Genomic DNA, 57,671 nt, shown 5'->3' with positions numbered 1-57,671 from the left:
CCGGTCTCCCAGGCCGAGTCCGAGGTCGAGAAGTGCGCGTGGGTCTGCGAGCACTACGCCGAGCACGCCCACGAGTACCTCTCCGAGGAGCACCACCCGAGTCCGCCCGGAACGGAGGTCAAGACCGTCTACGAGCCGCTGGGAGTGGTCCTGGCGGTGATGCCGTGGAACTTCCCGTTCTGGCAGGTGTTCCGCTTCCTCGCGCCGTATCTCACCGCCGGGAACGTCGGCGTGCTGAAACACGCCTCGAACGTCCCCGGATGCGCCGAGGCCATCGAGGAAATCCTGCTGGAAGCCGGCTACCCCGAGGGCGTCTTCCAGTCGCTGCTCGTGTCCTCCGACCGGGTCGAGGACATCGTCGCCGACGACCGCGTCCGAGCGGCGACGCTGACGGGGAGCGGCCCGGCGGGTCGCGCCGTCGCGTCGGCGGCCGGCGACAACCTGAAGAAGACGGTGCTGGAACTCGGCGGGAGCGACCCGTTCGTCGTCCTCGACGACGCGGACCTCGCCGACGCCGCCGAGACCGGCGCGTGGGCCCGCAACCTCAACGGCGGCCAGTCCTGTATCGCCGCCAAGCGCTTCGTCGTTCACACCGCCGTCTACGACGACTTTCTCGACCGGTTCGTCGACGAGGTCGAATCGCTCGCCGTCGGCGATCCGATGGACGAAGACACCGAGGTCGGCCCGCAGGCCCGCCAGGACCTCATGGCGGAACTCCACGAACAGGTCGAGGCCAGCGTCGAGGCGGGCGCCGAAGTCGTCACCGGCGGCGAGCCGCTGGACCGCGAGGGCGCTTACTACCCGCCGACGGCCCTGACGGACGTGCCCGAGGGGTGTCCCGCCGACAGCGAAGAACTGTTCGGCCCGGTCGCGGCCGTCTACGAAGTCGACGACGAGGCGGCAGCGGTCGAGCGGGCCAACGACACCGAGTTCGGGCTGGGCGCGAGCGTCTGGACGGAGGACCGCGAGCGCGGCGAGCGCGTCGCCCGCCGGATCGACGCCGGCTGCACCTACGTCAACCAGCTCACGAAGTCCGACCCCAGGGTTCCCTTCGGCGGCGTCAAACAGTCGGGCTACGGCCGGGAGCTCTCCGAGGCGGGGATGAAAGAGTTCCTCAACCGCAAGACCGTCTGGATCGAGTAGTCGCGGCGGCGCCCCGGACCCGACAGGGGTTTCGGTGCGGTCGCGGCCGGGTCGTCCCGACCGTCCGCGTTCCCGGTTCCTTTTCGGCGTCCCCGGCGTACGGGCGTCCATGACCGACGCGGACCCCACCGCCCGCAACCGCCTCGACGAGGAGGAGAGCCCCTACCTCCGCCAGCACGCCGACAACCCCGTCAACTGGCAGCCCTGGGACGAGGCGGCCCTGGCGGCCGCCGAGGAACAGGACAAACCCATCTTCCTCTCCATCGGCTACGCCGCCTGCCACTGGTGTCACGTCATGGAGGAGGAGAGCTTCGAGGACGAGGCGATCGCCGAGCTGCTCAACGAGCAGTTCGTCCCGATCAAGGTCGACCGCGAGGAGCGGCCGGACATCGACTCCGTGTACATGAGCATCTGCCAGCAGGTCAGCGGTCGCGGCGGCTGGCCGCTCAACGCCTGGCTCACGCCCGACGGCGACCCCTTCTACGTCGGCACCTACTTCCCGCCGGAACCGAAGCGCGGCGCGCCGGGGTTCCGGCAACTGCTCGAAGACATCTCCGAGTCGTGGGCCGACCCCGAACAGCGCGAGGAGATGGAGTCCCGCGCCCGCCAGTGGACCGAGGCCATCGAGGACGACCTGGAGTCGACGCCCGACCAGCCCGGCGAGGCGCCCGACGAGGGCGTGCTCGACACGGTCGCGAGTGCCGCGCTCCGGGGCGCGGACCGCGAGTTCGGCGGCTGGGGAAAGGGGCAGAAGTTCCCCCAGCCCGGCCGCCTGCGCGCGCTGATGCGCGCCCACGCGGCCGACGGCCGGGACGCCTACCGCGAGGTGGTCGAAGAGACGCTCGACGCGATGGCCGACGGCGGGCTCTACGACCACGTCGGCGGCGGCTTCCACCGCTACACCACCGACCGCGAGTGGGTCGTCCCCCACTTCGAGAAGATGCTGTACGACAACGCCGAACTCGCGCGGGTCTTCCTGACCGGCTACCAGTTCACCGGGCGCGAGCGCTACCGCGAGACCGCCCGCGAAACGCTGGAGTTCGTGGAGCGTGAACTCACCCACCCCGACGGCGGCTTCTACAGCACGCTCGACGCCGAGAGCGCGGACGGAAGCGGCGAGCGCGAGGAGGGCGCCTTCTACGTCTGGACGCCCGACGGGATCGACGACGCGATCGCCGAGTACGGCCCCGAACACGGGATCCCCGGCGAGCAGGCCGACCTCGCGGCCGACATCTTCCGCGAGCGCTACGGCGTGACCCCGACCGGGAACTTCGAGAACGGGCAGACCGTCCTCACCCGGAGCGAGTCCGTCGAGTCGCTCGCGGACGACTACGGGCTCTCGACCGACGACGCCGAACAACTGCTCGACGCCGGGAAGGCGGCCGTCTTCGAGGCCCGCGCGGAGCGGCCGCGGCCGCCCCGCGACGAGAAGGTGCTGGCGGGCTGGAACGGGCTGATGATTTCGGCGTTCGCGGAGGCGGCGCTGGTCGACGACGAGGCGTGGGCCGAGACAGCGACCGACGCCCTCGATTTCGCCCGCGAGAACCTGTGGGACGCCGACTCGGGGCGGCTCTCCCGGCGATTCAAGGACGGCGACGTGGCCATCCAGGGATATCTGGAGGACTACGCCTTCCTCGCGCGGGGCGCGTTCGACACCTATCAGGTGACCGGCGAGGTCGACCACCTCGCGTTCGCGCTGGACCTCGCGCGGACCGTCGAGGCGGAGTTCTGGGACGACGAGGCGGAGACGCTGTATTTCACCCCGCAGAGCGGCGAGTCGCTGGTCGCCCGCCCGCAGGAGCTGGCCGACCAGTCGACGCCCTCCAGCGCGGGCGTGGCCGCCGAGTTACTGCTCGCGCTGGACGCGTTCGTCGACCACGACCGCTTCGAGTCGGTCGCCGGCGGCGTGCTCGCAACCCACGGCAACCGCGTGGAGTCGAACCCCCAGCAGCACCCGTCGCTCGCGCTCGCCGCCGACACCTACCGCCGGGGCGCCCACGAGCTCACGCTCGCCGCCGAGTCGATGCCGGTGTCGTGGCGCGAGACGCTGGCCGACACCTACGTCCCGCGGCGGGTGCTCGCGCCGCGACCGGCGACCGACGACGCGCTCGACGGGTGGCTCGACGCGCTCGGCCTCGCGGAGGCACCGCCGGTCTGGGCGAGCCGCGAGGCGCGCGACGGCGAACCGACGGTGTACGCGTGCCGGTCGCGGGCGTGTTCGCCGCCGACGCACGACCTGAATGAGGCGCTGGCGTGGTTCGAGGAGTGACGGGAAAGAGCGAGGACTGACGGGGGAAGGGAGTACAGGCGGAGCGCCGGTGTGACCGTCTCAGACGGTGGTCAGGTGGTCGAGTTCGCGAGCGAGGTAGACGGCGATTGGGACGGGTTCCTCCTCGACGAAGCGGGCGACCTCCTCGCCGTCGCGCTCCACGACGACCGTCGGGATGTACTCGATGTCGTACTCCTCGACCTTCGGGCCCACCTTCGTGCCGTCGTCCTCCTTCTCGACGGCGTACTCCTCGATTCGGTGGTCGGGGACGCCCGCGGCGTCGAGCGCCGCGCCGAAGTCGGGCAACTGCGAGCGGCAGTCGATACACCAGTCGCCGCCCCAGACTTTGTAGGTGAGTTCGTCGCCCAGCGCCGCGAGCACGTCTACCGTCTCGGCGTAGGCCTCCTCGGTCCACACCGGGTTCGGATCCATGGTCTCCAGTGACATACCACTCTCTTGCGCACGGGGCGGCTTAACGACAACGCTCCGTTCACGCGCGCTGCGCTCGTCTCAGCGCCGCCACTCGCCGGTCACTCCGCCGACTCGGTCGCCCGCTCGCGGACCACGTCGTCGAGGATCCGCCGGTGACAGCGCTTGTCGTCGCCCTCGAAACAGACGAGCGCGACCGACTCCCCGTCGGCGACCCGTTCGGCCAGCCCCGTGAGCGCCTCGGCGGCCGCCCCGCTCGCGAGGTGCTCGCGGTACCGCGCCTCGAAGTCGACCTCGCCCCAGGCGGCGTTGTGCGCCTCCTCGTCGCACAGCCCCTGGCGCCGGAAGTCCTCCTGGCGCTCCTTCGCCTCCGAGAGCAACGACTCCGGGGGCCCGAGTTCGGGTCGGTTCTCGTCGACGAGCGCCGAGAACCACCCCGTCGGTCGGCGGACGACGCCGACGAGCGCGGCGTCGTCGGGCAGGTCCGCGATGTCGTGCTGGAGCGCGGCCGCGTAGGTCTCGGTGACGGTCCCGGACACGGGTCTCGCTACGGGCGAACGGGCGGAAAAAGTTGCGTCCGCTGGGTCGATGACGGGGCCGCGGGCGGTCGACCGCAAACGGGCGCGTCGCTTAGCTGTTGTCGCCGGTGAACTGGCCGCTCTCGTCGCGCTCCTGCTCCTGCGCTGAGTGCTTGCCGCCGCGGCGGCGGGCTTCCTGGGTCAGCCCCTGGGTGTTGCCCTGGCCGCCGCTCCGGTCGTCGCTCCCGCTATTCTGCTGGCGCTGGCGGCTCTGTTGCTGCTGGCCCTGCTGTCGGCCCTGCTGCTGCTGGCCCTGGTGATGCTGCCGTCCCTGTTGCTGGCCCTGATGGCCGGTGAACTGGCCTTGCTGGTCACGCTGCTGGGAGTGCGCGGAGTGCTGGCCGCCGATCGAGCGGCCCTGCTGCCCGCCGAATTGCTGACCGCGTTGCTGCTGGCCGCCCTGCTGCTGGTGCTGCTGGCGACTCTGTTGCTGGTGGCCTTGCTGCTGGCCGCCCTGCTGCTGGTGGCCGCCCTGCTGGCGACTCTGTTGGTGGCCGCCCTGCTGGCGACCCTGTTGCTGGCCGCCCTGCTGCTGGTACTGCTGACGGCCCTGTTGCCGGTGGCCGCCCTGCGACGGCGACATGAACTGTCCGGACTGGTCACGGGGCAACTGCTGGGCGATCTGACTGTGTTCCTGCCGGAACTGCTGGGAGTGGCGCTGGTCCTGGGCGCCCTGGTCCGCGCCGCGGCCCTGCTGGCCGGGGAAGCCGGTCTGCTGACCGGCCGGCTGCTGGCTGGCGGGGATCTGACCCTGCTGCTGTCCTCGCTGACCCTGCTGCTGGTGGCTCTGCTGGGGCTGCTGCTGACCGTGCTGACGCTGCTGGGGTTGCTGGTACTGCTGTCCTCGCTGGCCCTGCTGCTGGTGGCTCTGCTGCTGGTGGCCCTGTTGCTGGCCCTGATGGCCGGTGAACTGGCCTTGCTGGTCACGCTGCTGGGAGTGGGCCGAGTGCTGCCCGCCGATCGAGCGGCCCTGCTGCTGGTTGTGCTGGCTCTGCTGTCGTCGGTTGTTAGGGTTGTTGTAAGACATGATAGATCCGGATACCGCGGTGCTGTCACCGTTCGACGGTCGTTCGTCGAACGGCTCACCTGCCCATTGACCCGGCACTCGAATGGCTGTTCGGCCTGCATAGGTAACCCGGAAAATCACACGATTCACCCCGCCAGGGGACCCGATCTGGACCCGTCACCGACGACCGCACTCCCTGCCGCTGTCACGGGCCATTTAAGCGCTCGTGTCGTACTCGGCCCCAGTGAGAGAGAGCATCCTGGACACCATCGGGTCGCCGCTGGTCGCGGTCGACGCCCCCGATGGCGCGACGGTCGCGGCGAAGATCGAATCGTTCAACCCCGGCGGGTCGGCCAAGGACCGGCCCGCGAAGGGGATGGTCGAGACCGCCGAGCGCGAGGGGACGCTCGCGGAGGGCGACGCCATCGTCGAGCCGACGAGCGGCAACACCGGCATCGGGCTGGCCATGGTGGGCGCGGCGAAGGGATACGACGTGACGCTCGTCATGCCCGCCTCGAAGTCCCCCGAGCGCCGGGAGATCATGCGCGCCTACGGCGCCGAGATCGAACTCGTCGACGGCGACATCTCCGACGCCAAAGAGCGCGCCGACGAACTGGAACGCGAGGCGGGCCACGTCCAGCTCCGCCAGTTCGACAACCCCGCCAACCCCGAGGCCCACTACCGGACGACGGGCCCCGAGATCGTCGAACAGCTCGACGGCCGCGAGCCCGACGCGTTCGTCGCCGGCGTCGGTACCGGCGGGACGATCTCCGGGATCGGCCGCCGCCTGCGCGAGGAGTTCCCCGACGTCGAGATCGTCGCCGTCGAACCGGCGAGCAACGCCGTCCTCTCGACCGGCGAGGCCGGCGAGGACGACTTCCAGGGGATGGGACCCGGCTTCGTCAGCGACAACCTCGACCGCGACCTGCTCGACGACGTGGAGACGGTCGAACTGGACGCGGCCGAGGCGGAGTGTCGCCGTCTCGCCCGCGAGGAGGGCATCTTCGTCGGCCAGTCCTCCGGCGGGACGAACCTCGTCGCCAAGCGCGTGGCAGAGCGCCTCCTCGACGAGGGCGTCGCGGACCCCCTCGTGGTCACCGTCTACTGGGACAGCGGCGAGCGGTACATGTCGACCGGGATGTTCGACTGACTCAGTTCTCCTCCGTCTCCTCGGGGTCGGGCCGGGCGTCCTCGAACGCCCGCAGGTCGCCGCTGACCCGTCTGGTCGCCTGCCCGTGCATGAACCGTCCGAGCAGGGCGGCCAGCCCCGCGACGAGCAGGGCGACCGCGGTGACGGTCGGGACCGGGACCGAGAGGTCGCCCGCGGCGAGCCCGTTCCCGCCGAAGCGCAGGCCGACCGGGATCAGCGCGGCCCCGGCGGCGATCAGGTAGCAACTCCGGGCGAACGCCTCGGCCGGGACGCGGGCGCGGGCGAGGTACGCGGCCGGCGCGAGCCAGCACCCGAGGAAGACCAGCGCGACGTTCCAGACCGAGAGCGTGTGGACCGTGTTCGCGAGAAAGAGCCCCAGCGGCGCGAGCGGGAGCGCGACCGCCAGGCCCGCGACGACCATGACCCGCCCCGACGCGCGACGCTCGCCGCCCTCGACGGATAGGAGTTCAGCCGGGTCCCCGTCGAAGCGGTCGTCCAGATCCGAGAGGGCGACCGCCTCGCCGTCCTCGCCGATGGGCGTCGCGCACCGGGGGCAGAAGCGCGCGTCGGCCGGTAGCGGGTCGCCACACTCCGGGCAGGGGAACTCCCCGGCGTCGTCGGCGGGGGGGACATCCTCCGGGTCGTGCCCTGTAGCGGCGTCCTCGACGCCGTCGCCCGCGCCGTCGGAGTCCCCTGAGTCGGTCATGGCGCCGGCTACGCGCTCGGCCGTCAAGAATCCCGTTCACCGTGGGCCGGCCCCGTCGGGGTCGCACTCGCCGGGGAGCGGACGAGAAACGACTTTACCGGCGGGGAGCCACCCACCGGGCATGCGACTGGAGGACTACTGGGGTATCGGGCCGAAGACCCGGGACCTGCTGGCCGACGAACTGGGCGTCGAGCGGGCGGTCGAGGCCATCGAGACGGCCGACACCCGCGCGCTGGTCGCGGCCGGGCTCTCGCAGGGGCGGGCGACGCGCATCCTCCGGCGGGCGCAGGGCGGCGAGGCGATGGACGTGCTCGCCACGCGGGACACCCGCGAGGTGTACAAGGAGATCCTCGACCTCGCCGGCGAGTACGCGCTGACCGAGGACGCCGCCAGCCGGATCCGCATCCTCACGCCGCTGGGCTCCCGCGAGGAGATGGCCGAGCGCATCGACCGGGTGCTCGAAGCCCGCGCGGCCTGGACCGCGCTCGACGACGAGACCCGCCAGGCCGTCGAGGACGCCTTCGCGGAGGGCGACGAGGGCGGCGAACTCGCCGCGGTCCGGACCGCGCTCGCCCTCTCGGAGGCGGGCGTCTCCGAGGGCGTCTTCGAACCGATCGCCGAACTGGACGACGAGACGCTGGACGACGCGGCGGCCGCGCTCGCCGGGCTGGCCGGTGGCGACGACCGGATCGGCGAGGGGGCAGACGACCGGCTGGACTCGCTGCGGGGGACGCTCGCGAGCGTCGAGGACATGGCGGCCACTCCCCAGGGCGTCGCCGAGGAGGTCCAGTCCGGGGCGCGCGGCGCCGACGACTTCCGGGAGACGCTGGTGCGCCACGTGACGAGCGAGACAGACGTGGACGTGGCGCGCGTCCGCGAGGCGATGCCCGGTGAGGCCACCGACGCCGGCGACTTCGTGGCCGAGACGCTGCGGGCGCTCGCGGGCGACCTGCGGACCGCCGTCGAACAGCGCGAGGCCGAGGTGGCCGACCGGCTGGAGGGGACGCTCGAATCGGCCCGCGAGGAGATCGACGCCGCCGTCACAGCCGTCGACGACGTGGCGCTGTACGTCTCGCTCGCCCGGTTCGCCGACGAGTTCGACTTACAGCGGCCGACCTTCGTCGATCGCGAGACGGTCGCCGTCGAGAACGCTCAGAATCTCTCGCTGGTCGCGGGCGGGGCCTCGGTCCAGCCGGTCACATACGCGGTCGGCGACCACGACCTCGACGTGGCGGCGGCGTCGGCCCCGCCGCGGGACCACCGGGTCGCGGTCCTCACCGGCGCGAACTCCGGCGGGAAGACCACCCTGCTTGAGACGCTCTGTCAGGTGCAACTGCTCGCCCAGATGGGCCTGCCGGTCCCCGCCGACAGCGCGGAGGTCGGGATCGTCGACACGGTCGTCTTCCACCGGCGCCACGCGAGCTTCAACGCGGGCGTGCTGGAGTCGACGCTCCGCTCGGTCGTCCCGCCGCTGACCGACGAGGGCCGGACGCTGATGCTCGTCGACGAGTTCGAGGCCATCACCGAACCCGGCAGCGCTGCGGACCTGCTCCACGGGCTGGTCCGCCTGAGCGTCGACCGCGGCGCGCTGGGCGTGTTCGTCACCCACCTCGCCGACGACCTGGAACCGCTGCCGCCCGAGGCGCGCGTCGACGGCATCTTCGCCGAGGGGCTGACCCCGGACCTGGACTTGGAGGTCGACTACCAGCCCCGCTTCGAGACGGTGGGGCGGTCGACCCCGGAGTTCATCGTCTCGCGGCTGGTCGCCAACGCCGGCGACCGGGGCGAGCGGGCGGGCTTCGAGACGCTCGCCGAGGCGGTCGGCGAGGAGGCCGTCCAGCGGACCCTCTCGGACGCCCGCTGGTCGACCTGAGGCGTCGCGTTCTCAGACCGTCATCGTCGGCAGTAGTTCGCCGTCGGACGGGTCCTCCTCGGACTCCGTCCCGCCCTCCGATTCGTCGTCCGCCGATCGGTGCCGTGACTCGTCGTCCCGCGACGCGTACTCCGGCGCGATGATGCACAACATGGCTCTCACCAGGCTCCCCGGCGGGGATCGAACCCGCCGCTCCGGCCGTCTGCCGGCGTCACACCGCTGTGACCGCGGGGAGCGAAAGGCCGGGACGACCCCGCCGCGGGGTCGCCGTCGGTAGTTGCCGCCGTTCACGCCTCGGCCGCCTCGGCCACGGGGACGCTCGCCGCCATGATGCCGAAGCCGTCTTCGAGGGTCTCCCGGACGGCATCGGGGTCGACCTCGTGGTCGGGGAGGACGACCCAGACCGTCGCGGTGACGCGGATGTCCGTGGCGCGGGGCGTCACGTCGGTCACGCCGGTGACCTCGGCCGTCTCGACGCCCGCCGCGTCGGCGACGACCGTCCGGACGCCGCTCTCCAGGTCCGCCATCGTGTCGCGGGGGACCCACAGGTCTATCTCCGCCGTCGCTTCCACCTGGGTAGTGGCATGGACTGCCATACGACGCCCGGCGCGAGTCGAACGCGCCGCCCGCTGCCTCCGAGGGGCGTCCGGAGCGCAGTGATGCCTCTGTCCGGCACAGCTGGCGCTGGTTCACCCTCGCGCCCGGCCGGCGAGCCGGACGAGGCCGGCCCGGACGGTCGTCGACGAGTCGGCGACCGGCCGGACGGGCGCGAGTCTGGGGGACTGAGCGTACCGTGACTGCGGTGTCGCGGGCGCGGGACCGTCGGGACTTCGGAGCCCGACATCAGGCGGGACGGACCCGTGGCCACGACCCGGTTGTCACAGGAAGAGCCGAGGTGGGCTCGAACCGACGGCCGTCACCGGACTGGGAGCCCGGGCGGCCTGCGGACCTTCACGCGGCGATGGGTTCGAGCGTGCGGTCGACCCCGCCGAACCGAACCCGCGCAGGAGTCCGCTTGCCGTTGCCCACCGGCGCATCGGTGGAGACGGCAAACCCGGCGTCGGGGCAGGCCGAGCCGTCGGCCCCTGCGGACGCCGGATACGCGCTGAGTTCGGTCATGGTCGGGATCACCGCTCACCTGGGAGCGTACCCGATACGTCTACACGGATTTATATTAAATTTTTTGCAGGTATGGCAGTGATTGACACGCGAGACCTCTCGGGAGGGTCACATTTATCCCTCTCATGGGCGAACGACGGGGTATGCAGAAACGCATCAAACGCGTCCTGAGCCGTGCTCGCTACGCAGCCATCGGCGCCGCTATCGGTGCCGGGATCGGCGGTCTCGTCGGCCGGAACGCCGCCAGTACCGGCGGCGCGCTCGGCGCCATCGTCGGCGCCACCATCGGCGAGAAGCGGGTCACCGTCGACTCGTTCATCGACGACGTGAAGGAGAAGCGCGCCGAGCGCGAGGAACTCGCGGACGACTGACCGCGGTGAGGGGCCGGCGGCTGAGCCGGCCGCTCAGACCGCTTGCTCGACGTGTGCGCGGACGACGTGCCCGCCACAGCCGCACTGTTCGACGTACTCGTAGCGGACGGCGTCGCCGAACTCCTCGTCCAGCGCCTCGTAGAGATACGCCTCCGGGTGGCCGTGGTCGCCGTGGGTGACGAGGTTGACGTGGTTTCCGGGAGCCGTGTGTTCGACGGCATCGAGCGCCTGGGAGACCACGAGCTCGCGGTCCTCCCCGTGGTGGGGTTTCTCCAGATTCGCCGACCAGGAGTTGTCGTGGACGCGGTCGGTCACCGGCTCCACGTCGTCGTGGCTGACAGACATACGGTCCCGTAGGAGTCGCTCACGCGAACCCCTGTCGCCGAACTTGTTCGGGTAGCGCGGTCGTCAGACCAGTCCGGACTCGTCGTCGTCCTCGGTCGACGTCGACTCCGCATCCGACGGGTCCCCCTGGGTCGACCGCTCGTCTCGGTCCGGGTCGTCGTCGGCGTCGGCCTCGCCGTCGTCGGGCTCCTCGACGGTGCGCTCGCGGACCTGGACGCCCTTGCCGGCGAGGTAGCGCATCTGCCGGCGGGCGAACTCCTCCTCGCGGGCGCCCTGCGTGGCGAGGACGTACATCAGCGCGCGCCCGGCCGGCCGCATCGTCCGGCCGGCGCGCTGGGTGCCCTGCCGTCGGGAGCCGCCCAGTCCCGACGCGACGATAGCCAGCGAGGCGTCCGGGAGGTCGATCCCCTCGTCGCCGACGCGGGAGACGACCAGCGTGTCAAGCGCCCCCTCGCGGAACTGCTCGAACTTCCGGGCGCGCTCGTGGTGGGGGGTGTCACCGCTGATAAAGGGCGCGTCCAGCGCCGCCGCCAGCTCGCGACCCTGATCCAGGTAGTCGACGAACACCAGCGCCTTCTGTTCGGGGTGTTCCCGGAGGATCCGCCGCGTCTCCTCGACCTTCGCCGGGTTCGAGGCGGCGATCTGTCGGCGTTCGTGGCCCTCGCTGCCGACGTACTCGTTGCGGTGGTCGTCGTCGGTCCAGGGGACGTAGCGGATCTCGACGGTCGGCTCGGCGACGAACCCCTCGTCGAACAGCGCGTCCCAGTCGGTGCCGATCGGCGGCCCGATCAGCGTGAAGATCTCCTCCTGCAGGTCGTCCTCGCGGACGGGCGACGCCGAGAGTCCGAGCCGGTGGCGCGTCTGGAGGTTCGCGCTCCGGCGGTACACGTCGCTGGGGACGTGCTGGACCTCGTCGTAGACGATCAGCCCCCACTCCCGGGAGTCGAACAGGTGACGGTGCCGATCCATCCCCGCGGTCTGGTAGGTGGCGACCGTGACGGGACGGATATCCTTCGTGCCGCCGTGGTACTCGCCGACCTGCGTCTCGTCCAGCGTCGTGTGCGCGAGCAGTTCGTCGCGCCACTGTCGGACGAGCTCGCGGCTGGGGACCAGGATGAGCGTCTCGCCCCCCACGCGCTCGACGATACCCATCGCGGCGACGGTCTTGCCGCTCCCGGGCGGTCCGACGAGCACGCCCGATTTCGTCTCCATGAACCGCCCGACCCAGTCGTGCTGGTACTCCCGGAGGTCGAGGTTCAGGGTGAGATCGAGGGGGTCCCCGGACTCCAGGTCCCGCTCGTCCTGGACGGGGTAGCCCGCCTCGTAGAGGATCCGCTTGACCTCGGCGGTGGCCTCCTCGGCGACCCAGCTCTCGGTGTCGGAGATCGGCGCCCGGAGGTGTTCGTCGCCGAGTTTCTGCCGGGCGACGTTGCCCATCAGGTTCTCCGTCGCCGCCTCGAGGACGACGTAGCCGTCCTCGTGGGTCTTCAGCGTGAACTGGTGTGCCCGCTTCCACTGGTCGCCGATCCACTCCTCCAGGTCGGGATAGCGCTGGGGTAGCACGTCCCGGACCGTCCCGATCAGCCCCTCCAGATCTTCGTAGGGCGCCTGCCACACGTCGGAGTCGTCGATCTCGTAGACGTAGCCCTGTTCGCCGTTCGTATCTACGAGTCGCGCGAACTGCGAGAGCTGGGCGCGGGTGAACTGCGCGGGCCGGTCGACGACGATCTGCCGGCGGTCGGGGAAGACGACGAAGCGCTCGCGGTCGGCGTAGTCGGTCCACTCCGCCGGGTACCACACCGTCGGGTCCTGGGACACGTCGCGGCTCACCACCGACCCCTTCCCTTCGAGGTCGGCGAGCCACGACTCGACCGCCTCGCGGGGCTGGTCGGTGTGGCGCGCGACCTCCTCGGTCGTCAACACCGGGTTGCTCGCCGCCTCGACCGCCTCGTGGAACCGGTCCAGCGACGGCTCCCCCTGGTCGTCTGTCACGCCCGCCGGTTGGCGACGGCGGGTCAAGGGGGTTTCGTCTGCGGGCGCCCGCCTCAGCCGTGTCGGCGTAGAACTACCGGTTTCAGATAATAGTTCGAAATCGATCACTCGGCTCGGCGGACGGGATCTCCTGCATAGCGACCGATATCGACCAGTTACGTGTTAAGAGACCACATTCCGTCCGCCCTGGCGGCATCCGGATGGGTCCGGTGCGGATTCGTCGCAGGCAGTGGAATGACCTAAAACCGATTATAACGGCCTGAATCCGGATCTCTACCGTGGGATCTCAGACCGTGAATCCCGGGATAAAATGAACTTAATGTGATGTTTGGGAAGAGAAGACTGCAGGATTATATTTCGACCAGTTACGAGTAGGTGACGTTGAGTTCGAGGACGTTGGCGGTTTCGAGGACGCGCTTGGGGAGTTCCTCGCGGAAGCGGTGGTCCTCGAAGCGGTGGGAGGGCCCGGAGACGGAGATGGCGCCGAGGACGCGGTCGTCGTTGCTGAGGACGGGCGCGGCGACACAGCGCAGGCCCGACAGTCGCTCCTCGTCGTCGAAGGCAACGCCGCGCTCGCGGATCTCTGCGAGGTTCTCGAACAGCTCGTCGCGGTCCGTGACGGTGCGCTCGGTCGTCTCGGGGAGGCCGTGGCGGTCGACGATCTCGTCGACGCGCTCCTCGGAGAGGTGGGCGAGGATGGCCTTGCCCAGGGCCGTGCTGTGGAGGCAGACCCGGTTGCCGACGTGTTCTTTCACGCGGACGGCGTTCTCGCCGCGGGTGCGGTAGAGGTACGTGCCCTTGCCGTGTTCCTCGACGAGCAGGTTGCAGAGTTCGCCGGTCTCGTCGGCGAGCCGGTCGAGCTCCGGGCGGGCGATCTCGAAGATCTGCGACTGGTTGCGGGCGTACGCGCCGTGTTCGAGAAAGCGGAGGCCGATGCGGTACTCGTCGTCGTCCTTGACGACGTAGGCCTCCTGCTCCAGCGTGCTCAGGTAGTTGTGGACCGTGCTCTTGGGCAGGTCCAGGTGCGTCGACAGCTCCGTCACGCCCGCGCCCCCCAGCTCCTGAAGCCCACCGATGATCCGGAACGTGCGTTCGACCGATTTCACCGTGTTCCGCGCGGTCTGCGCCATACCCGGAGTCAATACGCTCGCCCGTAATAACCGTTCTGCAATCGCAAACGGTCGTTCAGAAGTTCACTCGGGGCCGAGACAACGTTTTAGCCGCTCAGACCGTCGTGACCGGGTTCGTCAGCGTCCCGATGTCCTCGATATCGATCTCGACGAGGTCGCCCTCGCGGAGGGTGAAATCGCCCTCGGGGACGAGCGCCGTTCCGGTCATCAGAACGGTCAGGTCGGGGACGACGTTGTGTCGGGTGAGATACGAGGTCAGCTCCTCGCAGGTGCGGACCATCTCGCCGGTGTTGGTGGCGCCCTCGTAGGCGACCTCGCCGTCGCGGTGGATCTGCATCGTCATCTCCAGGTCGTGGGGGTCGTCGACCGCGCCCGCGGCGGTCACGCACGGCCCGAGCGAGGCACAGCGGTCGTACACCTTCGCCTGCGGGAGGTAGAGCGGGTTCTCCCCCTCGATCGAGCGGCTGGACATGTCGTTGCCGATGGTGAACCCGACGATCTCGCCCTGGTAGAGCACGACCGCGAGTTCGGGTTCGGGGGTGTCCCACGTGGAGTCGCCGCGGATGCCGACGTGGTCGTTCGGGCCGACGGTCCGGCTGGGCGTCGCCTTGAAGAAGACCTCCGGGCGCTCGCTCTCGTAGACGTCGATGTACACGTCCGGCTTGTCGCTCTCCTCCTGGCGGGCCTCCTCGCTGATCTGGTAGGTGACGCCGGAGGCCCACACCTCGGGCGGCTCGACGGGCAGGACCAGGTCCTCGTCGTCGACCTCGACCGGCTCGGCGTCGTCGAGGTAGGCCTCGGCGGCCTCGTCGAGGCCCTGGCGCGTCTCGTCGGACGCGAGCAGCTCGACGACCGTCGACGGGCCGTCGGGCGCGCTCGTCAGGTCGTAGGAGTCGTCCCCGTCGGACACTACCAACCGCTCGTCGTCCCCGCGCGTCACTCGAAAGTATCTCATGCTACTGAGTGTGATGACCAGCCAGTATTTAGTTTTGCCGGGCTACGGACGCGACCCCGGATCGCGAGACTGTGGTCTCGTCCGCGGCGTCGCCGGGCGCGCCCGGAACCCCGGCGACGCCTGCCGGTCCCCCGATCCGGCGTCGACCGGCGGGAGCCGCCCGCGACCGCGGCGAGGGGTACCGCCATCGCAAGAGTTTTTGAGCGTTCGAGAGAGGTGAACACACATGGACGTAGGTGTGCTGACCGTGGCACTCGGCGGCGAATCGCTCGACGACGCGTTCGCGTACCTGGCCGACCAGGGCGTCGACGCGGTGGAACTGGGCTGTGGCGGGTTCGTCGGCGACGACCACCTCCCGCGCGAGGAGTACCTCGACGACGAGGACGCCCAGGCCGACCTACAGCGTCTGCTCGACGAGCACGACCTGTACGTCTCGGCGCTGGCGACCCACAACAACCCGTTGCACCCCGACGACGAGCGGGCAGAGCGGGCCGACACCGAGCTCCGGGAGGCCATCGAACTGGCCGACCAGCTCGGCGTCGACGCCGTGACGACGTTCTCGGGCCTGCCCGCCGGTAGCCCCGCGGGCGAGGTGCCCAACTGGATCACGGCGCCGTGGCCCAACGAGCACCACGAGGCCCACCAGTACCAGTGGGAGGTCGCCGAGGAGTACTGGTCGGACCTGGCGGAGCACGCGGCCGACCACGACGTGAAGGTCGGCATCGAGATGCACCCCAACATGCTGGTCTACGAGCCGACCGGCATGCTCGAACTGCGCGAGCGCACGAACGAGTACATCGGCGCGAACTTCGACCCCTCGCACCTGTTCTGGCAGGGCATCGACATCACCGAGGCCATCCGCTTCCTCGGCGAGGAGGACGCCATCCACCACTTCCACGCCAAGGACACCAAGGTCTACGAGGCCAACTCCCGCGTGAAGGGCGTGCTCGACACCGAACCCTACACCGAGGAGCCGGACCGCTCGTGGCTCTTCAGGTCGATCGGCTACGGCCACGGCGAGGAGTTCTGGAAGGACGTGGTGTCGACGCTGCGGATGATAGATTACGACGGCGCCCTCTCGATCGAACACGAGGACTCGCTGACCTCACCGAACGAGGGGCTGGAGAAGGCCATCGACGTGCTCCAGCGCTCCGTCTTCGAGACCACCCCCGGCGACGCCTACTGGGCCTGAGGTGATCGAGATGAGTGAGCAACCTCTCTCGGTCGGCGTGCTCGGCTACCGCTTCATGGGCAAGGCCCACGCCAACGCCCTCGCGCGCCTCCCGATGTTCTTCCCGGAGGCCCCCGAAGTCGAGCGGGAAGTCATCGTCGGGCGCGACGAGGAAGCGCTGGCGGACGCGGCCGACCAGCTCGGATTCGACAGGTACGCGACCGACTGGGAAGACGTGGTCGACGAGGTGGACGTGTTCTACAACCTCGGGCCGAACAACGTCCACGCCGACCCCTCCGTCGCCGCGCTGGAAGCTGACACACACGTCTTCTGCGAGAAGCCGCTGGCGCACACGCTGGAAGACGCCGAGCGGATGCGCGACGCCGCGCGGGAGTCGGACGCCACCGCGGGCATCGCCTTCAACTACCGGTTCATCCCCGCGATCCAGTACGCCAAGCAGTTGATCGATGCGGGCGAACTCGGCGAGATCCACCACGTCCGGGGACAGTACCTCCAGGACTGGCTGGTCGACCCCGAGGCCCCCTGGAGCTGGCGCAACTCCGAGGAGCTGGCGGGCTCGGGCGCGCTGGGCGATCTCGGCGCCCACACCATCGACCTGGCACGGTTCCTCGTCGGCGACCGCGCGGGCGACATCGCGCGGCTGTCGGGCCACCTCCGGACGTTCGTCGACGAGCGCCCCGTCCCCGGCGGCGACGAGGGATCGCTCGAAGGCGAGGGCGGCGAGTCGACCGAGACCCGCGAGGTGACCGTCGACGACGCCTATACCGCCCAGGCCGAGTTCGAGAGCGGCGCGATGGCCACCTTCGAGGCCTCGCGGTTCGCCAACGGCCGCAAGAACGACCACACCATCGCTATCGAGGGCTCGAAGGGTAGCCTCTCGTTCTCGCTCGAACGGCTCAACGAACTCGAACTGCTCACCGAGGGCGACCGCGGCTTCCAGACGATCAACGTCACTGATCCGGACGACCCGTACATCGACCACTGGTGGCCGCCGGGCCACGTCATCGGCTGGGAACACACGTTCGTCCACGAGAACTACGAGTTCCTCTCGGCCGCCGCGGCCGGCGAGGACCACTCGCCCTCCTTCGAGGACGGCTACCGCGTCCAGGAACTGCTCGCCGCCGTCGAGGAGTCCGACGACGCCGGCGAGTGGGTCGACGTGTAACCGCGGCGCAACCCCGCCGACTTCTGCCGTTTTCCGCGGAACGATACGCGTTCTGCTCTCCGCGAACGGTTCCGCTCGACTGACAGGAAATTACATGATTACGAGTGTAATAATCATAACTCGGAATCGAGTAAATATTTGCGAGCGGGCGGTTTCCGTGTCGGCCGGGCGGGGACGGGAGGTAGGCCGGGTCGGGATGGCTCTGCGACGGCGGCCGGACGGTCAGGCGTCGTCGGCGAGGCGCTCGCGGAGGGTGTGGTAGGCCTCCTTGGGGCGGCGGTACTCGTCGACGATTCCTTTGTTGTTGCGGGTCCGCGGCCTGGTCATCGCCTGGCTGGGGTCGGTGAGCGTGTCGCAGAACTGCCAGACGGCGAAGCCGGCGACGTCGTCGCGCTCGCGGAACAGGTCGACGCAGTCGGCGATCAGGTCGGCCTGGTAGGACTCGGACCACTTGCGGCCCTCGTGGGTCCGGTCGCCGGGGACGGCGCCCGCGCCGAACTCGGTGACGACGACGGGTTTCTCGCCGTACTTCTCGGCGATCCCGTCGAGGAACTCGCCCCAGTCGCCGTCGCGGTACCAGCCCCAGTAGGCGTTGACCGAGAGGAAATCGCAGACCTCGAAGACCTCGTCGGTCTCGCCCTCCCAGTCGGTGTTGGAGGCGGCCGTGATCAGCCGGGAACCGTCGACCCCGTCGGCGGCCCACTTCAGCTTGCGCGTCACTTCGGAGACGGTCGGCGCCTCGTTGGCGCACTCGTTCGAGAGGCTCCAGGCGAAGATCGAGGGGTGGTGGCGGTCCCGCTCGATCATCGCCATCAGCACGCGCTGGGCGGGCTCCTTACAGGCGACGACCGACGACTCGTCGACCTGCCACATCGGAATCTCCTCGACGACGAGCACGCCCTCCTCGTCACAGAGGTCGAGGAAGCGCGGGTGGTTCGGGTAGTGCGAGCACCTGACCGCGTTACAGCCGGCGCGCTGGACGATCTCCAGGTCCCGCTCCTGGACCCGGAGCGGCTGGGCCGACCCCCACTCGGGGTGGTCCTCGTGGCGGTTGACGCCGGCGATCTCGACCGGCTCGCCGTTGACGAGGATCTCGCGGCCGTTCGTCGAGACGGCGCGAAAGCCGATCCGGTCGCGCAGGTCGTCGGCGAACACCTCGTCCTCGCGCTCGTCGGCCTGTTCGCCGCTCAGCCGGGCTTCGACCTCGTAGAGCGTCGGGTCCTCGGGGTCCCAGCGGTCGATGTCGGGCACGTCGACCGCGAGCGTCGTCGTCCGGGCGTCCATGCCGTAGACCTCGACGGACTCGGTGACCGAGGCGTCCCCGACCGAGACGGTCAGGTCGGGCTCGGCCGGGCGGGCGCCGGTGTTGTGCAGCGTCACCTCCGCCTCGACCGCGGCCTCGTCGCCGTAGAGGTCGTACTCGACCGCCAGGTCACGGAGGTACACGCTCGGCACGGTCTCGACGACGACCTCGCGGTGGATCCCGCCGTGGGGGAACCAGTCGGCGTCCTCGTGGGGCAGGGTCGTCTCCGTCCGGGTGTTGTCCGCGCGGACGACGAGTTCGTGTTCCCCCGCGTCGAGGTCCCGGGCGAGGGCGGTGAACGGCGTGTACGCGCCCTCGTGGCCGGCGACCTCCTCGCCGTCGATGTAGACCGTCGCCTCGCGAGCGACCCCGTGGAAGGTGAACAGTAGCGACCCCGGCTCCCGGATGTCGACGGTCCGTCGGTACCACGCCGGCCCGACGTAGTCGGCGTACTCGGCGTGGGCGTTCCACGAACTGGGGACGGAGATGCGGTCGGCCTCCTCGGTCGGGAACGACTCGTAGTACTCGTCCTCGCGACCCTCGTCGGCGGGGTCGGTGAGGAACTCCCACGGCCCGTCGAGGGTGCGCTGTCGCCGTTCCGTCGTCGTCTCGAACGTCCGGTGCATACCCGTCTCTCGACCACCGACGCCGAATAAACGTTGCTACCCGCGCGGGCGAAAGGTTAAGTCTGTCTGTCACTATCTACCGGCATCGATGGTCCACGATCCCCGCGATGGCGGCGAGGCCCGCGGTGGCAGCGAGGGCGGCGGTCCGAGCAGCGAGCCGACGGATTCCGGGCGAGTGGACAGGCGAGGGTTCATCTCGCTCGCGGCGACGGCCGCCGGATCGGCGCTGGCGGGCTATTCGAACGCGTCCGACGACGCCGAGACGACGACGGCCGGTCGACAGCGCGACGTCGACGGGCCGGTCGTGTCGGTGATGACCGGCGCCCAACCCAGCACGCTCGACATGGGACCGAACATGAACACGCCGGCCGGCCGACCGCACTTCGAGGGGCTCCTCCAGAGCCTCGTCCTCCCCGCGCACGCGCCGTCCGGTCGGTCGCTCACGAGCGGTCACACCTGGACGGTCGACGGGTCGGAGCTGTCGGTGCCCTGCGCCGTCGAGTCCTTCGAGGTCACCGGCGACGGGTCGGTCCGCTACCGCTTCGACGACCGGCTGACCTACTGGTCGGGCGAACCGCTCGACGGCCGGGCGTACTACCTGAGAGACCGGATCGAGTGGCTGGAGACGAACGGCGCGTTCCGGGAGGAGCCGTTCGGGGGCGAACTGGAGAGCGACACCGTGTATCGCCGTTCGCCGCTCGGGGGCCCGACGAACCCGACGGCCGCGCGGGCGAACGCCCACCCGGGGATGCCGCCGCTCCCGCCCGCCTACAGCGAGCCGTGGGTCGAACGGTTCGAGGACGCGACGACGGAGGACGCGGTCAGGCAGCGGTACCTCGACTACCGCCAGGGCAAACTGACCGCGGAGACGTTCGCCGAGGAGGGGTACGGGACCGGCCGCTACGCGGTCCGGTCGGCCGACGACGTGACGAGCGAACTGATCGAACTCCCCCACGCCCTGCGCACGAACACCGAGGTCGTCTACGCCGAACCCAGGCCGGAGTACCCCGGCCCGACCGACCGGCCGACGCTCCGGATCGTCTGCGGGGCGGCGGGGACGAGCGCGCCGCGGATGGCGGGCCTCAGTGGCGGTGGGAGCGGGGGCCGTCCGTCGGGCTCGATGTACGACCCGCGCGACTTCGTCAACGGCGACGAGATCGACTTCGGTCGGGGCGTGATCGCCGAGTCGAAGGGCGACTTCTTCCGGAAGCAAGTCCCCGACGACATCGAGCAGCTGACCACCTGGCCCAACCCCGCCGGGGGCGGGCGCCAGCTCACGTTCAACTGGGCGAGCGACCACCTCCGGCGGCTGTGGGTGCGCCGCGCCATCGTCGCCGCCGCGCCGTTCGAACGGATGCGGTTCAACCAGTACGGCCGCGGGTCGATCGAGCCCGCGTTCGACGCCGGGACGCTCGGGTCGGTCGCCGAGCGCGCGCTCGGCGAGTCGTTCGTCGATTCGCTGTACACCTATCCGCTCGCCCCGGACACGGACCTGGCGGCGCAGTGGATGCGGCGGGCCGGCTACGAGCGCGTCGAGGGGCTGTGGACCGGCCCGGAGGGGGAGGAACTGTCGCTGACGCTCTCGGTTTTCTCGTCGGAAGTCGGCGACGTGCAGACGCTCGTCGCCGGGCTGGAATCGTTCGGGGTCGCTATCGAGGTCGAACAGCTGCTCGCCGGCGGTATCTCCTACGAGGGCAACGTGGAGGCGGGCGGGTTCGACCTCCTCGTCTCGAACGTGCCCGCCGGCCGGTCGGTGCTGCCGTACTACGGCGACTGGTTCTCCGTCGGGGAGAGCTGGATGGCAATGCCGCCGATCGCCGCGGCGGGCAACCCGCTGGGGAGCTGCCGCGAGGACCCGCCGCTGGCGTCGGTGCCGGCGTCGGTGACGCTCCCGAGCGAGCCCGGCGCGCTCGCGGTCGACGGCGTCGACTACGCCGAGGCCGGCGGGACCTACGACCACGAGGCCGGCGAGACGGTCTCGATCTGCGAGGCGGTCGACCGGCTGCGGGAGGCCGGGACCGACGAGGAGGAGTTCCGCGAGGCGGCCCGGCGCTGCGCCCGCTGGTACAACTACGCGATCCCGAACTTCGCCTTCGCCCAGGACCGGGTCGGGGTCTGGGCGGAGCTGAGCGAGTTCGCGGTCGCGGCCGACGAGGAGCGCTCGCTCGGGATGAGCCGCGCGGAGCCGACGGCGCCCGTCCACTACCACGTCCAGGCGGGGACGCTCCGCCGGACGGCGGGGGCGGACGGCTGAGTCGGGTCACGGCCGCCGACGGTGCCGTAGCGAGTCGAACGCCAGTTCTTTGCACCCGGACACCGGAGGGCGCGTATGGAAATCGAACCTGTCGACGGGGCGGTGTTCATCTACACCTTCGGGGTGATGTTCAGCGCGCTCTGGCTCTCGACACCCGGGGCGCCGCCGCTGAACGTCTGGGTGTTCGTCCTGTTCGGCTTCACGTCGCTCGGCTGGACCGCCTACTTCAAGTGGAAGATCGCACCGCAGTTCGTCCCCGACGAGGACGAAGAGGAGGAGGAAGCGGAGACGCCGCGGCCGCCGACCGCCGAGGAGTAGGCGGTCGGGCGCTCCCCGTCGGCCGGGCCGCGACGGGTCGCAGCTCAGTGGACCGTCCGCTCGTCGGACGTGTCGATGTCCTCGCGCGGTTCGGTGTTGCCGCCGCCGGAGGTGGCGCGGTCGTCGCTGGGCGCCGCCCACTCGACGGCGTTGGCGAGCACGTCCTGGATCTCCTCGTTGTGGTAGACGGGGTAGGTCTCGTGGCCCGGGCGGAAGTAGAAGATCCGGCCGCTGCCGCGGCGATACGTACAGCCCGACCGGAAGACCTCGCCGCCCTCGAACCAGGAGTTGAAGACGAGCGTCTCGGGCTGGGGGATATCGAAGCGCTCGCCGTACATCTCCGCCTCGTCGAGTTCGATGCAGTCGTCGACGCCGTCGGCGATAGGGTGGCTCGGCTCGATGACCCACAGCCGCTCGCGCTCGGCGGCTTCCCGCCACTTCAGCGAGCAGGTCGTCCCCATCAGGGACCTGAAGACCTTCGAGAAGTGCGCCGAGTGGAGGACAATGAGCCCCATCCCGTCGCGGACGGCCTCGACGACGCGCTCGGCGGCCTCGTCGTCGACCTCGTCGTGGGCGGCGTGGCCCCACCAGGTCAGCACGTCCGTCGCTTCGAGCACGTCCTCGGTGAGGCCGTGTTCGGGCTCCTGGAGGGTGGCCGTCTCGGTGTCGAAGCCCCGGTCCTCCAGCGCGTCGGCGATAGCGCCGTGGATCCCGTCGGGGTAGACCTCGGCGACTGTTTCGGACTCCTGCTCGTGGACGAACTCGTTCCAGACCGTGACGCGCGTGTCGGGCATACCCGATCGGTCGCCGCCCGCACGCTTGCCCGTTCGGGTCCCGGCGAGACTGTTCGGGGACGGACGATTTATCCGGCGGGGTCGGCCGCTACCACGCGAGTGGCTCGCGAAACCGGAGAGTTACCCGACCAACCGCGCGCTTTTTGTCGGCGGTCGGCAACGGCCGCCAACCAATGACCGAGTTCGAACCCGGGTCCGATCGACCCGCCCAGCGAGTCCACGTCGACCAGGTCGGCTACCTCCCGTCGGCGCCGAAACGGGCGGTCGCCGCCGTCGACGCCGAGCGATTCACCGTCCTGGAAGTCGGGGACGGGACTGTCACCCTCTCCGGCGACCTCTCCGAGCCGGTCGAGGACCCGGACGCGGGCGAGACGGTCCGCCGCGCCGACTTCTCGGCGCTCTCCGACCCGGGGGAGTACCGCGTTGCGGTCGGGCACGGAGAGGCGGAAAGCGGCGGCCTGCGGGAAACCGCGGGCGAATCGGTCACGTTCCGTGTGGGTGCGGACGTGTACGACGGGACCCTCGCAGATACCGTCCGTCTCTACACGCTCAAGCGGTCGAACACCGCCATCGACGACCCCGTCACCGGGCTGGACGTGCCGGCCGGCCACACGCAGGACGCCGAGGCCCGAATGTACTTCGGCGACGCGTTCCGCGAGGAGGGCGACCGGCTGGACGCCTCCGGCGGCTGGTACGACGCCGGCGACTACGGGAAGTACGTCCCCCCGGGTGCGGTGACGGTCGGGCAGATGCTACTGGCGTACGAGCGCTACCCCGACGCGTTCGAGGCCGGCCAGTGCGACCTGCCGGTCGAGGGGTCGGATGCCGAGCGGTCTGAGGACCGGCTGCCGGCGGCCGACGGCGAGGCGAGCCTGCCCGACCTGCTCGTCGAGGCGAAGTTCGAACTCGAATGGTTGGAACGGATGCAGCGCGAGGACGGCGCCGTCTACCACAAGGTGGCCGCCCGCGAGTGGCCCGCCATCGACGAGGCGCCGGTCGACGACGACCGCGAGCGGTACGTCTACGGGCTGTCGACGTTCGGGACCGCCCAGTATGCGGCCGCGATGGCGATGGCCGCCCGCGTCTACGCCGACTGGGCGCCCGAGTTCGCGGATCGCGCCCTGGCGAACGCCCGGGCGGCCCACGACTACCTCGCGTCGAACCCCGAACCCGAGTTCCGCTTCGACCCGGACCAGGACGACGGCTCCGGCCCCTACCGCAAGGACACCGACCGCGAGGAGCGCTTCTGGGCGGCCGCCGAACTGCTGAAGACCACCGGCGACACCCGCTACGCCGACCACTTGGAGGTCCGATTCGCCGACCTGTTCGACGCCGCGGTGCGGGCGCCGGTCTGGGACGACACGCTCTCGCTGGGCCAGTGGGCCTACCTCACCGCCGACGCAGCCGACGACGCCCGCGCCGACCGCCTCGAAGCGGCGTTCGTCGACTACGCGGACCGTCTGGTGGCCGATATCGAGGCCGACGGCTACCGCTGCGCGCTCGACACCGAGGGCTACCACTGGGCGTCGACCAAGCTGGCGCTCTCGAAGGGCGGGATGCTGTTGCTCGCCGACGCGATCGAACCAGACGACCGCTACGTCGCGGGCGCCCTTGACCAGTTGCACTACGCGCTCGGGCGGACGCCGACCGGCTACAGCTACGTGACCGGGCAGGGCACCCACCCGCCGCGCAACCCCCACGACCGACTCGTCGAGGGAACGGGGACGTACCTGCCGGGGATGGTCGTCAGCGGCGCCAACCGCAACGGCGACGACGAGTGTCTCGCCGAGTACATCGCAGAGACCGACGCCCCGCCCGCGAAGTGCTACGTCGACGCCACGGCGTCGTACTCGGCCAACGAGTGGGCCATCGACTACACCGCTCCCATCTTCCTCCTCCTCGGTCACGCCCGGACGATGGCGGACTGATCGGAGCACCTTCCGCCCGGCCGGACCGCCCCGGCTTACCGGACCTGCGGGGCGACCTCGTCGCCGAACAGCTCCATCCCGCGCGTGCTCGGGAAGTCCGGGAAGATGAGTTGCAGTTTCCCGAAGCCGAGTTCGCGGATCGGCTCGATCTGCTCGGCGACCTCGGCGGGCGTCCCGATCAGGAAGTCGCCCTTCTCGCGGGCTTCTTCTGGGGTACTGAGCTGGTCGTCCACGTTCTCCTCCTCGCCCCACGGCAGCGGGAAGATCTCCTCGCACAGCCGGTCGAGTTCGTCGGGGTCCTCGCGGACGATGCAGTGGGCGAGCCACGACCGCTCGACGTCCGCGGGGTCGCGCCCCTCCGCTCCGAGGTACTCGTCGAACTTTCGAGCTTTGAACTCGATCGGTTTGCCCCGCGCTCGGCCCGATATCTCGACGTTCCACTCGTCAGCGTGGCGGGCGGCGAGCCTGAGCATCCGCGGGCCGGCGCCGCCGACGACGATCGGCGGATGGGGATCCTGCAGGGGTTTCGGCTCGTTGAACGCGTCTTCGATCTCGTAGTGGTCGCCCGAGAAGTCGGGTTCGGCCTCGGTGAACATGGCCTTGACCACCTGGATCCCCTCGTCCAGCATGTCGATGCGCTGGTTGACCGGGGGGAACTCGTAGCCGTAGGCCTCGTGTTCCTCCCGGTGCCAGCCACAGCCGAGGCCGAGCCGAGCGCGGCCGTCCGAGAGGTGGTCGACGGTCGTCACCATCTTCGCCAGCAGGGCCGGGTTGCGGTAGGTGATCGACCCGACGAGCGGGCCGATGTCGAGGTCCGTGCTGTGCGTGCGCTCGGCGATGGCCGACAGGAGCGTCCAGACCTCGAACTCCTCGTGGTTCGGCCCGAGCATGAAGTGGTCCGGCGCCCACAGCCCGCCGAGGCCCGCGTCGACGGCGGCGTCGACGCCCGCCATCACGGTGTCGCGGTCGACGTGCTCCAGGACCGGGGTGTCCCGGTGGACCCCCGCGCCCGCGTAGCAGCCGACCATCCAGTCGAATTGCATACGGGAGGGCTGTCTGCGAGCGACTTGAGTGTCGGGGTCGATCTGTTGTGGAAGGGAAGGGGGCGGCCGTGAGTGTTCTCGATAGCGGGCGCTGAAAGCCCTCGGCCCGCTCGCTAGTAGTAATCGCGACCGCACTCGACGGTGAGTGCTGAAAGCCCTCGGCCCGTTCGCTAGCAGGAGACGCTACCGCACTCGACGGTGAGTGCTGAAAGCCCTCGGCGCGCTCGCGGTCGCTGAGCGGGATACCCTCGCTTCGCTCGGGTAGTGCCCGCTCAGACGACTACATAAACGCGAGCACGCCTCGCCCTTTCAGTCCGCCAGGAAACGCACAGCACCGCGACGGAAACCGCCCCGCACAGCACCGCAGAGGGCCACGAGCCTCCCCAGCCGATTCGCTCTCTCGCTACGCTCGCTCGCTCATCCCTCGCGCGGCTACGTCGCGCGCATGAAAGCGCGCGACAGCACGCGCCGACAGCACCGCAGACAGTACCGCTCAAACCGAATACCTCCTCAGATACACCGGAGCCGAACCGGCCGCTTATCGGTCGAGTTCGACGCTCGTCGCGCTACCGCCGTACTCGACGGTCGCGTCGGGTTCCGCTGGCTCGACTCCGGCCCCCTCAGCCTCGTCGACCACGACCACCTCGAAGTCGCGTTCTTCCACGAGCTCCGGGAACGACCCCTCCCGGTCCTCGACGGTCAACTCGCCGGCGGTGTCGTCCCAGCGGATCGGGGTGAACGCGTACTCGCCGTCCTCGTAGTCGTAGCCGTCGCCGGCGTCCTCGTAGGCGTCGAACTCGCCGTCCCGACCCGGGTACACGCGCAGTTCCCACGGAGCGTCCGGTTTCTCGCCGGTGTGCTGGATTTCGGGCCCCATTGGGACGATGCTACCGGCTTTGACGAACAGCGGCAGCTTCTCCAGGGGCGCGTCCGCGAGAATCGTCTGCCCCCCGTCGTAGCGCTCGCCCGTCCAGAAGTCGTACCAGTCGGTGCCTTCGGGGAGGTACACCTCCCGCGCCTCGGCCTTTCCGTCCAGTTCCTCGGAGTCGGGTCCGTAGTACATCGGTTCGGTGACCGGACAGACCAGCAGGGAGGGCCCGAACATGAACTGGTCGGCCACGTCGTGGGCGGCCTCGTCGTCCGGGAACTCGACGGCGAGGTGGCGGTACATCGTGTAGTCGCGGTGGGTTTCCCAGCCCGCCAACGAGTACAGATACGGTAGCAGGCGATACCGCAGGCGGTCGAATTTGACGAGCGTGTCGTACGTGCGGTCGCCGGGCTCGCCGAAGCGCCACATCTCCCGGGGCGTGTCGGTGCCGTGCGATCGGAACATCGGCAGGAAGGCGCCGTACTGGAACCAGCGGACGTACAGCTCCCGATACCCGAGGTCGTCGACGCCGTCGTCGAAGTCGCCGTCGGTGATCCACGAGGGACCGTCGCCGACGAAGAAGGCGCCCACGTCGAGCGTCCACTTCGGGTTCCCGGCGGCGGTGAACTGCAGGCCGTCGGCGATCTGCTTGCGGTAGCGCTCCCACGTCGCCTCGATGTCGCCCGACCACGTGATCGCGCCGTAGCGCTGCTGGCCGGGATATCCCGAGCGAGTGAGGTTGATGACGCGTTTGTCCTCCGTGGCCGCGCGCTGGCCCTCGTACATCCCCTTCGCCTGGTGGAGCGAGTAGGTGTTGATGTAGCCCGGATCGAGGACGCGCTTGAACGCGTCCGTCGTGTGCTTGGCGAGCGCGAACGGGTCGGGCGCCGTCGGCAGGGTCCACGTCGGGTCGTACGGCTCGGTGGAGTCACACCACCACGCGTCGACGCCGTGGTCGAACAGCCCCTCTTTCGCCTGGTTCCAGTAGATGTCCCGCGCCTCCCCGGAGAAGGCGTCGTAGTACCGCTGTTCGTTGCCCGGCGCCGGCACGTCCGCGTCGTCGAGGATGTGCCCGGCGTCGCGCATCTCGTCGTAGTTCTCCCCCGCCAGCATGTTCGGCCAGATGGAGACCATCAGCCGGACGTTGCGCTCGTGGAGCGCGTCCATCGTCGCCGACGGGTCGGGGTACCGGCCGGGGTGGAACGACTTCTGACCCCACTGGCCCCAGTCGCCGGCGGGACCGCCCCACTCCTCGAAATCGGGGTGGTGATCCGCCGTGTCGGGCCAGTACTGCCAGTCTTGCACCACGCAGTCGATGGGGACTTCGCGATCGCGGTACTCCTCGACCACTTCCACGAGCTCCTCGCCGGTCTCGTAGCGCTCCTTGGACTGGACGTAGCCGTAGGACCACTTCGGGAGCATCGTCGCCTCGCCGGTGAGCTCGCGGAAACCCGCGATCACCTCGTCGGGGTCGCCGGCGACGACGAACACGTCCAGCGCGTCGTCGCACTCCGTCCAGACGTACGAGCCGTGCTGGTCGTCGTGGAACGTCGTCAGCGACCCCGTGTTCCACAGCATCCCGTAGCCGCTGGTCGACAGGATGGCCGGCATCGCGACCTTGGTGTTGCCCTGGTAGAGGGTCTGGGCCTCGCCGCTGTAGTCGGCCACGCCGCCCTCGTGCTGTCCGAGGCCGAGGATCGCCTCGTCGTCGTCGAACTCCAGGTCGAGCCGCGTCGAGTAGGCCTCGCGGTCGAGCGTCTCGCGGGGGCTCGCGACATCGTGGTCGCCGACGGTCAGGTCTTCCGGCGAGACGGGAACGAGCGACTTCCCGCCGTCGTCGGGTTCCCGGACCAGCAGGTCCCCGTCGGCGTCGCGCCACGTGAGTGCGCCCGTCTCGCGGTCGAGTTCGACGCGCAGGGCGTCGGTGACGAGTTCGTACTCGTTCTCGCGCTCGATCAGGTCCCACTCGCCGTCCGGGTCCTGTTCGACGACCATCGGGCTCTCGGGGTCGGGAACGGACTCGCCGGCGGTGTAGACGAGCCGGACGACGTCGTCGGCGAGGACCTGTAGCTTGAGGCGGCGCTCGCCCGCGTCGAACAGCGGGCCGTCGGCGTCCCGTCGGAGGGCGGTCACGTGCATGAGCGCACCCTCAGCCGGACCGGCCTTGAGGATTCCCCTCACGGCGGGCCGCTCCGGGAACCCCCGCACGTTTCACGATGGATCCGTCGCACTACCGGCTCGCCCCGGAATCACGAGCGAGAACGCCCCCGGTATCTTTATCGGGGAGTGCTCGCCTGTTCGGGGTATGGCAGACGACGACAGACTGCGCGACGTCGCGGACGAACGGGACTTCAAGATCGGCGCCGCCGTCGCGGCCCGGCCGCTGCGGACCGACGCCGGCTACAAGAAGACCCTCCGCAACGAGTTCAACTACGTCACCGCCGAGAACGCCCTGAAGATGGGGCCGCTCCGGCCGGACCCCGGCGTCTACGACTTCAACGACGCCGACGCGGTCGTCGACTACGCCCGCGAGCACGACCAGTCGGTCCGCGCCCACACCCTCGTCTGGCACAACCAGACGCCCGAGTGGTTCCAGGAGTGGGACTACACGACCGAGCAACTGGAGGACTTCACGCGCGAGCACGTCCACACGACCGCGGGCCGCTACCGCGACACGGTCGACACCTGGGACGTGGTCAACGAGGCCGTCGCCGACGACGGGACGATGCGCGAGAACCTCTGGTACGAGGCGATGGGCGAGGAGTACCTCGACAGGGCCTTCCGGTGGGCGGACGAGGTCGCCCCCGACACCGACCTGTACTACAACGACTACGGCGCCGACGGCGTCAACGTCAAGTCCGACGCCATCTACGACCTCGTCGAGCGGATGCTCGACCGGGGTGTCCCCATCGACGGCGTCGGTCTCCAGATGCACGCGCTCCACGAGAAGCCCGGGATCGACTCCGTCGCCGAGAACATCCGCCGGTTCAAGGACCTGGGCCTCGACGTGGAGATCACCGAGTTCGACGTGGCCTACCTGCCCGACGACGACCCCGGCGACAGGGAGGCCCGCTGGGAGAAGCAGGCCGACTTCTACCGCGACATCACCGAGGTCTGTCTCGACGAGGGCGTCGACACGATGATCGTCTGGGGCGTCCGCGACTCAGACTCGTGGATCCCCAACTGGTTCGAGGACCTCACCGGCGATCCCCTACTCTTCGACTCCGGCAACGACCCCAAGCCCGCCTACCACGCTATCAAGGAGACGCTCGCGAACTACGAGGCGTAGCGAGCGGCAGGATAGCGGTTCTCTCGACGCTATTTTCGGTTATTCTCGGTCGAACGTAGTCGTTCGGTTCAGTGTGCGTAGTGCTCGAAGTCCCGTTGTCAGTTTCGTTGTCGCGAGAAGATATTTACTCGCTATCCCTCACTACAACCCATGAACCGAAAGCGGGCCGGCATTGCTGTTGTAATCCTCCTCGGTGCCGCGTTCCTGTATGGCGCAGTTGCACCGCCGACGCTCGGCTCAGTAGCGACCGATCGCAGTATTCTGCTACAAAACGATCGCGAGCGGGATGTCACACTGACGGTGACCATCGAGTACCAGTCTTCGAACATCTATCGGGAGACGCTCACCGTTGCCGCTCACTCGAAAGTGGAAGCGGCGAACGTGTCGGCGAATCCGCTGCATATCGGCCTTCAGCACGTTACAGCGACCGTAACTGACCCCAGCGGCGGGTCGGCCAGTCTACGGCTGGCCGTCAGTGATTGCTACGGACCTGCGTATTTCATTTACGAACCGAATGGGGAGATTGTGACGATCCCCCACAGTGTCGCCTGCTAGACCCTCCGTTTCGGTCCTCCGTCGGCCGTAGTAGTATCCGCGGGCCTTTCCGCCGCGCGGAGACTCGGGTGATAAAAGAGCGGTCGCTACAGCTCGATACGCCCGCCGTCGTCGCCGGACTCGTAGATGGCGTCGGTGAGCCGCATATCGTAGTGGCCGTGTTCGCCGTCGGGGCCGATCTCCAGGTCGGTCAGGACGCCCGTCGCGAAGTAGTCGAACTCCTCGACCATCTCCGATGGTTCCTCGACCTCGACGACCTGTTCCTCGCCGCCGGCGCGGACGGTGATCGTCCGGTCGGCGTCGACGTTGAACGGTTCGTCGACCCGGATCCGCCCGTGGGTCCCGCCGACCTCGAAGTAGTTGTCGCCGGCGACCTGGTAGCCGGTGTCGCACTCGGCGACCGCGCCGTCGGGGAACTCCATCGTGAACGCGCAGTACTTCTCCAGCCCGTCGAACTCCGGCGGCCCCTCGACGGTGGTCGCGTGGACGGCCTCCGGGTCGGCGCCGAGGACGAATCTGGACGTGTTCAGCGGGTAGACGCCGAGGTCCATGAGCGGTCCGCCGCCGGCAAGGTCGGGGTTGAGCCGCCACTGGTCCATGTCCTCGCCGGCGGCGACGAGATTGTAGGAGAACGCGCCGCGGGTGTGGACGGGGTCGCCGACGGCGCCGTCCTGCACCACGTCGCGGAGCCACCGGATCGACCGGGTCGCGTGCATCCGGTAGGCGGTCATCAACTCGACGCCGCCTTCTTCGCAGGCCTCGACGCACTTGCGGGCGCGTTCGCCGTTCGCCTCCAGCGGCTTCTCGCACAGCACGTCCTTCCCCAGTTCCGCGGCCGTCTCGACGTGCGGGAGGTGCAGGGCGTTGGGCGTGCAGACGTAGACGGCGTCGTAGGCGTCGGCCGCCTCGCCGTCGGCGTAGTCGTCGTAGGTCAGCGCGTGGGCGACGCCCTTCTCGTCGGCGACGCGCTCGGCCTTCTCGCGGTCGCCGCTGACGACGACGGTCGTCTCGCAGTAGTCGGACTCCTCGATGGCCGGGATCGCAACGTCCGGGGCGAACCAGCCGAGCCCGAGGACGGCGAACCGGACGGGCCCCCCGTCCACCGGGCGGCTCCAGTCGCGCTCGTCGAACGAACTCGGTACGTCGATGTCCATACGACGACTCACTGTATCCACCGCTAAAAAGGGACTCGGTCGCGGAATCGGCGGGCGACACCGCGCGTCGGCACGGAGCCTGGCCGGGAACCCGCCGCTCAGAACCCGTACAGTTCCTTCGGGCGCTCGTAGGCGACGTGGTCGACCAGGTCCTCGGCCACGTCGAGGGGCATCTGCCCGCGCTCGACCTTCCTGCCGACGACGTTGGCCAGGGTGCGGCGGAACATCTCGAACCGGGAGTCAAAGGACAGGAGCTTCCGCGAGTCGCTGACCATCCCGGCGTGGTTGGCCAGGAGATCGACGCTCCCGACGTAGTCGAGCTGGTGGTCCATCCCGAACGGGCTGTCGTTGAACCACCAGGCCGGGCCGACGCTGACGTTCGAGTACGCCCGCGCGAGCGTCGTCAGCGTCGGGTAGTGGCTCGGGTCGACGCAGTAGAGGATGATCTCCCCTTCCCCGTCGAAGCGGTCGAGGTAGTAGTCCAGCCCGTCGGCGATCTCGATGTCGCCCGTCGACACGTCGCCGCCCGCCGCGGCGCCGAGCTCGTCGTACAACTCCTCGCGGTAGTCCCGCAGCGCGCCGATGTGCAGTTGCGTGACCCAGCCGGCCCCGGCGTTCAGTTCCCCGATGAATTCGAGGAGGTACGCCTGGAAGTCCCCGATCTCTCGCTCGGACAGCGACTCCCCGGCGCGGCGCTTTGCGTAGACCTCTGCGGCGCGAGCCTCGCTGACCGGCCGCGAGACGGGTTCGAGGATGCCGAGGTCGCTGGCCGCGCAGCCGTGGTCGTCGAAGTACTCGTGGGTGGCCGCCAGCGCGTCGAGATACCCCGCGAAGTCGTCGGTGTCGTGCTCGGTGGCGTCGGCCAGGTCGTCGGCGAAGTCGACGAATCCTGACTTCTGGATGTTCACGGCGGGGTCCGCGCGCCAGGTGGGGCGGACGTCGACGCCCTCGACCTCGTCGACCGCCCGCTCGTGGTACTCCAGTTGCGACGTGGGGTTGTCCGTCGTCGCCAGCACTTCGACGTTCATCTCCCGCAGGAGTTCCTGCGGGCGCATGTCGTCGCTTTCGAGCTGGGATCTGGTCTCCGCCCAGATCTCGTCGGCCGTCTCCGCGGAGACCGGCTGGTCGATGCCGAACCGGCGTTTCAGATCGAGGTGGAGCCACTCGTAGACGGGGTTGCCCGCCATCTCCGGGACGACCTCGGCGAAGGCCGTCCACTTCTCGCGGTTGGCGGCGTCGCCGGTGATCAGCTCCTCGTCGACGCCGCGCTTGCGCATCATCGACCAGACGTAGTGGTCGGTCGCGCCCTGGACCTCCCAGATGTCCGCCCAGCCGTCGTTCTCGACGATCTCCGCGATGTCGGCGTGGTTGTGCGGGTCGAGGATCGGGCGGTCCTCGATGGTCTCGTAGAGGTCGCGGGCGGCCTCCGTTTCGAGCAAGTAGTCGTCGTCGAGGAAGCTCATGTCGTTCGGACCCAGCGCCGATTCGCTCATAAAGGTAGCTGTCCGACTCCGTGGCGTGTTCGGTCGGTCGTTGCCGGCCCCCGCGCCGGAGTTAACACGCAGTGGACTGAAGCTGTGGACATGGCAACTAGCGTTCCCGAAGCGAGGTCCTCCCCGTGGATATCCACCGGGCTCGGCGTCGCGATCGGGACGGGAGTTCTCCTCCTCTTTCTTCTCGCGGGTCTCATCCTCGAATCGTGGAGCGTCAGTGACTTCCTCTCGAACCTCACCCTCGAAACGGCGGGCTGGTTCCTGCTCTCCAGCGGCATGGCTGTCGCGACTATCGCCGCGCCGATCGCTCTCTACGCCCACCTCCGAGTCGTCGCCCCGCTCGTCCTTCTCGGGCTGATCGTCGTGATCTGGCTCGCTATCGGGGTCTCGACGGGAATTATCGAGGCGGGAGCGATATTCGGCCTGAGTCTCTACGCCATCGGACTCTCGCCGCTGTACGCCGTCCTCTATTTCGTCTTCGGCAGTGCGGAGTATTACGTCCGCGAACGGTGGCGGACGTAGACTGGGTAGCCGGTGTCGTACTGTCGCTATCTGTACCGGCCATCCACGTCCCACAGGCCCCGTCCCTCGCGGACGGGCTTCCCTAGTCGCTGCGTTCTCCGTCGAAAACCCCGTCCGCGAAAGGATGGCGTCACCTATTTACTGCGATCCGCCGTTGCTCCGAGCATGAGCGACAGAGAGCCCGAGGACCTGAACTTCGGGTGCCAGGTCGTGACGTACGGCGACGTGCAGGGAACCGTCGAGGACGCGGTCCGCGCGGAGGAGGCGGGCTTCGACATCATCACCGTCCCGGACCACCTCTTTCACCCCACGGGCTCCGAGGAGTTCCTCGTCGACCCGCCGTGGGAGGCCTTTACCGTCCTCGGGGCCATCGCCCAGCACACCGACGAGGCGATGCTGATGCCCGGCGTCACCGACTCGGTGCGGCGCCACCCGACCGAACTCGCCCACATCGGCGTGACGCTGGACCAGATGACCGACGGGCGGTTCGGCCTGGGCATCGGCGCCGGCGAGGCGTTCAACTTCACGCCCATCGAGGACATCGACTGGTCGGACCCGTTCGGCCGGTTCTCGGAGGCGTTCAAGGTGATCGACCGGCTGTGGGACTCGACCGCCGACGACCCCGTCGACTTCGACGGCGAGTTCTACCAGCTGGAGGCCGCACACATGGGGCTCAAGCCCGTGCAAGAGCCCCGGCCGCCGATGTGGGTCGGCGGGTACGGGCCGAGTATGCGCGGGTTTACCGGCGCGCTCGGCGACGGGTGGTTCCCGTGGATCCACGCGCCCGAGCAGTACGAGGAAGACCTCCAGCGGGTCCTCGACGTGGCCGAGGACCGCGGCCGCGACCCCGACGACATCGACCGCGCGGTCATGATCCCGACCACGGTGTCGGAGGACGGCGACGCGGCCCGCGAGGCGGCCGTCGAGCGCAACCGGACGAGCCTGGCGCTTCGGCCGCCGCTTTTGGCGAAGATGGGCTACGAGGACATCGCCGACGAGACGCCGATCATGTTCGAGATGGCCTTCGACGAGGAACAGGAGGAGCGGCTCCTGAACGCGGCCGAGCGGATCCCCGACGAGGCCGTCGACGCGGTGACCGTCTCCGGGACGCCCGAGGAGGCCATCGCGGATCTGGAACGCTGGGTCGAGGCGGGGCTGGACAACGTCGTCCTCATCCCGGTCGGGGACTACGAGGAGACCCTGACCCACTACGAGGAGACCATCATCCCCCACTTCCGCGGGGAGTAGGGAGAGCGTACCGGCGGCGATCCGGTGAGGGAGGGGGCCGGGTGCTACGAAACGGTGGCGGACACCCCGGGACGGCGGACGGTTCCGGTTCAGTCGTAGGCGTACTTCACCTCGACGACGTTGACGGTGTTGCGGAGGTCCGGCAGGATCTCCGCCTCGACCCGCTCGTCGTCCAGCCGTTCCTTGGGGCCGGAGACCGAGATGGAGCCGACCACGCGCTCGTCGACGACGACCGGGGCAGCGATAGAGCGGATCCCCTCCCGGCGCTCCTCGTCCTCGACGGCGTAGCCGCGGTCCTCGATCCGCGCGAGTTCCCGGTCCAGTCGGTCGCGGTCGGTGATCGTGTGCCGGGTCGCGCGCGGCAGACCGTAGGTGTCGACGACCTCGTCGACGTAGTCGACCGGGAGGTGTGCGAGGATGGCCTTGCCGAGGGCGGTCCAGTGCATCTCGGTGTGTTCGCCGATCGGCGCGTTGTCGTAGACCGCCTCGGTGCCCTCTGCCTGGTAGAGGATGACCCGCTTGCCGTTCTCCTCGATCCCGAGGTTGGCGACCTCGCCGGTCGACTCCGCGAGCGCGTCGATCTCCGACCTGGTCGAACGGTAGACCGTCCGACGCTGTCGAACGGCGACGCCGTCCCGCAAGAACCGGCAACTCAGGCGGTAGCCGTCGCTCCCCTGCACGACGTAGCCCACCGATTCGAGCGTCTTGAGGTGCGAGTGGGCCGTGCTCGTCGGGATGTCGAGCGCCGTCGCCACGTCGTCGATCCGCACGGTGCCCCGCTCGCGCACGACGCCGACGACCTCGAAGGCCCGCTCGACGGCCCCGATCGCGCTGTCGTCCGCACCTGGTTCGGTGATGCCCATACCCCCTCATTCGATTCGGCGGGGATAAAATCCACTGATGTTGGAACAGCACTCTCGAATTACAGTCGTATACCTGTATTCCAATATCGGGTGTTTGGTGTGTTATCGACGCTCAAACGGGGATCTCTCCGGGAGTCTCCACCGCCTATACTCGAGTTGTTTATAATCATTATTGGTGCTGGCACAGTTCCAGCGATGCTGGAGACGGCTGTGTAAAACCGTGACGTGAATTTCGAACGCCAGGCCCGTAGCGGGCGTAGCTTCCGGTTCCCGTTCCGATGACCGGAACGGATCGGGTTCCGGCGGCTACCGTAGATGGGCCCGGGCGCGGCAGAACCGCGGAGTCAGTTCTCACACGGATTATTGCAAGACACTCCGGGTTCGACCGCACGCAGTCGTGCGGTCGACCCGGTGAACGCTCGCAATAGTCCGTATCAGTCCTGGGCGACGGCTTCGACGCCGGCCTCGTCGGCGGCCTGCTCGGCGCGCATCGCTTTCAACATCCCGCGGAGGTACCCGACGGTGTAGGCCCGACCGCGGTGCTCCCAGTCGGTGTCGCCCTCCAGGTGGGGCGTGTGGTCGGGGATCATCATGCCCGAGAAGCCGACCTCGTCGAGCAGCCGGAGGAGCTCGTACTCGTCGTAGTTGCCCTCGTCGATGAAATCCTCGGAGAAGTTGGGGACGGTGCCCGACACGTCGCGGAAGTGGACGTAGAATATCTCGTCGCGCCCGCCGAAGTAGCGGATCACCTCGTCCAGCGGCTCGCCCATCTGCGACCAGCAGCCGAGGCAGAGTTCCAGCCCGTGGTGGTCGGTGTCGCGGTAGTTCATCGCCCGCTTGAAGTTCTCGAAGTTGCGGAACAGCTGGGGGATCCCGCCCAGCTCCTCCATCGGCGGGTCGCTCGGGTGGAGACACAGCTTGACGCCCGCCTCCTCCGCGACGGGCAGGATCTCGTCGAGGAAGTACTCGTAGTTGTCCCACAGTTCTTCCTCCGTGTACTCCCGGCCGTGGGTGAGTTCGTCGATGTCCGCTTCGTCGGCGTCGAAGACGGAGACCTCGGCGCCGCCGCGGGTGGTCGTCCAGCCCGTCCGCCAGACGCCCGCGGGCGCCCAGTGATAGCCGAAGATCGGGATGCCGGCTTCCCCCATGTTGCGGATCGTCCGCTTCATCTTCTCCATCTGCTCGTCGCGTTTCGGCCCGTCGAGCATGATGTCCTCGTAGAAGGAGACGGGGACGTTTTCGATGGCGTTGAGCCGCACGCCCTCCGATTCGACGCGCTCGCGGAGTTCCCGGAGGTTCTCCGCGGACCACTCGCCGTCGCCGGTCAGCGGCACCCGCTCGTCGTCGGGCATGTGTTCGTAGTCCGGCTCGTCGACCTGGTACATGTTCAGCAGGATGTCGTCGGCGCCGAGTTGCTTGATGTATCGCAGCCGTTCGGGGGCCGGGTCCATGAACTGACCCGCCCCGACCCGCATCGGCAGATCCTCGAACGAACTCGGCTCGTCGCTGTCGGTCGCCATACCCCCCGTACCGGAGGCGGCGTTATAAATCTCGTCACCCGAGTTCCGGTCCGGACCGCCGCGAGGCGTGGATTCAAGAGCCACCCGGCGCTTGCTCGGGCTATGCCACGCACTGTCGCACGCCGCGCCCGCCCGCTCGCCCGGTCGACCGACTGCCGCCGGACACCCCCCGCGCCTCTCGCGGTCGCCGGTACGGAGGCGAGCGCCTGATGGTCGAGTTCGCCGCCAACGCCGGGATCGTCGCCGACGACGGCGAGACGGTCGCCGACGGGGTCGAACGGGCCGCCGCACTCGGCGTCGACGCCGTCGAGTTCTTCGACTGGGCGGGCGCCGACCTCGACGCCGTCCGCGCCGCCGCGGACGAACACGGGGTCGAGATCGCCGGGATCCTCGCCGCCGGGGCCGGGTCGAACATCGACGACCGCGACGCGCCCGCCGCGGTCAACCCTTACGACCGCGAGACGGCCGTCGACGACATCGAACGGTCGCTCGACGCCGCCGCCGAAGTGGGGGCCGACTGTCTGATCGTCACCGTCGGCCCCGACCAGGGCGGGTTCGCCCACGACACCCAGCGCCGGGCGCTCGAACGCGTCCTCGCGGACGTGGCGCCAGCCGCCGAGGACGCCGGCGTCACCGTCGTGATCGAGCCGCTCAACACCGTCGTCGACCACCCCGGCTACTTCCTCGAATCCTCGCGCGAGGCGTTCGACATCACTCGCTCGGTGGGGAGCGACCGCGTGCAAGTCCTGTTCGACGCCTACCACCAGCAGATCACCGAGGGCGACGTGATCCGGAACCTCACGGAGAACGTCGACCAGGTGGGCCACGTTCACGTCGCGGACAACCCGGGGCGGACCGAACCGGGGAGCGGCGAGATGGCTTACGGCAACATCTTCGACGCGCTGGACGAGGCAGGCTACGGGGGCTACGTCGGGCTGGAGTTCTTCGCGACCAGCGAGGCGACCACCCTGACCGAGGGGATCCGCGGGACGCTGGAGCTGGACTGACCGATGTCGGGACGGGAATCCGCTCCGGACTCGGACTCGAATCCGGGCCCGGACCACGACGACCGGCTGTGGTACGACGCGCCGGCGGCCGAGTGGGTCGAGGCGCTCCCGGTCGGCAACGGCCGCCTCGGCGGGATGGTCCACGGGCGCCCGGCCCGCGAACGCGTGGCGCTGAACGACGACCGGCTGTGGGCCGGTCACCACGCCGACCGCACGCCCGACGGTGGCCCCGACGACCTCGACGCCGTGCGCGAGTGCCTCTGGGACGGCGAGTTCGAGCGCGCCCAGCGCCTGTGCAACGAGTTCTTCGTCACCGACACCACCGGCGTTCAGCCGTACCAGCCGCTGGGCGACCTCCTGCTCGACTGTCCGGGCCACGACGACCCCGCCGAGTACCGGCGGAATCTGGACCTCCGTGAGGGGGTCTCCCGCGTGGAGTACACCGCCGACGGGACGCGCTTCGAGCGCGAGTGCTTCGCGAGCGCGCCCGACGGCGTGCTCGCGGTTCGGATCGAGGCCGACGAACCCGGTGCAGTCGACGCGCGGGTCCGGCTGGACCGCGACCGCTCGGCCCGCGCGACGGGCGTCGACGACACCGTCGTCCTCCGGGGACAGGTGATCGACCTGCCGGGGGACGACGAGGCAGTGGAACCCGGCGGCTGGGGACAGAGATTCGAGGCCCGGACGCGGGTCCGCGCCGAGGGCGGTACCGTCGCGGCGGCCGCCGACGAGGAGGCGCCGTCGATCGACGACTGCGATCCGGAGTCCGACGCCGACGGCGACGGGATAGTCGTCGCGGGCGCCGACGCGGTGACGGTGCTCGTCGCGGCCGGGGTCGCGCCCCCGGAGGGCGACCCCCGCGACGAGTGCCAGGAGACGCTCGCCGCGGTCGCCGGGGACGACTACGCCGCGCTCCGCGAGCGCCACGTCGCCGACCACCGCGAGCGCATGGACCGGGTCGACCTCGACCTGGGCGCGCCGGTCGACGCGCCGACCGACGAGCGACTCGACCGCGTGCGCGACGGCGAGCGCGACACGCATCTCACACAGCTGTACTTCCAGTACGGGCGGTATCTCCTGCTGGGGTCCTCCCGGCCCGGGACGCTCCCCGCCAACCTCCAGGGGATCTGGAACGAGGAGTACCGCCCGCCGTGGGACTCGGATTTCACCCTGGACGTGAACCTGGAGATGAACTACTGGCACGCCGAAGTGGCGAACCTCCGGGAGTGCGCCGACGCGCTCGTCGAGTTCGTCGACGGCTTCCGCGAGCCCGGCCGGGAGACGGCCACCGAGCGCTACGGCTGCGAGGGCTTTTGCGCCCACCTCCACAGCGACCGCTGGCACACCACGAGTCAGACCGCCGACGCCCACTGGGGCCACTGGCCGATGGGCGCCGCCTGGCTCTGTCAGAACCTGTGGGAACGGTACGCCTTCTCCGGCGACCGCGCCGACCTCGAACGGATCTACCCGATCCTCCGGGAGGCCGCCGAGTTCCTGGTGGACTACCTCGTCGAGCACCCCGAAGAGGACTGGCTCGTCACCGCTCCCTCGGCCTCGCCGGAGAACCAGTACCGGACCGATGACGGCCAGGAGGCGACCACCTGCGTGATGCCGACGATGGACGTACAGCTCACCCGCGACCTGTTCGGCCACTGCATCGAGGCCGCCGACGCGCTCGACCGGGACGCGGAGTTCGCCGCCGAACTGGCCGAGGCCCTCGACCGGCTCCCGCCGATGGGGGCCGGCGAACACGGCGGACTGCGGGAGTGGCTCCACGACTACGAGGAGGTGAACCCCGGCCACCGCCACGTCTCGCATCTGTTCGGCTACTACCCGGCGGACGTGCTGCACGGCGGCGATGGCGGGGCTACCGCCGACGGCCGCCCGGGGAGCGCCGACCTCGCGCTCGACCGCGCGGAGTTCGACGAGGCGGTCCGCGCGTCGCTGGAGCGGCGACTCGACCACGGCGGCGGCCACACGGGCTGGTCCTGCGCCTGGACGATCGCGCTGTTCGCCCGCCTCGGCGACGGCGCCGGCGTCGGCGAGCACGTCCGGAAACTCCTCGCCGACTCGACGTACGACTCCCTGCTGGACGCCCATCCGCCCTTCCAGATCGACGGGAATTTCGGCGGGACCGCGGGGATCGCGGAGGCGCTGGTGCAGAGCCATGACGGAGCGATCCGGCTGCTCCCGGCACTCCCCGACGCGTGGAACGACGGGTCGGTCTCGGGACTCCGCGCCCGCGGGGGGTTCGAGGTCGACATGGCCTGGAGCGACGGGGCGCTCGACGCGGCCACGGTCCGCGCCGAGCGGGACGGGATCTGTCGGGTCGAGGCCTCCGACCGAATCGAGGCCGTCGAGACTGCCGACGGCCGGCCGGTCGACCTCTCGCGGCCGGACGGAACCGACCGATCGCGGGCGGAGGAGTTCGTCGAGTTCCGGGCGTCGGCCGGCGAGTCGTACGACATCGTGGTCGGCGAGGACTGACCCGGAAAGGTCGCTCTCGCAGGCGCACGCGCCGGCGCGCGAAGCGGCCCCGCTCTCCGCGACCCCAGTTCTTAACCGTGGGCGTGAGAACCGTCAGTCGATGGCACCAGACGCGACACACGCGGAGCAGCCGATAGACCGTGATAACCTCGATATCGCCTACATCGGCGGCGGGAGCCGCCAGTGGGCGCCGAACCTCATCCAGGACCTGGCGCTGTCGGAGTTCGACGGCCACGTGCGCCTCTACGACACCAACCAGGAGGCCGCCGAGACCAACGCCGAGTTCGGCAACTGGGTCCAGGACGACCCCGACGCCACCGCCGAGTGGTCCTACGAGGCCGTCGGCTCCCTGGAGGACGCGCTGGCGGGCGCCGACGCGGTCATCCTCTCGACGCAGTACGACCCCCGCGACACGTTCGTCCACGACCTGCGGATCCCCAAGGAGTACGGTATCTACGGGGCGGTCGCCGCCACCATCGGCCCGGGCGGCATCTTCCGGGCGATGCGGACGATCCCCGTGTTCCGGCGGTTCGCCGCCGCGATCCGCGAGCACTGCCCGGACGCCTGGGTGTTCAACTACACCAACCCCGTCCACTTCGTGACGCGGGCGCTGTACGACGAGTACCCCGACATCAACGCGCTGGGGCTCTGCCACGAGGTGCTGGGCACGCGGTGGCACCTCGCGATGCTCGCCGAGGAGGAACTGGGGATGGACGCCGAGCGCGCCGACATCGAGGTGAACGTCAAGGGGATCAACCACTTCACGTGGGTCGACGAGGCCCGCTGCAACGGCGTCGACCTGTGGCCGCTGCTGGAGGAACTCAAGAACGGCGAGCGCGCGAGCAAGCGCTTCACCTACGACGACCTGAAAGACGAGAGCGTCTTCACGGACAACTGGCAGGTGACCTGGGAGCTGTTCCGGCGGTTCGGCGTCCTCCCGGCCGCGGGCGACCGCCACCTCATCGAGTACGCCACCTCGTTCATCGCCGACGGGCAGGACTCGCTCAACCACTGGGGGGTCCGCCGCACGGACGCCGACTACCGCGCGAAACACTGGACGCCCGCCGAGTCCAAGCAGACCACCAACGTCGAGGGGTGGATGGAGGGCGAACGCGAGTTCGAACTCGAATCCTCCGGCGAGGAGTTCCTCGACATCCTCGAAGGGCTGACCGGCGACGGTCCCTACGTCACGAACGTCAATCTGCCCAACACGGGGCAGGTGTCGGACATCGAGCAGGGGCCGGTCGTCGAGACCAACGCGGTCGTCCGGGACAACCAGGTCAAGCCGGTCAACGCCGGCGGGTTCCCGCGGCCCGTCCGCAGCATGGTCCAGGGCCACGTCGACACCATCGAGACGGTCATCGAGGCCGCCCGCAGCGGCGACGTGGACAGGGCCTTCCAGGGCTTCTCGATCGACGACCAGGTCCAGACGCTCACGCCCGACGAGTCCCGCGACCTGTTCGGCGAACTGTTCGCCGCCGAGCGCGAGTTCCTCGACGACTGGAACGTCGACGACTCCGACGTGCTCGCGAAGGCCGACACCTTCGACGCCTGAGCGGCGCGTCCAACCGTCTCCGACGCTGGACTGTCCCCACGCCCCCCGGGCCGGACCAGGCGCCTTTCACCATCAGAGTCGTCCGATCGCCGCGCGACGGTCTCCCTCATCACACGGTGTTCTCTCCGTATGACGTGTCGTTCTCTATTCGGCGAATTCTGTTCTCCGGTCGAGTGGTCGCTTCGAGCCGCCCGTTCACCCCCCGCTGTCGGACGCTCTCCCTGATCCTCCCGACGGGCCGTCCGTCACACGTCGTTCCCCGCTCGCTACGTCTCGTTCTCCGCTGGGCCCAGTCACCGGCTCTGTGCCGCCGAACTGGTCGTCCGTTGGTACAATACCGAACAGATGATTGAAAAACATAAACGGTTGAAATAAAATTTAACTCCACCACACCACACGTCGGAGGTGCGGGGGTGGAATCGTGGCACGGGGTGGCAACACACACTTCGGTTGACCACAGCGGGAAACACTCCGATCGGCACAGCCCCGCGGTTTGAGGGCCGATGGCGCATTCCCACTTCGCCTCTGGGACCCCGCCGACTCTCACGGTCGACGGCCCGTGGCGGGAATGGTTAATTCTAAAATATGTTAACTGGTTATGTAGTATTTTAATGTTGGTTGTAATTGCTAATGTTTATTTACTTGCCGGGTGTCGGAACGGGTGCGGCAGTGGTAACATGGTACGCGATACTGACGACAGCGGCAGTGGCGAATCGACATCCGACGGATCGGCGAACTTCGACCGGCGGGCGTTCATGAAGGCGGCGGGCGCCGCGGCGGCGACAGGACTCGGCGTGGGCGCGACGGCGAGCCCGGCCGCCGCCGACATCACGTCGAACCAGACCGGCAACGACGGGGGATACTTCTACTCGTTCTGGACCAACGCCGAGGGGACGGTGACGATGAACCTCGGGGATGGCGGCAACTACAGCGTCGACTGGTCGGACACGGGTAACTTCGTCTGCGGCAAGGGCTGGGAGACCGGCGCGGCCCGGACCGTCGACTACACGGCCAACTACAGCCCTTCGGGCAACTCCTACCTGTGTCTGTACGGGTGGACGACCGACCCGCTCGTCGAGTACTACATCATCGAGAACCACGGCAGCTACCGTCCCGAACACGACTACAAGGGGACCGTCAACAGCGACGGCGGCACGTACGACATCTACGAGTCGCTGCGGGAGAACAAACCCTCGATCGAGGGGGAGGCGACGTTCCCGCAGTACTGGAGCGTCCGGCAGAACACCCGGTCGAGCGGGACGATCACGACGAGCAATCACTTCGACGCCTGGGAGAGCAACGGCATGAACATGGGCAGCCACGACTACCAGATCGTGGCCACCGAGGGCTACCAGTCCAGCGGCTCCTCCGAGGTCTGGGTCGGCGCCGACGGCGGTGGCGGCGGTGGCGGCGGAGGCGGAGGCGGTGGAGGCGGCGGCGGCTCGACCGGTTCGCTCCAGGACGGCACCTACAGCATCCAGAACGTCAACAGCGGCAAGGCGATGGACGTGACCGGCCAGTCGACCGACGACGGCGCCAACGTCCAGCAGTACAGCTACTGGGGCGGCGAGAACCAGCAGTGGAACGTGACCGACACCGGCAACGGGTACAAGATCGAGAACGTCAACAGCGGCAAGGTGCTCGACGTGGCGAACTCCTCCACGTCGGACGGCGCCAACGTCCAGCAGTACACGGACTACGGCAACGACAACCAGCGGTTCCACATCCACGACCAGGGCGGCGGCCAGTACCACGTCCAGCCCGTCCACAGCGAGAAGGCCGTCGAGGTCGAGGGCTCCTCGGGCAGCGACGGCGCCAACGTCCAGCAGTACAGCTGGTCCGGTAACGGCAACCAGCTCTGGACGTTCGAGTCGGTCTGACGACGCCCGTCCGTCGAACCGACCGGCCTCCGGGGCCGAACCGATCTCTGTGCCTCCCGTTTTCCGTCGAAGACGGAACCCGGAAGCCGCCGCTCAGTCCTCGCGGGGGACGCGACCCTGCTCGTCCGGGATCCCCGCGTACTCGTGGAAGTGCTCGGCGAGTCGGTCGCGCCAGACGCCCGCGTGTTCGACCTGCTCGTCGAACCGTTCGGCGACGTGGCGGTACCGCTCCTCGTCGATGTCGCCCTCCAGGGTGCGCCACTCGTCGCGCAACCGCTGGGCCTCCTCGACGCCGGCGTAGAGGTTGTCGTACAGCGTCTGTATCACCGTCCGCCCGTCGTCGAGTTCGTAGTCCCACGGGAGGTGGTGGAAGAACAGGAGCAGTTCCTTCGGACAGGACTCGGGGTCGTCGTACAGCTCGGCCAGCGCGTCGGGGTACTGCTGGGCGTAGCCGTTACCCCGCGAGTTCCGGTCTTTCCCGATGCCGTCCTCGGTGATGCCGGTGTAGCCGGGCCACTCCTCCGGGCCGGGGTCGTAGTGGTTCTCGAGGTAGGCGCTGCCGTTGTACATCATGTGCATCAGCCCGATACCACCGGTCGAGTAGTCGATGACCGCCGGCCACGTGCCGTGCATGACCTCCGTGACCGTCCCGACGACTTCGGGGTCGGTGCCGAACGTCTGTTTGACCCACTCGTCGGTGATCTCCCCGGTTTCGAGGTCGGGATCCCACGCCAGCCGGCCGTAGCCGTAGAGGTTCGCCTGCGCGAGGTAGTGACCGGTCCAGTTCTTGTCCTCGCCGGGGCCGCCGACGCCCGCCATCCCGGTCCCGGGGTCGGTGAACAGATCCTTGACTTTCTTGCCGTGGCCCTCGGGGTCGGTGTCGAACTCCAGGACCTCCTTCCACATCGGGACGTGGTAGCAGGCGTGGACGTGCTGGCCGGTGTACTCGCCGGTGATCTGGAGTTCGAGCCCCAGGTCCGTCTCGGGCATCTGCCCGAAGACGGGGGAGATCGGTTCCCGGGGCTGGAAGTCGATCGGGCCGTTCTTGACCTGGATCGTGACGTTGTCGTGGAACTCGCCGTCGAGCGGTTCGAAGGTGTCGTACTGCTGGACGGCCCGGTCCTTGTGGGACCCGTAGACGAACGCCCGCCACCAGACGCGGCCGCCGTGGGGTTCCAGCGCCTCCGCGAGGACGTTCGCGCCGTCGACGTGGTCGGCGTCGTAGTTGTACGGCCCCGGCTGGCCCTCGGAGTCGGCCTTCACGAGGAACCCGCCGAAGTCGGGGATCAGGTCGTACACCTCGTCGGCCTTCTCGGCCCACCACTCCGCGACCTCGGGGTCGTTGGGGTCGGAGGTGTCGAGGTCGCCGATCTTCTCCGGCGCGCCGAAGTTGACCGAGAGGTAGGTCTGGATGCCGTACCGCCGGAACAGCGACGCCAGGCCCGTCAGCTTCTCCAGGTACCGGGTTTCGAGGAGGCGCCCCCCCTCCAGCTCGTCCATCGCGTCGCTGGCGGACTCGCGGCCGGGGATCTGGGTGTTGACGTTGTTGAGGACGACCCCGTTGATCCCGACGGAGGCGAGCAAGCGCGCGTAGTCGCGGTAGCGCTCGCGCAGGTCCGGCAGCCGCTCGAAGTCGAAGATGGACTGACCGGCGTAACCTCGCTCCATCGACCCGCGGAACGGGTTGTCCCAGTGGTTGATCAGCCGGTCCGGGGAGGCCGGTTCCTCCTCGATATGCGCGTCTTCGACGGACTCGCGGGTCGCCATCAGGCGCAGGAGGTGGAACGTGCCGTAGACGAGTCCCCGATCGGAGGACGCCGTGACGACGAGCGTGTCGATCCCCTCCCACTCGCCGGTCGTGATCACGTACCCGCCCTCGTCGAGGTCGTCGACCCGGTCCTCGTCGACGGCCTGCGCCACCACGTCCATGTCGCCGGGCGTCCCGACGGCGAGGAAGCCGTCGACGGTGCGGGGCGGGTGCTGCCAGAGGTGCGGGTCACGCCCGAGCAGGCCGCCGAGGCCGCGTCGCAGTTCCTCGCGTACCGCGCCGAGTTCCCGCGATTCCTCGGCGACGTAGGCGTGCGAGCAGAGCCGCCGGTAGGACTCGCGGAGGTCACCCGCCGGGACTTCGTCGTACCGGAGCCAGCAGTCGTCGTACTCTTGCATACGCTACTCCGATCCGCGGGGGCCACCAAAACGGTGACGGCGCGGTATCGCTCTCGAAACCGGGCGCCCGAACGGGCCGTCCCGTCCCGGAAGCCGCGGGCCGGACCGACGACCGCGACGGCGATCGGTTCCCGTTCCCGCGGTCGTTGCCGTTCCCGGCGTCGAACTCCTCGGTCGTCTCACCGGACCGTCGGACCTGGCGGGGACGAACCCGGGCAACGGTCGGGTCAACACCGAAGGTTTTTGTCAGCCATTCCCTTTGAACGAGCCACGTGTATGTCATCTGAGAGCACATCCGGGTCGGAGACGGACGAGACGGTGGACCGGTCGGTCGGTCGGCGGACGCTGCTGGGCGCGCTCGCGGCCGCGGGACTGGCGGGCTGTCCGAGCGACGGCGGCGACAACACGGCGACCGAGGGTGGCGAGGACGGGTCGGCGGACACGTCGACGCCCGCGTCGACACCCACGGCGACGCCCGCCGACGGGAGCGACGGGACCCCCGAGGAGACCGAGACGGACAGTGACACCGACACGCCGAGCGAGCCCGACCCCGAGGTACAGCGGCGGATCCGCGAACACCGGACGAGCGAGCTGACCGTCGAGGTGACCGACGGATCCGGCAGCGCGGTCACCGATGCGGAGGTCGAGGTCGCCATGCGGGAACACGAGTTCGCGTTCGGGACGGCCGTCAACGCGGGGGCGCTGATCAACGAGTCCAGCGAGGGCGACAACTACCGGGAGTACATCCCCGAACTGTTCAACACGGCGGTCATCGAGAACCAGATGAAGTGGGCCTTCTGGGAGCGCGACCCTGACCTGGCCGACGACGCGGTGAACTGGTTGCTCGACCGGGGGCTGGACGTGCGCGGTCACGTCTGTCTCTGGGGGCGGGAGGGCGTCGGCGCCATCCCGCCGGACATCCAGACGGCCGTCGAGGAGCGCGACGGCGAGACCATCCGCGAGCGAACGATGCAGCACATCGAGGACATCATCACCCACTACGGCGACGACATCACGGAGTGGGAGGTCGTCAACGAGGCGATGCACGCCTACCAGTTCCAGCTGGGCTACTACGGCGACGACATCGACCAGGAGGAACCCTGGACGGGCGAGGTGGTCCCGTGGACCTCCGAGCTGCTCGCCGAGTGGTACAGCAAGGCCGACGAGGTCCGCGAGGAGAACGACCTGGACGTCGGGCTGGGGGTCAACGACTTCAACCAGTTCGCCTACGACTACACCGACGGGCGCTACGAGACCCAGATCGACCACATCAACGAGAACGCGACCCAGCTGGACGTGGTCGGCCTGCAGGGCCACGTCGGCGCCCGCCAGGGCGAGTTCAACACCAACTCCGACCCCGACGGGCGGGTCGACGCCGCCACCGTCGCTGCGGAGATCGACAAGTGGGCCGACCACGGTGCGTCCGTCAAGATCACCGAGTTCGACACCTACAACGGCGACGACTGGGAGGACGACGAGGAGCGCGCCGAGGTCCTGAGCAACTACCTCCGGGGCGCGTTCTCCCACCCCGGCGTGGACGGCTTCCTCATGTGGGGCTTCTGGGACGGCCGCCACTGGGAGTCCGAGGCGCCGCTGTTCTACGAGGACTGGGAGGAGAAGCCCGCCTACGACGTCTGGACCGGACTGGTCTTCGACGAGTGGTGGACCGAGGAGTCAGGGGCCGCCGACGACGAGGGGACCTTCTCGACGACCGGCTTCAAGGGGGAGTACGAGGTCACCGCCACCGTCGACGGGACCGAAGTCACCGAGACGGTCACCCTCTCCGACGGCGGTGCCACCGTCGAACTCTCCCCGGACGCCTGACCCGTCGGTACCGGCCCGTTAAATAACTCACCTGTCAGTTCTCGCGGTCCGTATCACTCCGAATGTAAATCTTTTTTACCGGAACTCCCGCTGGTAGGAGCCACGTCGATGTCAGACGATCCCAACCGCGGTTCGGACAGTGGGGTAGACCCGGCTCTCGGCCGACGGACGCTGCTCGGTGCGCTCGCCGCGACCGGACTGGCGGGGTGCCCGAGCGACGGCGGGAACACGGACACACCGGACGGCGAGGTTGGGGACGGTGGCGGCGATGCCCCCGAGACGCCCTCCGGGACGCCGGCGGCCGTCCCCGACGGGTGGCCGGAGACGCGGGACCCCTATTACGGGGCGCTCGCGAACACGCTCGGCGGGGAGATGGGGCTGCCCGCCGGGGAGTTCGTCTACGCGAACTACGAGGCGGGGGCGATGGCCGCCTTCGGCGTGGGCGCCGACGCGGCCGAAACGTCCGAGATCGAAGTGGGCGACGACCAGCCGTTCTCCTCGGCGGTCCGCGTCGAGGTCTCCGAGGAGACGGAGAACACCTGGGACGTGACGATGATCGGGACCGCGACTGACACCGCTGTCGAGAGCGGGGACGTGCTGCTCGGCGTCGCGTACCTGCGCGGACCGGAGTCGAGCGAGTCCGAACCCACGGTCCAGTTCGTCTCGAAGGATCAGGACAACCTCAGCACGAACATGGTGCAGTCGACCCCGCAGGTCCAGCCCCCCGCGGAGTGGACCCGCTACTACGTCCCGATCCAGTACGACTACGACGCCGAGGCCGGCACCTGGCGGACGGAACTGTTCCTCGGCTTCGGCCCCCAGACGGTCGATATCGGCGGCCTCGCGCTTGTCGACTTCGACGGGCAGGTCGCCGTCGACGACCTCCCGAGCGGAGCGGCCGGCGAGGGCGGGGACGGCGAGGCGGGCGGCGACTGGGAGGCCGCCGCCGACGAGCGCATCGCGGAGCACCGAACGGGCGAGCTGACCGTCGAGGTGACCGACGGGTCCGGCAGCGCGGTCGCCGACGCAGAGGTCGCGGTCGCGATGCAGGAACACGAGTTCGGCTTCGGCACCGCGGTCAGCGCCGGCTTCCTGACCGAGGAGTCCGACGAGGCCGACACCTACCGCGAGCACGTCGCGGACCTGTTCAACCTCGCGGTGCTGGGCAACCACCACAAGTGGCGCTTCTGGGAGGAGAACCGGGAGCTGTCCGACGCCGCGACCGACTGGGTCCTCGAACAGGGGCTGGACCTGCGCGGGCACGTCTGCCTGTGGTCCGACGTGTCCGCGTGGTCCGTCCCGCCCGACGTGGTGCGAGCGATGGGGGTCGAGTGGGAGGCCAACGGCGTCACGGACCCGGACCTCGACCCCGAGCACGTCCGCCGGCGGACGATGGAACACGTCCCCGAGATCATCGAGCACTACGGCGACCGGATCACCGAGTGGGAGGTCGCCAACGAGATCGTCCACAAGCCGGGGTTGATCAAGGCGGTCAACGGCGTGGCGGCGACCGACGACACCTCCCTGGAGGACGTGGACCCGGTCGAAGCCCCGGTCCTGGCCGAGTGGTACGCGACCGCCCGGGAGGCCGCCCCCGAGGGGATGCCCCTGGGCGTCAACGACTACAACACGCTCGCCGGCCCGTACGAGTCGACGCGCGACGCCTACGAGCGGCAGATCGAGTTCCTCGCCGACTCCGAGGCGGGGCTGGACTTCGCCGGCCTGCAGAGCCACTTCAACGAGTCGTCGTCGCTGTCGCCCGGGGAGGTCAAATCGGCGCTGGACCGCTACGCCGAGACGGGCGTACGTCTGCGGATCACCGAGTTCGACATGGCCGACGAGAACTGGGCCGAGGAAGACAAGGCGGTCTTCTTCCGACAGTGCCTCAAGGTCGCGTTCAGCCACCCCGCGGTCGACGACTTCCTCGTCTGGGGCATCTACAGCCCCAACCACTGGCGCGACGACGCCCCCTTCTTCGCCGAGGGGTGGGAGGAGAAGCCCGCCCTCGAGGAGTACCGCTCGCTCGTCTTCGACGAGTGGTGGACCGAGGAGTCGGGGACGACCACCGACGATGAGGGAACCTTCGCGACGACGGGGTTCAAGGGCGAGTACGAGATCGTCGCCACGGTCGACGGCCAGGAGGTCACCGAGACGGTCACGCTCTCCGACGGCGGTGCCACCGTCGAACTCTCCCCGGACGCGTGACCCGTCGAGCGCCGCTGTCGTGACCCGCGCCGGGGCCACCGAAACGTTGCGACCTCCCGCGACCCCTTTCCGACCGCGCGCCGGTCGCGGACTGCCGGATCGGCCGGGCGGGCTACCGCCCGGCTACCCCGTCGCGTCCGTCCTGAACTCGGCCGAATCGGGCCACTCGTGATATCCCGGCAACTATTTCCGGATATTCTGACAATCGGCTGTTGATTATCACCAATTATCAGTATATTTTGGCAATATTTATGGGTCATAAATCGCAGAGGTTGGCCTGCACTATGCGAGAGGATGACAGTGGCGGTCGTGGGGACGACCGCTTGCGGGTGGGGCGCCGACCGTTCCTGCAGTCGATCGGGGCGGCGGGCGCCGCGGGTGGCATCGCCAGCGTGACAGCGGACGAGGTTCGCGCGGACACGCCGGACTCGTGGGATTCGGGTGGCGACGCGTACTACTCGTCGCTCGTCGGCGACCTGCGGAACGGGCGCGGGCTCCCGCCGGCGACCTTCGAGTTCGCCGACACGGAGTCGGGCGCCTGGAACACGCTGTACGCCCAGGCGGGGTCGGACGGCCAGTACGGGACCGCCGAGTCGATCGACGTCAGCGACGACGACGTACCGTTCTCGGAGGCGCGGCGTATCGACGTGACCGACGCGCCCGACCCGGACTACCCGGTGCAGGTGCGCGGCGACCTCACCCGGGACGTTTCCTCCGGAGACGTGATGCTCGCCGTCGCGTATCTGCGCTCGTCGAGCGACAGCCCGCAGGCGGAGTTCTACGCCGTCGACAGCGGCGGGTTCGGTAACGCGTCGGTCGGGAACCAGTCGCCGACGATCGGCTCCGAGTGGGAGCGACACTACTTCCCGATCGAGTTCGGTGCCGACACGGCCGCCGACTCCGAGGACCAGAACCTGTACATCCAGTGGCAGCTCGGCTTCAAGGAACAGACCGTCGATATCGGCGGGGTGGCGCTGCTCGACTTCGGGACCAACGTCGAGTTCGATACCCTCCCGTCGGGCGTCACCAGCCCGGCGCTGGGTCCGTACTACTCGACGCTCGTCTCCGACCTCTCGGACGCGGGGTTCCCCGGCGGCGAGTTCGTCTACGCTGACACGGAGTCCGGAACCTGGGACACGTGGAACACGAACGGCGTCGGGGAGGGCAGTCCGGGGGCCGCACAGTCGCTGGACGTGAGCGACGACGGCGTCCCGTTCAGCGAAGCACAGCGGATCACGGTCGAGAGCGCCGACACGGAGAGTTACGCGGTGCAAATGCGCGGCACCGTGGGCGGCCAGTCGGTCGAGGCGGGCGACACGTTCCTGGGAGTCGTCTACTTCAGGGCTCCCGAGGGAGACGTCGAAGTCGAGTACCGCGCCCGGGTCAGCGACCCTTACAGCAACGAGGTAAACGACAACAGTAAGCCGTCGATCGGATCGGAGTGGCAGCGCCAGTACGTCCCGATAGAGTATCAGAACGCTGCCGACGCCGGCAACTGGTGGATCGAACTCAACTTCGGATACGGGGAGCAGACGGTCGACGTGGGCGGGATCGCGCTCGTCGACTTCGGCCAGGACGTGGACGTGGCTAACCTGCCGTCCGGTGTCCCGTCGGGCGGCGGTGACGACGGGAACGGCGGCGACGACGGCGGGCCGTCCGAGTGGCCCTCGCCGAGCGACCCGTACTACTCGTGGCTGGTGAACAACCTCAGCGGCGACGGCCTGCCCGCAGCGGAGTTCGTCTACGACAACACCGAGTCGGGGACGAGCAGCGCCCACTGGACCGACGCCGGCGGTAACGGCACCATCTCCAGCCTCGACGTCAGCGGCGAGACCGTGCCGTTCTCGCAGGCGCGGCGGTTCGAGATCACCTCGACGCCGGACAACAACTACGCGGTCCAGATGCGGACGGGGCTGAACAGCGCCGACTACCGGAACGTCGCCGCCGGCGACGTGCTGTTGGGGGTGGCGTATATGCGCGCCCCCGACGGCGAGGGGACCGTCCAGTTCAACGTCCAGAACGACAACACCGAGGCGTTCTCGGAGACCACCGGGACCAACCAGGTCACCGTCGGCTCGTCGTGGCAGCGGTACTACTTCCCGGTCGAGATCGGGGCCGACGCGGAGGCCGGATCCTGGTGGTCGGAGTTCTGGCTCGGGTTCGAGCAACAGACCGTCGATATCGGCGGGTTCGCCCTGCTGGACTTCGGCGGCGGTGCAAACGCCGGGAACCTACCGAGCGGAGCCGCCAGCGACGACGACCTCTACTACGGCGACGTGTACACGGACGTGATGGGGATGGACCTCCCGGCTCCCGAGTTCCGGATCGCTGACTCGGAGACGGCGACCATCGAGTCGGGCTCGATGATAATCGAGAACGCCAACGGGTCGCTCTCCTCGCCGTCGCTGGGCGACGTGCCGTTCGCAGAGGCGAGGCGGTTCGAGGTCACGAGCGAGCCGAGCAACGCCTGGGACGTGCAGTTCAGGGCCAATATTCCAGATTCGATCGCGTCGGGCGACGCGATGCTCGCCGTGGCGTACCTCCGTTCACCCTCGGAGGAGCCGCAAGCGTCGTTCTACGCGGTCGACGCCGGCGACTTCGCCAACGACGCGGCCGGAAACACCAGTCCGACCATCGGCTCGGAGTGGGAACGCCACTACTTCCCGGTCCAGTTCAGCGACGACACGGACGCCGGCAACGCGTACGTCCAGCTGCGGCTCGGGTTCGAGGGACAGACCGTCGAGGTGGGCGGGTTCGCGCTGCTCGACTTCGACGGCGCGGCCGACGTGAACAGCCTCCCCAGCGGCACGCTCGCGCCCGACCAGTACGACGAGTGGGAGGACGTGTCCGATCCGTACTACTCGACGCTGGTCTCCGACCTGAAAGAGCTGAACCTCGGCGCGGCCGGGCGGTTCGTCTACGCGACCAACGAGGCCGACACGTTCTCGACGTACGAACTCATGCGGCCGGGCGAGGACAGCCCCGGCAGCGCCACCCGCTCGTCGCTGGACGTGAGCGGCGCGGACGTGCCGTTCTCCGAGGCGACCCGTATCGACATCACGGAGACTCCGAACAACGCCTACGAGTTCAGTTTCAAGGGCACCGTCGGAGACAGGTCGATCGGTAGCGGCGACGTGCTGCTCGGCGTCGCGTACCTGCGAACGCCCGACGACGACGGGGAGGCGTCGATCACCTACAAGTCGACGGAGAACGGGTCGATCTCGTCCAACTACGTCACGAAGGGGCGACCGACCGTCGGCTCGTCGTGGGAGCGGTACTACTTCCCGATCGAGTTCGCCTCGGAGGGGGCGAGCGGCGAGTGGTTCACCGAGATCTGGCTGGGAAGCGAGGTCCAGACGGTCGACATCGGCGGGCTGGCGCTGATCGACTTCGCCCAGGGCGTCGCCGTCGGCGACCTGCCGGCCTGGCAGGAGTCGCCGGCAGCGGGCTGGGAGGAGGCCGCCGACCAGCGCATCCAGCAACACCGCACCGCCGAGATGACCGTGGAGGTCTACGACGAGGACGGCGACGCCGTCGAGGGCGCCGAGGTCGACGTGGCGATGCAGGACCACGAGTTCGGCTTCGGTGTCATGACCAACGCGGGCGAACTGCAGGACGCCGAGGAGGGCGACCCCTACGTCGAGAACCGCAAGGGGATGTTCAACCTCGGCGTGCTGGAGAACGCCCACAAGTGGCGCTTCTGGGAGAACGACAAGGAGGCGCCCGACGCCGCCGTCGAGTGGTTCAAGGAGCTGGGCTGGGACGTTCGCGGCCACGTCGCCCTGTGGGGCAGCGTCTCCTCGTACGCCGTCCCCAACGACGTGGTCGAGGCGATGGGCGCCCCGTGGGAGGCCCAGGGGATCGAGGCCGGCGAACCCGACCCCGACTACGTCCGCCAGCAGACGCTGAACCACGTCCGCGACATCATCGAGTACTACGGCGACGACATCGACGAGTGGGAGGTCATGAACGAGGTCATCCCGCAGCCGGGCCTGGTCAAGGCGATCAACGGCATCCAGGCGACCGACGACACGACGATGACCGACCCGCGTCCGGAGGAGGCCCAGATCATAAACGAGTGGATGGCGGAGGCCCGCGACGCCGGCTACGAGGGTCTCTCGCTGGCGATCAACGACTACAACACCATCGAGGGGCCCTACGAGAACCGCCGGGAGCGCTACCGGGCCCAGATCGAGAACATCGAGGACTCAGACATCGCGGACCTGGACGCGGTCGGCCTGCAGAGCCACTTCAGTCAGAGCAGCAAGCTGCTGCCCTCGGAGGTCATGTCGGCGCTGGACAGTTACGCACAGTACGACGTGCGCCTGCGGATCACGGAGTTCGACATGTCCGACGAGACCTGGTCGGAGGAGAACAAGGCCGACTTCTTCTACCAGTTCCTCAAGACCGTCTTCAGTCACCCGGCGGTCGACGACTTCGTGGTCTGGGGGCTGATCGACACGCTGCACTGGCGCGACGACGCGCCGTTCTACGCCGAAGGGTGGGAGGAGAAACCCGCGCTCGACCGCTACCGCGACCTCGTGTTCGACCAGTGGTGGACCGAGGAGTCGGGAACCACCGACGCCTCGGGCGCCTACTCGCTGCAGGGCTTCAAGGGCGAGTACGCGGTCGACGTGAGCTACGAGGACGCGTCGGTCTCGGCGACGACCACGCTCTCGGACGGGGGGGCGACCCTGAAGGTCTCCCTCGACGGCGACTACGCCGAGGGAGGCGGGGGGAGCGACGGCGACTACAGCGGCCCGACCGCCGACGCCGGCTCGACCAAACGGGCCGAGCCGGGCGAGGAAGTGACGCTGAACGGCGGCGGGTCGACCGGGAAGGACCTCTCCTACGAGTGGTTCCAGATGTACGAGTCGACCACGGCCGACCCGGCGGTGTCGCTCACCGGAAAGGAGACGGCGAGCGCCTCGTTCACCGTCCCCGAGGTCGAGCAGACGCGCGAACTCGACTTCCGCCTGGAGGTCACCGACTCGAGGGGCAACACCGCACAGGACACCGTCGACGTGGTCGTCGAACCGACCGGCACGCCGACGCCGACCGCGACGCCGACGGAGACACCGACGGACACGCCGACCGCGACACCCACGGCGACACCGACGGACACGCCCACCGCGACACCGACAGAGACGCCGACCGCGACCCCGACGGACACGCCGACCGCGACCCCGACGGACACGCCGACCGCGACCCCGACGGACACGCCCACGGCCACGCCGACTGACACGCCGACGGACGCCGCCACGCCCACGGCGACGCCGACGGAGACGGCCACGGACGCGCCGGCCGCCGAGGGCGACGCCGGGACGGGGACGACCTCCGGCAGCGGTCCGGGGCTGGGCATCGTCTCGACGGTCGCGACACTGGGCGGACTCGCGAGCGTCGCGAAGTACCTCGCCGGCGACGAGAACGACGACGCCTGACGGCGCTCTCCCACCCGGCGCTGTCAGACGTAGCTCGCCGCTTCCCGGGCGAGCCCCGACCTCGCTTCGCAGCTTTCGCGTTCCGTTTCCCGGCGCGTGTGCGGGCGGTGTTCCGACCGCGTCGCTCGCCCGAATACCGGACGTGAGACTGTCGTCGGAACCATTAATATCCGCGTCCACCACCGGACAGGCGTAATGACAGCCGACTCCGACGCAGCCTATCGCGATTCGACGGTACCGACATCGCGGCGTATCGAGGATCTGCTCTCACGAATGACGGTCGAGGAGAAGGCCGCCCAGCTCGGGTCGGTCAGCCCGAGCAGCGGCGTCGCCGACAACGCCGGCGAGGACGAGGACGGCCACGAGCTCGTCGAGGACGGCGAGCTCAACCGCGAAGTCGCCGACGAACTGCTCGGCGACGGGGTCGGTCACCTCACCCGGGTCGGCGGCGAGGGGAGCCTCCCGCCGGAACAGGCCGCCTCGGTCACCAACGAGATCCAGGAGTACCTCGCCGAGGAGACGCGGCTCGGCGTCCCCGCGATCCCCCACGAGGAGTGTCTCAGCGGCTACATGGGCCCCGAGGGCACCACCTTCCCCCAGGGCATCGGCATGGCCAGCACCTGGGACCCCGACCTGATGGCGGCGGTCACCGACACCATCGGCGACCAGCTCGAGGCCATCGGCACCGCACACGCCCTCTCGCCGGTGCTGGACGTGGCCCGCGACCTCCGCTGGGGCCGCGTCGAGGAGACCTTCGGCGAGGACCCGTACCTGATCGCCGAGATGGCGACCGCCTACGTCTCCGGCCTGCAGGGCGACTCCCCCGCCGACGGCATCTCCGCGACGCTCAAACACTTCGTCGGCCACGGCGTCGGCGCGGGCGGGAAGAACCGCTCGTCGGTCGACGTGAGCGAGCGGACGCTCCGTGAGGTCCACATGTTCCCCTTCGAGGCGGCGATCCAGGAGGGCGACGCCGAGGCCGTGATGAACGCCTACCACGACATCGACGGCGTCCCCTGCGCGAAAGACGAGTGGCTGCTGACCGACGTGCTGCGCGGCGAGTGGGACTTCGACGGCCACGTCGTCTCCGACTACTTCAGCGTCGACTTCCTCAAGGAGGAACACGGCGTCGCCGCCACCCAGCAGGAGGCCGCCGTCTCGGCCGTCGAGGCCGGCATCGACGTGGAACTGCCCAACACGGACTGCTACGAGTACCTCGCGGAGGCCGTCCGCGACGGCGACCTCGCCGAGGAGACGCTCGACGAGTCGGTCCGCCGCGTGCTGCGCGCGAAGTTCGAGAAGGGGCTGTTCGACGACCCGACCGTCGACGTCGACGCCGCGACCGACCCCTACGAGGACGAGGCCGCGTCCGGGCTCGCCCGCGAGGCCGCCCGCGACTCGCTGGTCGTCTGCAAGAACGAGGGCGACCTGCTGCCGCTGGACGACGCCGACTCCGTCGCCGTGGTCGGCCCGAAGGCGGACGACAAGAAGGGGATGCTGGGCGACTACGCCTACGCCGCCCACTACCCCGAGGAGGAGTACGAGTTCGAGGCCGACACCCCCCTGGCGGCCATCGAGAACCGCGTCGACGCCGACGTGACCTACGCCCAGGGCTGTACCGCGACGGGCACCTCGACGGACAAGATCGGCCGCGCCGTCGAGGCAGCGGAGGACGCCGACGTGGCGCTGGCGTTCGTCGGCGCGCGCTCGGCCGTCGACTTCTCCGACGTCGACGCCGAGAAGTCCGAGAAGCCGATGGTCCCGACCAGCGGCGAGGGGTGTGACGTGACCGACCTCGGCTTGCCGGGCGTCCAGGAGCAGCTCGTCGCGCAGGTCGAGGGGACGGACACGCCGGTCGTCGTCGTGCTCGTCAGCGGCAAGCCCCACGCGATCCCGGAGATCGAC

General features: G+C 69.2%; 42 protein-coding genes (2 of these 42 cut by a window edge). 22 read left to right on the top strand and 20 right to left on the bottom strand.

Annotated elements, in window-relative coordinates; translation table 11 throughout:
• A protein-coding gene (locus ACMGFI_RS16305; RefSeq protein WP_436910905.1) for an NAD-dependent succinate-semialdehyde dehydrogenase crosses the window boundary here: on the top strand, window positions 1-1,143 show its 3' portion. Its footprint begins 309 nt before the window's first position; only the last 1,143 of its 1,452 coding nucleotides appear in the window; its start codon lies beyond the left edge, outside the window; it ends in the stop codon at window positions 1,141-1,143.
• A 109-nt stretch (window positions 1,144-1,252) separates the two neighbouring features.
• Window positions 1,253-3,412, top strand: a complete 2,160-nt coding sequence (locus ACMGFI_RS16300) for a thioredoxin domain-containing protein (RefSeq protein WP_436910904.1) — start codon at window positions 1,253-1,255, stop codon at window positions 3,410-3,412.
• A 60-nt stretch (window positions 3,413-3,472) separates the two neighbouring features.
• On the opposite strand, the gene ACMGFI_RS16295 is transcribed toward ACMGFI_RS16300, so the two are convergent.
• The 3 genes from ACMGFI_RS16295 to ACMGFI_RS16285 form a co-directional block, all read right to left on the bottom strand.
• The gene (locus ACMGFI_RS16295; RefSeq protein WP_436910903.1) at window positions 3,473-3,859 is read right to left on the bottom strand and encodes a thioredoxin family protein; all 387 of its coding nucleotides are present in this window, start codon (window positions 3,857-3,859) and stop codon (window positions 3,473-3,475) included.
• Window positions 3,860-3,942: 83 nt separating this feature from the next.
• A complete protein-coding gene (locus tag ACMGFI_RS16290; protein WP_436910902.1) occupies window positions 3,943-4,380 on the bottom strand; it encodes a DUF488 family protein, N3 subclade in 438 nt (145 codons plus the stop codon).
• A 91-nt stretch (window positions 4,381-4,471) separates the two neighbouring features.
• The gene (locus ACMGFI_RS16285; RefSeq protein WP_436910901.1) at window positions 4,472-5,446 is read right to left on the bottom strand and encodes a hypothetical protein; all 975 of its coding nucleotides are present in this window, start codon (window positions 5,444-5,446) and stop codon (window positions 4,472-4,474) included.
• 223 nt (window positions 5,447-5,669) lie between these two features.
• On the opposite strand from ACMGFI_RS16285, the gene ACMGFI_RS16280 reads away from it, so the two are divergent.
• The gene (locus ACMGFI_RS16280) at window positions 5,670-6,575 is read left to right on the top strand and encodes a PLP-dependent cysteine synthase family protein (protein WP_436910900.1); all 906 of its coding nucleotides are present in this window, start codon (window positions 5,670-5,672) and stop codon (window positions 6,573-6,575) included.
• A gap of 1 nt (window position 6,576) precedes the next feature.
• Here the strand turns inward: ACMGFI_RS16280 and ACMGFI_RS16275 are convergent, their stop codons facing one another.
• Window positions 6,577-7,281 carry a zinc ribbon domain-containing protein gene (locus tag ACMGFI_RS16275; protein ID WP_436910899.1) on the bottom strand — a complete coding sequence of 235 codons (705 nt, stop codon included), beginning with the start codon at window positions 7,279-7,281 and terminating at the stop codon, window positions 6,577-6,579.
• Between the two features lie 121 nt (window positions 7,282-7,402).
• Here ACMGFI_RS16275 and ACMGFI_RS16270 point away from each other — a divergent pair, with 121 nt between their 5' ends.
• Window positions 7,403-9,154: a MutS-related protein gene (locus ACMGFI_RS16270; protein ID WP_436910898.1), complete on the top strand. Its 1,752-nt coding sequence runs from the start codon at window positions 7,403-7,405 to the stop codon at window positions 9,152-9,154.
• Window positions 9,155-9,166: 12 nt separating this feature from the next.
• On the opposite strand, the gene ACMGFI_RS16265 is transcribed toward ACMGFI_RS16270, so the two are convergent.
• The 3 genes from ACMGFI_RS16265 to ACMGFI_RS16255 form a co-directional block, all read right to left on the bottom strand.
• Entirely contained in the window at window positions 9,167-9,307 is a 141-nt protein-coding gene (locus ACMGFI_RS16265; RefSeq protein ID WP_436910897.1) for a hypothetical protein, read from the bottom strand.
• Between the two features lie 134 nt (window positions 9,308-9,441).
• Window positions 9,442-9,750 carry a hypothetical protein gene (locus ACMGFI_RS16260; RefSeq protein WP_436910896.1) on the bottom strand — a complete coding sequence of 103 codons (309 nt, stop codon included), beginning with the start codon at window positions 9,748-9,750 and terminating at the stop codon, window positions 9,442-9,444.
• A gap of 355 nt (window positions 9,751-10,105) precedes the next feature.
• Complete coding sequence (locus tag ACMGFI_RS16255) at window positions 10,106-10,273, bottom strand: hypothetical protein (protein ID WP_436910895.1); 168 nt, start codon at window positions 10,271-10,273, stop codon at window positions 10,106-10,108.
• Window positions 10,274-10,416: 143 nt separating this feature from the next.
• On the opposite strand from ACMGFI_RS16255, the gene ACMGFI_RS16250 reads away from it, so the two are divergent.
• On the top strand, window positions 10,417-10,644 hold the full coding sequence (locus ACMGFI_RS16250) for a hypothetical protein (RefSeq protein ID WP_436910893.1): 228 nt from the start codon (window positions 10,417-10,419) through the stop codon (window positions 10,642-10,644).
• Window positions 10,645-10,677: 33 nt separating this feature from the next.
• On the opposite strand, the gene ACMGFI_RS16245 is transcribed toward ACMGFI_RS16250, so the two are convergent.
• The 4 genes from ACMGFI_RS16245 to ACMGFI_RS16230 all read right to left on the bottom strand — a co-directional run bounded on the left by ACMGFI_RS16245 (window position 10,678) and on the right by ACMGFI_RS16230 (window position 15,066).
• Entirely contained in the window at window positions 10,678-10,989 is a 312-nt protein-coding gene (locus ACMGFI_RS16245; RefSeq protein ID WP_436910892.1) for a CGCGG family putative rSAM-modified RiPP protein, read from the bottom strand.
• A gap of 63 nt (window positions 10,990-11,052) precedes the next feature.
• On the bottom strand, window positions 11,053-13,008 hold the full coding sequence (locus tag ACMGFI_RS16240) for a DEAD/DEAH box helicase (protein WP_436910891.1): 1,956 nt from the start codon (window positions 13,006-13,008) through the stop codon (window positions 11,053-11,055).
• Window positions 13,009-13,346: 338 nt separating this feature from the next.
• Window positions 13,347-14,111 (bottom strand): IclR family transcriptional regulator, encoded by a 765-nt coding sequence (locus tag ACMGFI_RS16235; protein WP_436910890.1) that lies wholly within the window; start codon window positions 14,109-14,111, stop codon window positions 13,347-13,349.
• A 94-nt stretch (window positions 14,112-14,205) separates the two neighbouring features.
• Window positions 14,206-15,066: a fumarylacetoacetate hydrolase family protein gene (locus ACMGFI_RS16230; RefSeq protein WP_436910889.1), complete on the bottom strand. Its 861-nt coding sequence runs from the start codon at window positions 15,064-15,066 to the stop codon at window positions 14,206-14,208.
• A 226-nt stretch (window positions 15,067-15,292) separates the two neighbouring features.
• On the opposite strand from ACMGFI_RS16230, the gene ACMGFI_RS16225 reads away from it, so the two are divergent.
• Together ACMGFI_RS16225 and ACMGFI_RS16220 are read left to right on the top strand one after the other, a co-directional pair.
• Window positions 15,293-16,258: a sugar phosphate isomerase/epimerase family protein gene (locus ACMGFI_RS16225; RefSeq protein WP_436910888.1), complete on the top strand. Its 966-nt coding sequence runs from the start codon at window positions 15,293-15,295 to the stop codon at window positions 16,256-16,258.
• Window positions 16,259-16,268: 10 nt separating this feature from the next.
• Window positions 16,269-17,423 (top strand): Gfo/Idh/MocA family protein, encoded by a 1,155-nt coding sequence (locus ACMGFI_RS16220; RefSeq protein WP_436910886.1) that lies wholly within the window; start codon window positions 16,269-16,271, stop codon window positions 17,421-17,423.
• Window positions 17,424-17,645: 222 nt separating this feature from the next.
• Here ACMGFI_RS16220 and ACMGFI_RS16215 read toward each other — a convergent pair whose 3' ends face one another.
• A complete protein-coding gene (locus ACMGFI_RS16215; protein ID WP_436910885.1) occupies window positions 17,646-19,352 on the bottom strand; it encodes a glycoside hydrolase family 2 protein in 1,707 nt (568 codons plus the stop codon).
• 88 nt (window positions 19,353-19,440) lie between these two features.
• Between ACMGFI_RS16215 and ACMGFI_RS16210 the strand changes: the two genes are divergently transcribed.
• Together ACMGFI_RS16210 and ACMGFI_RS16205 are read left to right on the top strand one after the other, a co-directional pair.
• Window positions 19,441-21,606: a periplasmic substrate-binding domain-containing protein gene (locus ACMGFI_RS16210; RefSeq protein ID WP_436910884.1), complete on the top strand. Its 2,166-nt coding sequence runs from the start codon at window positions 19,441-19,443 to the stop codon at window positions 21,604-21,606.
• A gap of 75 nt (window positions 21,607-21,681) precedes the next feature.
• Window positions 21,682-21,924, top strand: a complete 243-nt coding sequence (locus ACMGFI_RS16205) for a DUF8074 family membrane protein (RefSeq protein ID WP_436910882.1) — start codon at window positions 21,682-21,684, stop codon at window positions 21,922-21,924.
• A gap of 44 nt (window positions 21,925-21,968) precedes the next feature.
• Here ACMGFI_RS16205 and ACMGFI_RS16200 read toward each other — a convergent pair whose 3' ends face one another.
• Window positions 21,969-22,718 carry a ThuA domain-containing protein gene (locus tag ACMGFI_RS16200; RefSeq protein WP_436910880.1) on the bottom strand — a complete coding sequence of 250 codons (750 nt, stop codon included), beginning with the start codon at window positions 22,716-22,718 and terminating at the stop codon, window positions 21,969-21,971.
• 173 nt (window positions 22,719-22,891) lie between these two features.
• On the opposite strand from ACMGFI_RS16200, the gene ACMGFI_RS16195 reads away from it, so the two are divergent.
• Window positions 22,892-24,646, top strand: a complete 1,755-nt coding sequence (locus tag ACMGFI_RS16195) for a glycoside hydrolase family 9 protein (protein WP_436910878.1) — start codon at window positions 22,892-22,894, stop codon at window positions 24,644-24,646.
• Window positions 24,647-24,681: 35 nt separating this feature from the next.
• Here ACMGFI_RS16195 and ACMGFI_RS16190 read toward each other — a convergent pair whose 3' ends face one another.
• Window positions 24,682-25,689 (bottom strand): LLM class flavin-dependent oxidoreductase, encoded by a 1,008-nt coding sequence (locus ACMGFI_RS16190; protein WP_436910876.1) that lies wholly within the window; start codon window positions 25,687-25,689, stop codon window positions 24,682-24,684.
• 538 nt (window positions 25,690-26,227) lie between these two features.
• Window positions 26,228-28,696, bottom strand: coding sequence for a glycoside hydrolase family 31 protein (locus tag ACMGFI_RS16185; protein ID WP_436910874.1), 2,469 nt, complete (start codon window positions 28,694-28,696; stop codon window positions 26,228-26,230).
• 166 nt (window positions 28,697-28,862) lie between these two features.
• On the opposite strand from ACMGFI_RS16185, the gene ACMGFI_RS16180 reads away from it, so the two are divergent.
• Together ACMGFI_RS16180 and ACMGFI_RS16175 are read left to right on the top strand one after the other, a co-directional pair.
• Window positions 28,863-29,846, top strand: coding sequence for an endo-1,4-beta-xylanase (locus tag ACMGFI_RS16180; protein ID WP_436910872.1), 984 nt, complete (start codon window positions 28,863-28,865; stop codon window positions 29,844-29,846).
• Window positions 29,847-29,996: 150 nt separating this feature from the next.
• Window positions 29,997-30,401, top strand: a complete 405-nt coding sequence (locus ACMGFI_RS16175; protein ID WP_436910870.1) for a hypothetical protein — start codon at window positions 29,997-29,999, stop codon at window positions 30,399-30,401.
• 86 nt (window positions 30,402-30,487) lie between these two features.
• Here ACMGFI_RS16175 and gfo6 read toward each other — a convergent pair whose 3' ends face one another.
• Together gfo6 and uxaC are read right to left on the bottom strand one after the other, a co-directional pair.
• On the bottom strand, window positions 30,488-31,555 hold the full coding sequence (gene gfo6 / locus ACMGFI_RS16170; RefSeq protein WP_436910868.1) for a D-xylose 1-dehydrogenase Gfo6: 1,068 nt from the start codon (window positions 31,553-31,555) through the stop codon (window positions 30,488-30,490).
• Window positions 31,556-31,653: 98 nt separating this feature from the next.
• On the bottom strand, window positions 31,654-33,018 hold the full coding sequence (gene uxaC, locus ACMGFI_RS16165; RefSeq protein ID WP_436910926.1) for a glucuronate isomerase: 1,365 nt from the start codon (window positions 33,016-33,018) through the stop codon (window positions 31,654-31,656).
• 120 nt (window positions 33,019-33,138) lie between these two features.
• On the opposite strand from uxaC, the gene ACMGFI_RS16160 reads away from it, so the two are divergent.
• The gene (locus ACMGFI_RS16160; RefSeq protein WP_436910866.1) at window positions 33,139-33,570 is read left to right on the top strand and encodes a hypothetical protein; all 432 of its coding nucleotides are present in this window, start codon (window positions 33,139-33,141) and stop codon (window positions 33,568-33,570) included.
• Between the two features lie 165 nt (window positions 33,571-33,735).
• Window positions 33,736-34,818, top strand: a complete 1,083-nt coding sequence (locus ACMGFI_RS16155; protein ID WP_436910865.1) for an LLM class flavin-dependent oxidoreductase — start codon at window positions 33,736-33,738, stop codon at window positions 34,816-34,818.
• An 89-nt stretch (window positions 34,819-34,907) separates the two neighbouring features.
• Here ACMGFI_RS16155 and ACMGFI_RS16150 read toward each other — a convergent pair whose 3' ends face one another.
• Both ACMGFI_RS16150 and ACMGFI_RS16145 read right to left on the bottom strand, forming a co-directional pair.
• On the bottom strand, window positions 34,908-35,681 hold the full coding sequence (locus tag ACMGFI_RS16150) for an IclR family transcriptional regulator (protein ID WP_436910864.1): 774 nt from the start codon (window positions 35,679-35,681) through the stop codon (window positions 34,908-34,910).
• Window positions 35,682-36,115: 434 nt separating this feature from the next.
• A complete protein-coding gene (locus ACMGFI_RS16145) occupies window positions 36,116-37,201 on the bottom strand; it encodes a mannonate dehydratase (protein ID WP_436910863.1) in 1,086 nt (361 codons plus the stop codon).
• Window positions 37,202-37,410: 209 nt separating this feature from the next.
• Between ACMGFI_RS16145 and ACMGFI_RS16140 the strand changes: the two genes are divergently transcribed.
• The 4 genes from ACMGFI_RS16140 (at window position 37,411) to ACMGFI_RS16125 (ending at window position 44,130) form a co-directional block, all read left to right on the top strand.
• The gene (locus ACMGFI_RS16140) at window positions 37,411-38,208 is read left to right on the top strand and encodes a TIM barrel protein (protein ID WP_436910862.1); all 798 of its coding nucleotides are present in this window, start codon (window positions 37,411-37,413) and stop codon (window positions 38,206-38,208) included.
• Between the two features lie 3 nt (window positions 38,209-38,211).
• Complete coding sequence (locus tag ACMGFI_RS16135) at window positions 38,212-40,695, top strand: glycoside hydrolase family 95 protein (RefSeq protein WP_436910861.1); 2,484 nt, start codon at window positions 38,212-38,214, stop codon at window positions 40,693-40,695.
• A gap of 100 nt (window positions 40,696-40,795) precedes the next feature.
• Window positions 40,796-42,250, top strand: a complete 1,455-nt coding sequence (locus tag ACMGFI_RS16130; protein WP_436910860.1) for a family 4 glycosyl hydrolase — start codon at window positions 40,796-40,798, stop codon at window positions 42,248-42,250.
• A 677-nt stretch (window positions 42,251-42,927) separates the two neighbouring features.
• Window positions 42,928-44,130: a glycoside hydrolase family 11 protein gene (locus ACMGFI_RS16125; protein WP_436910859.1), complete on the top strand. Its 1,203-nt coding sequence runs from the start codon at window positions 42,928-42,930 to the stop codon at window positions 44,128-44,130.
• Window positions 44,131-44,223: 93 nt separating this feature from the next.
• Here the strand turns inward: ACMGFI_RS16125 and ACMGFI_RS16120 are convergent, their stop codons facing one another.
• Window positions 44,224-46,296, bottom strand: coding sequence for an alpha-glucuronidase family glycosyl hydrolase (locus ACMGFI_RS16120; RefSeq protein WP_436910858.1), 2,073 nt, complete (start codon window positions 46,294-46,296; stop codon window positions 44,224-44,226).
• Window positions 46,297-46,572: 276 nt separating this feature from the next.
• Between ACMGFI_RS16120 and ACMGFI_RS16115 the strand changes: the two genes are divergently transcribed.
• The 4 genes from ACMGFI_RS16115 to ACMGFI_RS16100 all read left to right on the top strand — a co-directional run.
• Window positions 46,573-48,120, top strand: coding sequence for an endo-1,4-beta-xylanase (locus ACMGFI_RS16115; RefSeq protein ID WP_436910857.1), 1,548 nt, complete (start codon window positions 46,573-46,575; stop codon window positions 48,118-48,120).
• A 108-nt stretch (window positions 48,121-48,228) separates the two neighbouring features.
• A complete protein-coding gene (locus tag ACMGFI_RS16110; RefSeq protein ID WP_436910856.1) occupies window positions 48,229-50,325 on the top strand; it encodes an endo-1,4-beta-xylanase in 2,097 nt (698 codons plus the stop codon).
• A gap of 284 nt (window positions 50,326-50,609) precedes the next feature.
• Complete coding sequence (locus ACMGFI_RS16105; protein WP_436910855.1) at window positions 50,610-55,766, top strand: endo-1,4-beta-xylanase; 5,157 nt, start codon at window positions 50,610-50,612, stop codon at window positions 55,764-55,766.
• 195 nt (window positions 55,767-55,961) lie between these two features.
• Window positions 55,962-57,671, top strand: partial view of a glycoside hydrolase family 3 N-terminal domain-containing protein gene (locus ACMGFI_RS16100; RefSeq protein WP_436910854.1) — the 5' portion only. 651 nt of this gene lie beyond the right edge of the window; 1,710 of the gene's 2,361 nt are visible here — the first part of the coding sequence; its start codon is at window positions 55,962-55,964; the stop codon falls past the right edge of the window.

This window comes from Halosimplex marinum (genome assembly GCF_051414075.1).
GTDB classification, from domain to species: domain Archaea; phylum Halobacteriota; class Halobacteria; order Halobacteriales; family Haloarculaceae; genus Halosimplex; species Halosimplex marinum.
The sequence above is the reverse complement of the archived record's forward strand: the minus strand, read 5'-3'. Positions and strand labels throughout refer to the sequence as shown.

Coding starts and splice junctions, on each gene's coding strand:
- ACMGFI_RS16300 (WP_436910904.1), top strand. CDS start 1,253: ATGACCGACGCGGACCCCACCGCCCGCAACCGCCTCGACGAGGAGGAG.
- ACMGFI_RS16295 (WP_436910903.1), bottom strand. CDS start 3,859: ATGTCACTGGAGACCATGGATCCGAACCCGGTGTGGACCGAGGAGGCC.
- ACMGFI_RS16285 (WP_436910901.1), bottom strand. CDS start 5,446: ATGTCTTACAACAACCCTAACAACCGACGACAGCAGAGCCAGCACAAC.
- ACMGFI_RS16275 (WP_436910899.1), bottom strand. CDS start 7,281: ATGACCGACTCAGGGGACTCCGACGGCGCGGGCGACGGCGTCGAGGAC.
- ACMGFI_RS16270 (WP_436910898.1), top strand. CDS start 7,403: ATGCGACTGGAGGACTACTGGGGTATCGGGCCGAAGACCCGGGACCTG.
- ACMGFI_RS16265 (WP_436910897.1), bottom strand. CDS start 9,307: ATGTTGTGCATCATCGCGCCGGAGTACGCGTCGCGGGACGACGAGTCA.
- ACMGFI_RS16260 (WP_436910896.1), bottom strand. CDS start 9,750: ATGGCAGTCCATGCCACTACCCAGGTGGAAGCGACGGCGGAGATAGAC.
- ACMGFI_RS16255 (WP_436910895.1), bottom strand. CDS start 10,273: ATGACCGAACTCAGCGCGTATCCGGCGTCCGCAGGGGCCGACGGCTCG.
- ACMGFI_RS16250 (WP_436910893.1), top strand. CDS start 10,417: ATGCAGAAACGCATCAAACGCGTCCTGAGCCGTGCTCGCTACGCAGCC.
- ACMGFI_RS16245 (WP_436910892.1), bottom strand. CDS start 10,989: ATGTCTGTCAGCCACGACGACGTGGAGCCGGTGACCGACCGCGTCCAC.
- ACMGFI_RS16235 (WP_436910890.1), bottom strand. CDS start 14,111: ATGGCGCAGACCGCGCGGAACACGGTGAAATCGGTCGAACGCACGTTC.
- ACMGFI_RS16230 (WP_436910889.1), bottom strand. CDS start 15,066: ATGAGATACTTTCGAGTGACGCGCGGGGACGACGAGCGGTTGGTAGTG.
- ACMGFI_RS16225 (WP_436910888.1), top strand. CDS start 15,293: ATGGACGTAGGTGTGCTGACCGTGGCACTCGGCGGCGAATCGCTCGAC.
- ACMGFI_RS16220 (WP_436910886.1), top strand. CDS start 16,269: ATGAGTGAGCAACCTCTCTCGGTCGGCGTGCTCGGCTACCGCTTCATG.
- ACMGFI_RS16215 (WP_436910885.1), bottom strand. CDS start 19,352: ATGCACCGGACGTTCGAGACGACGACGGAACGGCGACAGCGCACCCTC.
- ACMGFI_RS16210 (WP_436910884.1), top strand. CDS start 19,441: ATGGTCCACGATCCCCGCGATGGCGGCGAGGCCCGCGGTGGCAGCGAG.
- ACMGFI_RS16205 (WP_436910882.1), top strand. CDS start 21,682: ATGGAAATCGAACCTGTCGACGGGGCGGTGTTCATCTACACCTTCGGG.
- ACMGFI_RS16200 (WP_436910880.1), bottom strand. CDS start 22,718: ATGCCCGACACGCGCGTCACGGTCTGGAACGAGTTCGTCCACGAGCAG.
- ACMGFI_RS16195 (WP_436910878.1), top strand. CDS start 22,892: ATGACCGAGTTCGAACCCGGGTCCGATCGACCCGCCCAGCGAGTCCAC.
- ACMGFI_RS16190 (WP_436910876.1), bottom strand. CDS start 25,689: ATGCAATTCGACTGGATGGTCGGCTGCTACGCGGGCGCGGGGGTCCAC.
- ACMGFI_RS16185 (WP_436910874.1), bottom strand. CDS start 28,696: ATGCACGTGACCGCCCTCCGACGGGACGCCGACGGCCCGCTGTTCGAC.
- ACMGFI_RS16180 (WP_436910872.1), top strand. CDS start 28,863: ATGGCAGACGACGACAGACTGCGCGACGTCGCGGACGAACGGGACTTC.
- ACMGFI_RS16175 (WP_436910870.1), top strand. CDS start 29,997: ATGAACCGAAAGCGGGCCGGCATTGCTGTTGTAATCCTCCTCGGTGCC.
- gfo6 (WP_436910868.1), bottom strand. CDS start 31,555: ATGGACATCGACGTACCGAGTTCGTTCGACGAGCGCGACTGGAGCCGC.
- uxaC (WP_436910926.1), bottom strand. CDS start 33,018: ATGAGCTTCCTCGACGACGACTACTTGCTCGAAACGGAGGCCGCCCGC.
- ACMGFI_RS16160 (WP_436910866.1), top strand. CDS start 33,139: ATGGCAACTAGCGTTCCCGAAGCGAGGTCCTCCCCGTGGATATCCACC.
- ACMGFI_RS16155 (WP_436910865.1), top strand. CDS start 33,736: ATGAGCGACAGAGAGCCCGAGGACCTGAACTTCGGGTGCCAGGTCGTG.
- ACMGFI_RS16150 (WP_436910864.1), bottom strand. CDS start 35,681: ATGGGCATCACCGAACCAGGTGCGGACGACAGCGCGATCGGGGCCGTC.
- ACMGFI_RS16145 (WP_436910863.1), bottom strand. CDS start 37,201: ATGGCGACCGACAGCGACGAGCCGAGTTCGTTCGAGGATCTGCCGATG.
- ACMGFI_RS16140 (WP_436910862.1), top strand. CDS start 37,411: ATGGTCGAGTTCGCCGCCAACGCCGGGATCGTCGCCGACGACGGCGAG.
- ACMGFI_RS16135 (WP_436910861.1), top strand. CDS start 38,212: ATGTCGGGACGGGAATCCGCTCCGGACTCGGACTCGAATCCGGGCCCG.
- ACMGFI_RS16130 (WP_436910860.1), top strand. CDS start 40,796: ATGGCACCAGACGCGACACACGCGGAGCAGCCGATAGACCGTGATAAC.
- ACMGFI_RS16125 (WP_436910859.1), top strand. CDS start 42,928: ATGGTACGCGATACTGACGACAGCGGCAGTGGCGAATCGACATCCGAC.
- ACMGFI_RS16120 (WP_436910858.1), bottom strand. CDS start 46,296: ATGCAAGAGTACGACGACTGCTGGCTCCGGTACGACGAAGTCCCGGCG.
- ACMGFI_RS16115 (WP_436910857.1), top strand. CDS start 46,573: ATGTCATCTGAGAGCACATCCGGGTCGGAGACGGACGAGACGGTGGAC.
- ACMGFI_RS16110 (WP_436910856.1), top strand. CDS start 48,229: ATGTCAGACGATCCCAACCGCGGTTCGGACAGTGGGGTAGACCCGGCT.
- ACMGFI_RS16105 (WP_436910855.1), top strand. CDS start 50,610: ATGCGAGAGGATGACAGTGGCGGTCGTGGGGACGACCGCTTGCGGGTG.